This window comes from Rhizobium leguminosarum bv. viciae USDA 2370 (genome assembly GCF_002008365.1).
Taxonomy (GTDB): Bacteria; Pseudomonadota; Alphaproteobacteria; order Rhizobiales; family Rhizobiaceae; genus Rhizobium; species Rhizobium leguminosarum.
In genome coordinates, this window is the sequence record NZ_MRDL01000015.1 from 55582 (window position 1) to 113252 (window position 57671).

Consider the following 57671-nt stretch of genomic DNA (forward strand, 5'->3'; position numbering starts at 1 on the left):
TTTCGGCGGCGATCCGTTTCACCCGCTCGCGCGTTTCCGACCCCATCCGGCCGGTATCATTGAGAGCTTTCGACGCCGTCGAGATGCTCACCGCGGCAGCCGCCGCCACCTCGTGGATGGTGATCCTGCCTCTTTTTCCTCCCGATATGTTCAGAACGTCCTCCTTCTGAAGTGACCTGAGAAAAGCTTTTACCAATCTCTATGTCAAGTGAGAAAAGGTTTTCTCACGCGACCCCAGGGCTCGGATCGGCAACGCAGTTTGCGGGAGGACGCAAGCACAGGGAAAGATCCATGCGCATCGGTCGGGCCGATTGCGATGTGCCATCGGTGTTAAGACCAAGCGCAGAGCGGATGATCTTGAACGGGTAAGGGAGGTTTGTTGCAGCGTCTTGCGGGAGCAAGACCGATCGCTGTCAGAACCTCCAGCGGAGGCCCTGAATTACGGTTCGAACCGAGCGATCATCGAAAAATCAGGCGACGTGCCTTGCGAGCGCGCAGCGCGACCACAGCGAATGCAGCGCTTCGACCAGATGGGCGATATCGGCGTCGGAATGCAGCGGCGTCGGCGTGATGCGCAGGCGCTCGGTTTTCTTCGGCACGGTGGGATAGTTGATCGGCTGGACGTAGACGCCGCAATTGTCGAGCAGCAGGTCGGAGATCCACTTGCACTTGGCCGCATCGCCGACCAGCACCGGCACGATATGGCTCGGATTGGGCATATGCGGGATGCCGCGCTGGTCGAGCAGCGCTCTCAGCTTGCGGACACGGTCCTGATGGCGGGCGCGTTCGAACTGGCTGACCTTCAAATGCTGGATCGAGGCGACGGCGCCGGCGGCAAGTGCCGGCGGCAGCGCCGTGGTGAAGATGAAGCCGGAGGCAAACGAGCGGATGAAATCGCAAAGCGCTGTCGAAGCGGCGATATAGCCGCCCATCACCCCGAAAGCCTTGCCGAGCGTACCCTCGATGACCGTCAGCCGGTCCATCAGCCCCTCGCGCTCGGCAATACCGCCGCCGCGCGGGCCGTACATGCCGACGCCATGCACTTCGTCGAGATAGGTCATCGCGCCATATTTGTCGGCGAGATCGCAGATCTCCTTGATCGGGGCGATATCGCCATCCATCGAATAGACGCTCTCGAAGGCGATCAGCTTCGGCGCCTTCGGATCGGCGGCCTTAAGCTTGGCTTCGAGATCGGCCACATCATTGTGCTTCCAGATCACCTTGTCGCACTTGGCATAGCGGATGCCCTCGATCATCGAGGCATGGTTCAGCGCGTCGGAGAAGATGATGAGGCCGGGAATCTTCGCGCCGAGCGTGCCGAGGGCTGCCCAGTTGGAAACATAGCCAGACGTAAAGATCAGCGCCGCTTCCTTGCCATGCAGGTCGGCAAGCTCACGCTCGAGCATGACGTGATGGTGGTTGGTGCCAGAAATATTCCGGGTGCCTCCCGCACCCGCGCCACAGTGGTCGATGGCGTTCTTCATCGCCTCGATCACCTTCGGATGCTGGCCCATGCCGAGATAGTCGTTGGAGCACCAGACCGTGACTTCCTTCTCGCCATCCACGGTGTAACGCGTCGCGCGGGGAAAATTGCCGCGGTGACGTTCGAGATCGGCAAAAACGCGGTAACGGCCCTCGGTACGAAGCCCGTCCAGCTCGTTTTTGAAAAACGCTTCGAAATCCATCATATGCTCCAGTATCACGCGGATGTTCTTGATGACTGGACGTCCGCGCGTCAATGCTTACCCTTTGCTTTAACATCAACTGCGGCAAAAGGCCCAGATTTTTGAATGATTCCAGATAAAAAATATGCGAGCCGCGATCAACGAAATTGATGCCGCATAAGGCCGCCGAGTTTGCGGACCGGGCAAAAGGCGACCCAGCCTGATCGCAAAAAAATCAGCACATCGGATGGACAACCCTTTCTTCCGACATAGTTTTCGGTCTAGCCTGACAAAAAATAAGAAGGGACGGCCTTTGCCCGCTGGGCAACAACCTCGGAGAAAAAAGATGAAGAAAGTTGTCATACTCGCATTGATCGGCCTGTCGATCGCAAGCTGCACGCCGACGCAGCAAGGCGCCGGCATCGGCGCTGCATCAGGTGCCGTCATCGGCGGCGCAGTCACCGGCAACGTCCGTGGCGCGGCAGTCGGCGCCGCTATCGGCGGCGTGTCCGGCGCCCTCATCGGCAGCGTCGCCGAACAGCCTGGCCAGTGCTACTATCGCGACCGCTACGGCCGCCGCTACATCGATAGTTGCCCGCGCTGAGAGCGCTTGGAAATCGGCAAATTCAGGAAATCCCGGACACACGTCCGGGATTTTTTGTGCTAAATTAGCGCGTTGGCAATTTAAAATGGTACACCCCGCGCGATTTTGTCGCTAAGCTGTTCATGGCTGGGCAACGAAGCTTCAATGTAGACACAACCAAAAGCGGCGGATGCGGATCAGAGGGACAGGCCCGAAAACAGGTACTGCGTATCGGCGAACAGGCACCATGATGGTAGTCGCAGCGGCAGCTGCGTTCTCACCGGTCCTGATCGGCGACGCTTATGCCTTCAAGCTTTTCGGCATCACCATTTTCGGCAAAGAAGAAGACGAAGGCGAACAGGTGCCCGATCCGGTGCGCTACCACGTCGACCTCAGGGCCGATACCGCCGATCCCGACCTGAAAGAAGCGCTGGAAAACAGTTCCCGTCTCCTTAGTGACCAGAAGCAGCCGGTTTCCGGCGATCTCGGCATCGTCGTCAAGGCGCGCGACGACCGTGAGCGGCTGATCGCCGCCCTGTATGAAAAGGCCCGTTATGGCGGCCTGGTGACGATCACCATCGACGGTAAGAATATCGACGACCTGCCGCCCAATCCGACATTCGACCGGTCAGGGCCGATCCCCGTCACCGTCGACATTGCTCCCGGCCCCGTTTTCAAGGTCAGGGAGGTACAGTTCGGCGGCGATGCCGCAAACCATAATCCCGCCGATTACGACCTCGCCCCGGGCGCGCAAGCCGGCTCGCTCGCCATCATCAGGGCCGGCGACAAGATCGTCGAACAATTGAAGAGCGAAGGCCGGCCCTTCGCCAAATTGACCGAACGCAAGGTCGTCGCCGATCATAACAGCGACACCGTCGATATCGTCCTTGCTGCCGAGGGCGGTCCCATCGCCCCGATCGGCGATGTCGGCGTCACCGGCGAGAAGACCGTCAGGCCAGGTTTCATCCAGCGCTATTCCCGGCTGAACAAGGGCGAAGCCTACTCCCCGGAAGCGCTGAAGAAGGCCGGCGAGCGGCTTCGCGCCCTCGGCGTCTTTTCGAGCGTCACCATTCACGAAGGGGATGCGCTGGCGCCTGATGGCACCTTGCCGATGACGATCGAGGTTTCGGAAGGCAAGAGGCGCTACTTCGGCGTCGGTGCGCAATATTCCACCACCGACGGCTTCGGCGTTCAGGGCTATTGGGGCCACCGCAACCTGTTCGGCGAAGCCGAAACGCTGAGGATCGAGGGAGCGGTCTCGCGGCTTGGCGAAACGACGGATGTCGGCAGCCTCGACTATTCCGCCGGCATCCTCTTCACCAAGCCCGGCGCCTTCTTTCCCGCCGCCACCCTGAAGGCGGGCATCGTCGCCAAGACCGAAAATCCGGATGCCTATAACGCGACGCTCGTCACCGCCTCGCTCGGCCTTTCCTACGAGCTGACCGACCGGGACACGGTCTCGGCGAGCGGCGAGGTCAGCTGGGAGCGCGACGATGACGCCTTCGGCGAGAACGACTATCTGACCTTCACCCTACCGATCCAATATGATCGCGACGCACGCGACGACAAGTTCAACCCGACGGAGGGTTATCGCGCGACATTCTCGGCAAAGCCCGGCTACGAAATCTTCAACGCCACGCCCTATGCGGCATTCGAGGGCTCGATCTCCGGCTACCTGCCGTTCGGCCAGGAGGACGGCGTGGTGCTTGCCGGCAAGGTTGCCGCCGGCGTCCTGATCGGCGGCGATAGCATCGGGGATATTCCCGCCACGCAGCGCTTCTTTGCCGGCGGCGGCGGCTCCGTGCGCGGATACAGCTATCAGGAAATCTCGCCCTATAACGACAATGGCGATGCCACCGGCGGCCGCTCCTATGTGACCGGTTCGCTGGAGGCCCGCATCAAGATCACCGATACGATCGGCATCGTGCCCTTCATCGATGTCGGCACCGTATCGGACAGCACCTTTCCGGGTTTTTCCGATATTCGCGCCGGTGCCGGCGCCGGAATACGATATGCAACGCCTTTCGGCCCGCTGCGGCTTGATTTTGCCATGCCGCTGAACAAGTACGAAGATGGCACAGATTACGGAATCTACGCCGGCATCGGCCAATCCTTCTAGAATTGCCGATTCCCCCGTGTTTTCCGATCTGTGAGCCGTCATGAAAACGGGGTAGTGTCCGCGCCGATGCAAATGCTGGCAAAAATCGTCAACTGGATCGTACGGCTGACCGGCTATGCCGTCGGCGTGACTTTGATTCTCGCTGTCGCGGCCCTTGCGATCTTCGGCTTCACCAGTTTTGGCGCCCGCATCGTCACCGAAAAGATAGCCTCCACGCTTTCCAACCGCGACATGACGATCCAGGTTCGTGAACCGCAAGGTCTTCTGACCGGCGGGCTTCGCGCCGCCGAGATCTCCTTCTCCGACACCAGGGGCGTCTTCGCGGAAATTCATGGCATCGCGATCGACTGGAATCCGCTGGCGCTGCTGACCGGAACCTTCCACGCCAAACGCTTCGAGATCGAAGCGATCAACGTGCTGCGCAAGCCGGTGCGCACCCTGCCCTCGCGGCCCGGAGCTGAAAATTCCGGCGGATTCGCCCTTCCGATCAAGGTCGATATAGACCGCGTCGCGCTGCCCGATATCAAACTTGCCGCACCCGTTGCCGGCCGCGCCTTTGCGCTCGCCGCCGAGGGCAGCCTTTCGGCGAACGGCGATGGCGGCGAGGCGGTCGTCAATGTCAGCCGTCACGCGGTTCCGGATGCGCGGCTTGCCGCCGACATCGCCTATGCGCCAGCCGAAAACCGGCTGCGGCTGAAGGCGCAGCTTTCCGAGCCGAAGGGCGGGCTGCTGGCGGGCTTTCTCGGCTTGCCGGATAGCCCGGCCGTCAATATCGATCTCGACGGCCAGGGGCCGATATCCGATTGGAAAGGCAAAGTGCAGGCCGCCCTCGACGGACAGCAGCGCGCCGCAATCGAAGCCCGGCATCAGATCACGGCAGACGGATTGCACCACCTCGACCTCAAGGGCGGCGGTGACTTGAGCTCGCTGCTTCCATCGGCATTCCGGCCGCTTTTTGCCGGCCAGACCAATATCGATCTTGCCACCACCTTCGACGACCGCGGCAAGATCGATATCCAGACCGGCAATATCGCCACCGGCAGCGTCGTGATCGCCGCCTCGGGCACCCTCGATCCAGCCGGCAACAACAGCCTGAACGCCAATCTGCTCGGCACGTCGGGGCCCGTCGATTTCCGCTGGCCGCTCGCTGAAGGCGAAGCGCGCTTCCTCATTTCTGGCCTCAACCTGGCGCTAACCGGCGATGCCCAGGCCGCCCGACTGAACGTCAGCGGCTCGCTCGACACCGCAACCCTTCCGCAGGCCAATATCGGCAACATCAAGCTGACCGCAAAGAGCGACGCCTTCAATCTCGCCGCCCGTTCCGGCAGCGTCCAGTTGCGCCTCGTCGCCGGCGATACGACCTTCACCGACCCGAACCTCAATCGCGCCGTCCAAGGCCCGGTCACGATCGCCTCGCCGCTGCAGATCTCGCCCTCCGGCATCGGCTTCAACGGCACCACCGTCGAAAGCGCCAATATCAACGGCGGCCTCAATGGCTCCTACCGGCTGGCAGACAAAGCGCTGACCGGCAACCTCAAGCTCACAGTCAACCCGGCAGCTCTGCCGGCTGCGATGACAAGCAGGTTCGACGGACCGATCTCGCTCGAAAGCCAGGTGGTCGGCACCATCCCGTCAAAATTCGCACTGTCCAATCTCGTCCTGAAATCCGGCACGCTCGAAGCCGCCGGCAACGTCGCGCTCGATGGCGGGATGTTGAATGCCGATCTCTCCGGTCGGCTGCCTGACATCGGCAAGCTCATCCCCGGCGCCAGTGGTGGGGCGGGTTATGCGTTGAGAGTGGCAGGTGAGCTCCCGGCCATCTCCGTGACGGCCAATCTCAAGGCCGCCAGCCTTGAAATGGCCGACCGCACGCTCGGCAACCTCAATATCGACCTGTCGGGTCTCGCCGATCCCAAGGCGCCGCAGGGCAGGATCGCCGCCACCGGCACGATCGATGGCCAACAGATCGGCATCAACGGCGACATCACCTCGCAGGACGGCAAGATAAGCATTCCGGCGCTGACCGCCGATATCGGCGGCAACCGACTGACCGGCAATGCGGAATTCTCGCCTACCCTGGAGCCAACAGCCGCACTGACCTTCGATTTCCCCAATGTCGGCCTGCTCGCCGCACTCGGCGGACAGAAGGCCGAAGGCGATCTCAAGGGTTCGCTCGGCGTCAGCAGCGACAGTGGCAAGATTGCGCTCAAGCTGCTTGCAACGGGCGGCTCGATCCACCGTGATACGCTTGCGATCGTCAAGCCGGATATCGATGTCACGATCAGCGATCTCAATGCCCTTGCCGCAAACGGCACTATCAAGGCCGAGGGGGTAAGCGCCGGAACGAACAAGCTTGCCGGCCTTTCGCTGGGTTTTACCAAGCAGCAGAACCATACCGACTTCGATCTCGATGCTGCCTATGACGGCAATCCCGTGCTGGCCGCGGGCAATATCGAGGCTCAGGACGGCACGATCCACCTGAACCTTGATCGCTTCTCGGCAAGCCCCCGCAATATCCCGATCGAGCTGGCCGCACCGACGCAGGTCGCCATCGGCGGCGGCGCCGCCAATCTGAACGGACTGATGCTGAAAACCGGCACCGGCTCGGTAACCGTTACCGGTTCCGCCGGCGAAACGCTGAAGCTTGATGCAGATATCCGCGAGCTGCCGGCAGCGCTCGCCAACGGTTTCGTGCCCAACCTTTCAGCCGGCGGCACGATCTCCGGAACGATTGCCGTGACGGGAACGCCGGCAGCACCGGTCGCCGACTTCAAGCTCGACTGGAAGGATGCGACGACGGGCCAGACCAAGGGCGCCGGCCTGGCGCCGCTCGACATCACCGCCGGCGGCAAATTCGCCGACAACAAGCTCGATTTCGACACCACGGTCGGCAGCAATGACGGCCTCTCGCTCAAGGCCGCCGGCAATGTCGCGCTCGCCGAGCCGAAGGCACCGGTGCTTGATGTCAACGCTGATATCCTCAACCTGCCTGCCCGCATCGCCAACGGTTTCGTTCCCGATCTCGCCGCCGAAGGCACGATTACAGGAAAGGTGGCGGCCTCCGGCTCCCTCGCTGCGCCGACCGCCAATTTCGATCTCGATTGGAAAGACGCGGCGACGAGCCAGACGAAGCGTGCCGGCCTTGCCAATCTTGGCGTGAAGGCAACCGGAAAATTCGCCGACAACAAGCTCGATTTCGATACGGCGATCGGTGGCGGAAACAGCCTCTCGGTGAAGGCGACCGGCAATGTCGCCATCACGGGCACGACGATCGGCAACGTCAAGGTCGACGCTGCACTGGCAAATGTCCCGGCGAATATCGCAAATAGTTTCGCCGCCGACCTTGCCGCCGAAGGCGCGATCTCAGGAAAGATCTCGGCCAGCGGGTCGCTTTCCGCTCCGAGTGCCGATTTCGATCTCACTTGGAAAGACGCGGCAACGAGCCACACAAAGCGCGCCGGCCTTGCTGCGCTCGGCGTGACCGCATCGGGAAAATTTGCCGACAACAAGCTTGATTTCAACGCGGTGGTTGGCGGCGCCAACAGCCTGTCCTTAAAGGCAAACGGCAATCTTGCCATCAAAGGCACGACGATCGACAACCTCACGGTCGATGCCACACTGGCAAATGTTCCGGCAAATATCGCAAACAGCTTCGTCGCCGATCTCGCCGCCGAAGGTACGATCTCAGGAAGGATCTCGGCCACCGGATCCCTCCCGGTTCCGAATGCAGATTTCGATCTCACTTGGAAAGATGCGGCGACGAGCCACACGAAACGTGCCGGCCTTGCAGCGCTCGGGGTGACCGCATCGGGAAAATTTGCTGAGAACAAGCTTGATTTCAACGCTGCAGTCAGCGGCGATAAAGACCTCTCACTGAAGGCCATGGGCAATGTCGCACTCGCCGGCACGGCGATCGACAGCATCAAGGTCGATGCCGAGATCGCCAAGCTTCCGGCCAGTCTCGCAAATGCCTTCGTTCCCGATCTGGCGGCCGGCGGCACGATATCCGGCACTGCGTCCGCCTCAGGGACACTCGCCGCACCGAAAGCCGACTTCAAGCTCGACTGGACGGATGCTGCGACCAGCCAGACCAGAAGCGCTCATCTCTCGGGCCTCGCGCTCACCACATCCGGACGCTTCGCCGACGACCGGCTCGATTTCGATGCCACTCTCGCCGGCAAGGACGGCCTCTCGCTGAAGGCCGCCGGCAACGTCGCGATATCAGGCAACTCGGTTAAAACCCTCGACGTCAAGGCCGATCTCGCCAACCTGCCGGCAGGCCTCGCCAACGGCTTCGTCCCGGGTCTTGGCGCAGAGGGCACCGTGTCGGGAACTGCATCTGCCTCCGGAGCGCTTCCGAAACCGGCCGTCGATTTCAAACTCGACTGGAAGAACGCTGCGACCGCCCAGACCAAGAGCAGCGGCCTTTCGGGCCTGAGTGCTGCGGCGTCCGGCAAGTTCGCCAACGACCGGGTCGATTTCGATGCCAATCTCGCCGGCAAGGACGGCGTGTTGGCCAAGGCGACGGGCGGCGTCACGATCGCGGGAACGGCCATCCGGGACCTTTCGATCAATGCCGATATCCCGGCGCTGCCGGCAAATATCGTAAATGCCTTCGTTCCCGGTCTCGGTGCCGAGGGCACGCTTTCGGCAAGCGCCATAACGTCGGGAACGCCGGCAAATCCGATCGTCGATTTCAAGCTCAACTGGAAAGATGCCGCGACCAGCCACACCAAGGCTGCCGGCCTTTCCCGCCTTGCGCTGGCGGCGACCGGAAAATACGCCGGTGACAGGCTGGATTTTGATGCCGCGCTCAACGGCAGCGGCGGCATTGCGCTGAAAGCCGCCGGCAATCTCGCCATCGCAGGCACGTCGATCAAGTCTCTCGATGTTACGGCGAATACCACCAATCTTCCGGCCAGCATCGCCAACGGCTTCGTTCCCGGCCTTGCAGCCGAGGGCGCGGTGTCGGCAACCGCAAAGGCCACCGGCACGCTATCGGCGCCCTCCGTCGACTTCAAGGTCGACTGGAAGAACGCGGCGACGAGCCAGACCAAAGGTGCCGGCCTTTCGCCGTTCAGCATCGGTGCATCAGGCAAACTTGCCGGAAACAGGCTGACGGTCGACACCAGCCTTGCCGGTGACGCCGGCATGTCGCTGAAAGGCGGCGGCAGTGTCGTGATCACAGGCAATCGCGCCCTCGACATGCGATTCAACGGCAATCTTCCTTTCGCCGTGCTCGGCGCCCCGCTTGCGCAGCAGGGGCTCGTTGCGGACGGCGTCGCCACCGTCAACCTCCAGATTGGCGGAACGGCCGCAGCGCCTGTTATCAACGGCACTGTCTCGACATCAGGCGCCAAGCTCGTCGACGTCCGACGCAATCTTGCCGTCAACAATCTTGCGGCGACCGTGACCTTCAATGGCAGCCAGGCGGTGATATCGCGCCTCAGCGGCAACCTTGGCGGCGGCGGCACGATTTCGGCCAGCGGTACCATCGGCATCCAGCCGGCCGGCGGCTTTCCCGCTGACATTTCGATCAAGCTCGACAAGGCGGTCTATGTCGATGGAACGCTTGTCGTCTCGACCGTCAATGGCACGGTCGGCCTGCGCGGGCCGATCATGAATGCGACGCTGAGCGGCAAGCTTCGGCTCGACAAAACCTCGATCACGGTCCCGGAAAAATTGCCGACCTCGCTGAGAGAAGTCGACATCCGGCATAAGAATGCGCCGCGGGCGGTGCTTGCGCAGCTGCGCGATGACGGTGAGCGGAAACCCGGCGAGAAATCCTCCGTGATCACACTGGATCTCGAAATCGATGCGCCCTCGCATATCTTCGTACGCGGCCGCGGCATCGATGCCGAGCTTGGCGGCCGGGTGACCATCCGCGGAACAGCGGCTGCACCCATCGTGACCGGCGGTTTCATCATGCGCCGCGGTCGCATGACCATTCTCAACCGCCGCCTGGATTTCTCCGACAAGAGCAGGATCACCTTCGCCGGCGACCTGACGCCGGCGCTCGATATGGAAGCGACCTCGGCCTCCGGCTCGACGACGCTGACCGTCGACGTCGCGGGTCTCGCCACCGACCCCGCGATTACCTTTTCCTCCTCGCCCCAGCTGCCGCAGGACGAGGTGCTGGCGCAGTTGATCTTCGGCCAGTCGATGTCGAAACTCTCGCCGGTGCAGATCGCCCAGCTCGCCGACGCCGTCAGTCAGCTGGCCGGCAACCGCTCGACCTCGCTTTTCGAAGGCCTGCGCAATCAGCTTGGCGTCGACGATTTCGACGTCAGCACCGATTCCAAGGGCCAGACGAGCGTCAGCGTCGGCCGCTATCTTAACGATCGCACCTATTTCGAATTGCAGCAGGGCGGTTCGGCCGGCGCCAAGGCGGTGATCAACCTCGATGTCGGCCGCGGCGTCAAGCTGCGCGGGGGGGCCGGTGGCAACGGTGAGGGCGAAGCCGGGATTGTCTACGAACGGGAATATTGATCCATCTCGCCCGAAGCTGGCAGCGGCTTTGGACCGATGACATGCAAAAGCTCTAACCCGGCTTAGAAACCGGTTTTGCTGGTCTTGAGAAGGATGTTGGTTTCTGTCGAATTGATGCCATTGATCAGCCGGATCCGGTGCAGCGTCTCGTCGAAGGCAGCAAGGTCGCGATCCTCGAGTTCGGCGACGAAATCCCATTTGCCGTTGGTGCTGTGAAGCGCCCGCACCTGCGGTAGGCCCCTCAACTGATCGGCCACCCTGTCGGCGAGCTTGCCGAGCACCTCGATCATGACGATGGCGCGCACGCCGGCGGACCGCGTCTCATGACCGGTGCGGATAGTGAAGCCGACGATGGTGCCGCTGGCGACCAGCCGCTCGATCCGGGCGGCAACCGTTGCCCGTGATGCACCCGTCAATGCCGCAAGCGAAGAGACGGAAATCCGGGCGTTATGGCGAAGTGCACTCAGAAGTTCAGTGTCGAGATCATCCACGCTGATCACTTTGTCAAAATAGGTTTATCTATCTGCGCAATCATAGTCCATTTCTGACACTTTTCCATCTTTTTGCCGCCAGCCCTTTATCCCACTATCGGCCGAAACAGGCCTCAACACGGAGCCCTCCAAAATGAATACCCAATCGCGATCTGTCACCCTCATCGGCGCGCCGCTGGAAGAAGGCTCCGGCCGCAGAGGGGCTGCCATGGGCCCTGCGGCCCTGCGCATTGCCGGCGTCGACCAGACGCTGATCGAGCTTGGCCATGACGTCGCCGATATCGGCGATCTCAGGATCGTGCCGGCGATGGATCTGCCGAACCACCCGAAGGCCCACAATCTGAGGATCGTCGGCGCCTTCACGCGCGCCCTCGAAAGTAGCGTCTACGACGTGGCCGCCTCCGGCCGTTTTCCGCTGATTCTCGGCGGCGACCACAGCCTTTCCATGGGCAGCGTTTCCGGCATGGCCCGCTATGCCGCCAGCAAAGACCGCCCGCTCTTCGTCCTCTGGCTTGATGCCCATGCCGATTTCAATTCTCCGGCCACGTCGCCGTCCGGCAATATTCACGGTATGCCTGTCGCCTTCTTCTGTGGCGAGGCGGAGTTCGCCGAGATCCTGCCGAAGGGACGTCCGTTCGTCGATCCAAAGAATGTCTTCCAGGTCGGCATCCGTTCGGTCGATGCGCGCGAGCGCGAGGAAATCCACGAACACGGTGTCAATGTCTTCGACATGCGCGCGATCGACGAGCAGGGCATCGGCGCCATCATGCGTGAGATCCTCGATGTCGTGACCAGGGCAAACGGCCTGCTGCACGTCAGCCTCGACCTCGATTTCCTCGATCCCGAGATCGCTCCCGGTGTCGGCACGACGGTCCCGGGTGGCGCGACTTTTCGCGAGGCGCATCTGGTGATGGAAATGCTCTCGGACAGCGGCCTCGTCTCGTCGCTCGATCTCGTCGAACTCAATCCGTTTCTCGACGATCGCGGCAAGAGCGCCCGCATCCTGGTGGAGCTGACGGCAAGCCTCTTCGGCCGCCGCATCTTCGATCGTCCGACACGCGCCGCATAAGAGCATGTCGAGCAAAAGTGTGCAGCGGTTTTGCGATAACGACATGCGTTGAAATAAAACTAGAGGGAGAACGGCCATGAACACTTCGGAAAAACTGATCGCCACGGAACAACGGCTCGGCGCCCATAACTACAAGCCGCTCGACGTGGTGCTGACGCGTGGCGAAGGTGTTTATGTCTGGGATACCGACGGCAACCGTTATCTCGATTGCCTCTCGGCCTATTCCGCCGTCAACCAGGGCCATTGTCATCCGAAGATCCTCGCCGCAATGGTCGAGCAGGCGGGCAGGCTGACGCTCACTTCCCGCGCCTTCCGCAACGACCAGCTCGCCTATCTCTACGAAGAGCTTGCGGCTCTCACCGGCTCCCACAAGATCCTGCCGATGAATTCTGGCGCCGAAGCGGTGGAGACCGCCATCAAGGCGGTGCGCAAATGGGGATACGAGGTCAAGGGCGTGCCGGAAGGCAAGGCGGAGATCATCGTCTGCGCTGATAATTTCCATGGTCGGACGCTGAGCATCATCAGTTTCTCCACCGATCCCGAAGCCCGCGCCGGCTTCGGTCCCTATACGCCAGGCTTCCGCATCATTCCCTTCGGCGATGCCGAGGCTTTCGCCGCCGCAATCAATGCCAATACGGTGGCCGCCCTGATCGAGCCGATCCAGGGGGAAGCCGGCGTCATCATTCCGCCGACGGGTTATTTCACCCGCATCCGCGAACTCTGCACGGCAAACAACGTCACCCTGATCCTCGACGAGATTCAGACCGGCCTCGGCCGTACCGGCAAGCTGCTGGCGGAGGAGCACGAAGGCATCGAGGCCGACGTGACGCTGATCGGCAAGGCGCTGTCCGGCGGCTTCTATCCCGTGTCGGCCGTGCTTTCGAATTCCGAAGTTCTGGGCGTGCTGCAGCCCGGCCAACACGGCTCGACCTTCGGCGGCAATCCACTCGCCTGCGCAGTAGCGCGTGCCGCGCTCAAGGTGCTGACGGAAGAGGGCATGATCGAGAACGCCGCTGTCATGGGCGACTACTTCCTCGAAGGCCTCGGGTCGATCCGCTCGAACATCGTCAGGGACGTGCGCGGCCGTGGCCTGATGATGGCCATCGAACTGGAACCCGAAGCCGGCGGCGCACGGCAATATTGCCATGCGCTGAAAGAGCGCGGCCTTCTCGCCAAGGATACCCACGACCACACAATTCGCCTCGCTCCGCCGCTGGTCATCACCAAAGAGCAGGTGGATTGGGCAGTCTCGCAGATTGAGAAGACGATAGGCTGAGTAAATCGGCGCAATTCTTCTTCACGATCTCGAATATGCATGGAAGATCCCGAAAACCAGAGATCGGCTGGAAGAGATCGACAGCAAACCCGCCTGGTTTTCATCCGAGATTAAAAACCTTCGCAATCGCGTCTCCCGATTTAGATTTGGGCAACACTCTTTCGCTAATGTCGTCGATAACCGTAACGATGCTTCGCCGAGCGCAAAGCCATCGCGTGGTATGAAGGCAAAGCTTGGCCGCGCCAATGGTGGCGCATCCGCTTCTGCCCTGGCTTACGATAGTTGGGAAGAATTCTAATGGCCACGATCAATTCGACTAACTTCAGCGGCGATACGCTCGAAATTATTGCCTTCCGCCTGCATGACCAGGAATTCTGCGTCAAGACCACGACCATCCGCGAAATCCGCGGCTGGGCGCCGTCGACGCCGATCCCGCATGCGCCGGCCGATGTCATCGGTGTCATGAACCTGCGCGGCTCGGTGATCCCGATCATCGATCTTGCCTTCAAACTCGGCATGAAAAGCACGGTCGCCAATGAGCGCAGCGCCATCGTCGTCGCCGAAGTTCACAGCATGGTCATCGGCATGCTTGTCGACCGCGTCTCGGATATCCTCACCATCTCCTCCAGCCAGGTCCAGCCGGTGCCCGAAGTGACCGCCTCCTTCGACCGCGCTTATTGCGAAGGGATCATTGCCTCGGAAAACGGAATGATCTGCTTCCTGAACCTCGCCAAGATGTTCAAGGAAAACGAGACGGATGAACTGGCGGCCTGATCGGCCAATATAATTCTCAATAAAAACCGCCCACACGGGCGGTTTTTTGTTGCGCATCGCAAGCAAGCCTCGGCCGCCACCATCCGCCTTGGCGCGTTTGATTAGAAACAGCTTCTATACCGGAAATTAACCACGTTCCGTCATCATGGGATACTCAAGGATGACACGTATTCCGCCAATCTGGGAATGACAACCTGTACTGTCTGTCTTCTCGTCACCGGCATTCCTTGTCCGATCGGCTTCGCCTTACCAGACGAAGCAGCAGAAAACTGTGCATTCAGAGGGACGGGAATGTTTGGTCTATCTTCCGATTCGAAATATATTCTCAATGCCATTTCCAAATCGCAGGCGATCATCGAATTCGACCTCAAGGGAAATATCCTCACGGCGAACGAGAATTTCTGCAATGCACTTGGTTATCGCCTGAGCGAGATCGTCGGCAAGCATCACAGCATGTTCTGCGAGCCGGCCTATACGGCAACGCCTGAATATCGCGCCTTCTGGGCACGGCTCGGGCGCGGCGAATATGATGCCGGTGCTTACAAGCGTCTCGCCAAGGGCAACAGAGAGATATGGATCCAGGCTTCCTACAATCCTGTTCTCAAGGGCGGCAAGCCATTCAAGGTGGTGAAATTCGCGGCCGACATCACTGCCGCCAAGAAGCAGGCGGTCGAGGATTCCGGCAAGCTGGAGGCGATCTCGCGTTCGCAGGCGGCGATCGAATTCACCCCGAAAGGCGAGATCCTGACCGCGAATGAGAATTTCTGCAAAGCCATGGGATACTCCCTGGCCGAGATCTCCGGCAAGCATCACAGCATATTCTGTGATCCGGCCTATGTCAGCACCGAGGATTACGGCAACTTCTGGCGCCGTCTGGCCAATGGCGAATTCATTGCCAACGAATTCGTCCGTTTCGGCAAGGACGGCCGCGAAATCTGGATCCAAGCTGCCTATAACCCGATCGTCGATGCCGACGGCAAGGTCTACAAGGTCGTGAAGTTCGCAACCGACGTCACCCAGCGCATGAGCGCGATTTCTCTGCTTGGCGGCGCGCTGCGCCAGCTGTCCGAAGGTGATCTGACACGGACGGTGGACACGCCCTTCGTCCCGTCGATGGAACAATTGCGGCACGATTTCAACACTGCAATCAAAGGTCTTGCCGAGACGATGAAGACGATCGGCGAGAATGCCAGTGCGATCGCCTCCGGCTCACGCGAGATTGGCGCATCGGCGGACTCCTTCTCCAAGCGGACGGAACAGCAAGCCGCATCCATCGAAGAAACCGCAGCCGCGCTTGAAGAGATCACCACGACGGTCAACGATTCCAGCCGCCGCGCCGATGAGGCCGGTCGCCTTGTCGCCATGACCAAGCAGGGCGCCGAGCAGTCCGGTATCGTGGTCCGCAATGCCGTCGCCGCCATGGGCCAGATCGAACAGTCCTCCCGCGAGATCACCAACATCATCGGCGTCATCGACGATATCGCCTTCCAGACCAATCTCCTGGCATTGAATGCCGGCGTCGAGGCGGCCCGCGCCGGCGAAGCCGGCAAGGGCTTCGCCGTAGTGGCCCAGGAGGTCAGGGAGCTCGCCCAGCGCTCCGCTAACGCTGCCAAGGAGATCAAGACGCTGATCAACACGTCAGGCGAGCATGTCAGGAACGGCGTCGGCCTCGTCGGCCAAACCGGTAAAGCGCTCGAGGAGATCGTCACCCAGGTCGGCGATATCGACGGCAACGTCGTCGCCATCGTCGAAGCCTCCAGGGAGCAGGCAACCGGCCTCAAGGAAATCAACCAGGCGGTCAATACGCTGGATCAGGCAACTCAGCAGAATGCCGCCATGGTCGAGGAGAGCACCGCTGCCAGCCACAGCCTTGCGAGGGAAGCCGAAACGCTGCGTGTCCTGCTGACGAGGTTCCGTTTGCCAGGCCAGACCCAGACCACAGGCAGGCATGAGGCAAGACAGGCGGGCTCACCGGCGCTGCATCTCGTTTCACGTGTCGCAAAGGCGCAGGGCGCCGCCGCGGCAACCGCCCAGAGCTGGGAAGAGTTCTGATCCCAGTCTCCGTCAGGCAGGTTGCTCCTGCCTTCCCTCCCGCACGGACCGATCCTGTTTTTTTTGACTAAAGCATTGAAATAAAGACCTAAAGCGCGAGGAACGCGCTTTAGTGTGTCACCGGCTCCGGCTTTCGGATCAAAGGAGCGGCCTGAAGCACGAGTGCATCCAGGCCGTTCTCCTCATTCTCCAGAATTTCGAACAATTGCCGCCGCATGCGCGGGTCCCAGAATTTGTTGATATGGGTGGCGACCCCCTGCGCGGCCTCGCTTTCCGGCTGGCTCTTGAAGAAGGTGGCGATCTGGTTTGCCATATAGACGAGCTTGGTCTTGGTATCATGCGACATCGGCAATGCTTCCGGGCGAGATGCGATGAGGGTGAGTGAAGATCTCGAAATCCTCGCCGCGCACCAGCGCGACGAGGGTCATGCCGGCCTCTTCCGCCGTGCGGATGGCGAGAGCCGTCGGCGCCGAAATGGCGATAAGCACCGGGCTGCCGAGGATCGCCGCCTTCTGCACCATCTCAAGGGAAAGCCGGCTGGTGACGACGACGGCGCCGTCGCCACCTCTTTCACCGGCGCGGATGACGGCGCCGCAGAGCTTGTCCAGCGCATTGTGCCGGCCGACATCTTCGCGCACGGCAATCAGCCCTCTGCCGGGAAGATAGAACCCGGCGCCGTGCACCGCCCGTGTTTCGCGATGCAGCGGCTGGGCCTCGTTCAGAAGCGAAACGGCGCGGACGATATCCGCATGCGACAGCACCAGCGGCGATGTCGAAACATCAGGCACCGGCCGTACCGCCTGTTCGATCGATTCGATGCCGCAGAGCCCGCAGCCGACCGGCCCCGCCATGCTGCGGCGCCGTGCCCGCAGCCGATCAGCGACGTCATCGACCAGGCTCACCTGCACATCGATCCCCTGCTCACCCTCGATAACCTCGACGCCCGATATCTCCGCCGGCCCGGCGATGATCCCTTCGGTCAGACTGAATCCGACGGCGAAATCCTCGAGATCCGCAGGCGTTGCCATCATCACCGCATGCGAACTACCGCCATAGGAAAAAGCGATCGGCACTTCTTCCGGCACGATGCGAGAGCTCGTGTGCACAATACCGTTGCGGCGGGCGGTTTCGGGCGCATGGGCAGTGACGGTGAAGGTCATGATGCGCGTTCCTGCTTACAGAGCCGCCCCTGCATTCTCACTCCGCTGCCTCGAGCTTGCCAGCGATGCGGCGTGATTGCCGCGCCTGCTCGTCATATTCCAGCTGCCATTCACTCGGCCCGTTGGAGGGCGAGACCTGCACCGCCGTCACCTTGTATTCCGGGCAGTTCGTCGCCCAGTCGGAGAAATCGGTGGTGATGACGTTCGCCTGCGTATTGGGATGATGAAAGGTCGTATAAACGACACCCGGCGCGACGCGATCGGTGATCAGCGCCCTGAGCGTCGTGTCGCCGGAGCGGCTGCCGAGTTTCACCCAGTCGCCGTCGCGAACGCCGCGCTGCTCGGCATCGTGTGGATGGATTTCCAGCCGGTCTTCCGCGTGCCAGATGACATTCTCGGTCCGCCGCGTCTGCGCCCCGACATTGTACTGGCTGAGGATGCGGCCGGTTGTCAGCAGCAGCGGGAAGCGCGGACCGGTACGCTCGTCGGTCGCTACATATTCGGTGCGGATGAACTTGCCCTTGCCGCGCACGAAGCCATTGACATGCATGATCGGTGAGCCGAGCGGGTTCTTCTCGTTGCAGGGCCACTGCACCGAGCCCATTTTATCGAGATAGTCGTAGGAGACCATCGCGAAACTCGGCGTCGTCGCAGCGATCTCGTCCATGATCTCCGACGGATGGGTATAATGCCAGTCGAGCCCCATCGCCTGGGCAAGCTTCTGCGTCACTTCCCAGTCGCCATAGCCGTTGCGCGGCGACATCACCTTGCGCACGCGGTTGATGCGGCGCTCCGCATTGGTGAAGGTGCCGTCCTTCTCGAGGAAGGTCGAGCCCGGCAGGAAGACATGGGCGTAGTTGGCGGTCTCGTTGAGGAACAGATCCTGCACGACGACGCATTCCATCGCCGCAAGCCCCGCCGCGACATGTTTGGTATCGGGATCGGACTGCAGGATGTCTTCACCCTGGATGTAAATGCCTTTGAAGGAGCCGTCGACTGCCGCGTCCAACATGTTCGGAATACGCAGGCCCGGCTCGTTGTTGAGCTTCACGCCCCAGAGCTTTTCGAAGATGTCACGCGTCGCATCGTCGGAAATGTGCCGGTAGCCAGGCAGTTCGTGCGGGAAGGAACCCATGTCGCAGGAGCCCTGCACATTGTTCTGGCCGCGCAGTGGGTTCACGCCGACGCCGGGACGGCCGATATTGCCGGTCGCCATCGCCAGGTTGGCGATCGCGATGACCGTGGTCGAGCCCTGGCTGTGTTCGGTGACGCCGAGGCCGTAATAGATCGCACCATTGCCGCCCTTGGCATAGAGCCTTGCCGCGCCGCGCAGATCCGCCGCCGGCACGCCGGTGAAGATCTCGGTCTGCTCGGGACTGTGCTGCGGTTCGGCGACAAAGGCCGCCCAATCCTCGAACTCCGACCAGTCGCAGCGCTCGCGGATGAACACCTCGTCAAAGAGGCCGTCGGTGACGATCACATGCGCCAGCGCCGTCATGACCGCGACATTGGTGCCGGGCTTCAGCGGCAGGTGATACGACGCCTCGATATGCGGCGAGCGGACGATATCGGTGCGGCGCGGATCGATGACGATGAGCTTGGCGCCTTGGCGCAGCCGCTTCTTCAGCCGCGAGCCGAACACCGGATGCCCGTCGGTCGGGTTGGCACCGATGACGACGACGACATCCGAATGCTCGACGCTGTCGAAATCCTGCGTGCCCGCCGACGTGCCGAACGTCTGGCCGAGGCCGTAGCCGGTCGGCGAATGGCAGACGCGGGCGCAGGTATCGACATTGTTGTTGCCGAAGCCGGCGCGGATCAGCTTCTGCACCAGATAAGTTTCCTCATTGGTGCAGCGCGACGAGGTGATGCCGCCAATCGCCTCGCGGCCGTATTGATACTGGATGCGGCGGAACTCCATCGCCACATGCGCGAAGGCTTCGTCCCAGCTGACTTCCCGCCAGGGATCGCTGACCTTTTCGCGGATCATCGGATTGAGGAAGCGGTCCTTGTGGGTGGAATAGCCATAGGCGAAGCGGCCCTTGACGCAGGAATGGCCGCGATTGGCCTGACCGTCCTTCCACGGCACCATGCGCACCAGTTCCTCGCCGCGCATCTCCGCCTTGAAAGAACAGCCGACGCCGCAATAGGCGCAGGTGGTCACGGCCGAATGCTCCGGCTGGCCGATCTGGATCACCGATTTCTCCGTCAGCGTCGCCGTCGGGCAGGCCTGGACGCAGGCGCCGCAGGACACGCATTCGGAATCGATGAAATGCTCGTGCATGCCGGGCGAAACGCGTGAGCCGAAGCCACGGCCCTCGATCGTCAGCGCGAAGGTGCCCTGTACTTCCTCGCAGGCGCGCACGCAGCGCGAACAGACGATGCACTTGGAGGGATCATAGGTGAAGTAGGGATTGGATTCGTCCTTCGGCATCCATTTCAGATTGATGTCGCCATTGCTGCGCGCCTTGACGTGGTTGTCGCCCTCATAGCCGTAGCGCACATCGCGCAGGCCGACGGCGCCCGCCATGTCCTGCAATTCGCAATCGCCGTTGGCCGCGCAGGTGAGACAGTCGAGCGGATGGTCGGAAATATAGAGTTCCATCACGCCGCGGCGGATATCCTTCAGCCGCCCCGTCTGCGTGTGCACAACCATGTTTGCCGCCACCGGCGTCGTGCAGGAGGAGGGTGTGCCGTTGCGGCCCTCGATCTCGACGAGGCAGAGCCGGCAGGAGCCGAAAGCGTCGACCATATCGGTGGCACAGAGCTTCGGCACCTTGATGCCGGCCTCCATCGAGGCGCGCATGATGGAGGTGCCCTCCGGCACGCTGATCTGCTGTCCGTCGATGGTGAGCGTCACCATGGCCTCGGACTTCGAAGCCGGGGTGCCGTAGTCGATTTCATGGATGAGAGACATGATTGGTCTCCTTGCTTGAGATGGTGACGTCAGCGCAGGCGTTCCATGAAAAACTCGTCATTCCGCCGCCTCCACCAGAGGTGCCGGCGAAAAATCCTCCGGGAAATGCGTCATGGCGCTCATGACAGGATAGGGCGTGAAACCACCCAGCGCACAGAGCGAGCCGAACTTCATCGTGTTGCAGAGATCGGCAAGCAGCTCCCGGTTCTTCTCCGGTTCGATACCGCGGGCGATCTTATCGGCCGTCTCCACGCCGCGCGTTGAGCCGATGCGGCAGGGCGTGCACTTGCCGCAGCTTTCGACGGCGCAGAATTCCATCGCGAAACGCGCCTGCTTCAGCATATCGGCCGTGTCGTCGAAGACGACGATGCCGGCATGGCCGATAAGCCCGTCCTTGGCGGCGAAGGATTCGTAATCGAAGGGCGTATCGAACAGCGCTCGCGGAAAATAGGCGCCGAGCGGTCCACCGACCTGCACGGCTTTGACCGGCCGTCCCGTCACTGTACCGCCACCGATCTTGTCGACGATATCTCCGAGCGAAAGACCAAAGGCCGTCTCAAAGAGGCCGCCATATCTGACATTGCCGGCAATCTGCAGCGGGATGGTGCCGCGTGAGCGGCCCATTCCGAAATCGCGGTAGAAGGCCGCACCCTTTTCCATGATAACGGGCACCGAAGCCAGCGAGATCACGTTGTTGATGACGGTCGGACAGTTAAACAGCCCCTTATGCGCCGGCAGCGGCGGCTTGGCGCGCACGATGCCGCGCTTGCCCTCGAGGCTGTTCAGCAGCGCCGTCTCCTCACCGCAGACATAGGCGCCGGCGCCGGTGCGCACCTCGATATCGAAGGCGCGGCCGGATCCGAGCACCGATGGTCCGAGGATACCGGCCTGGCGCGCGAGGCCGACGGCCTCGGTCGTGACAGCGATCGCATGCGGATATTCCGAACGCGTATAGACGAAACCCTTGGTCGCCCCGGTCGCCAGCCCTGATATCGCCATGCCCTCGATCAACACGAAGGGATCGCCCTCCATGATCATCCGGTCGGCAAAAGTGCCGCTGTCGCCCTCATCGGCATTGCAGACGATATATTTGCGTTCGCCGGCGGCGTCGAGAACGGTCTTCCACTTGATGCCTGTGGGAAAGCCGGCGCCGCCGCGTCCGCGCAGGCCGGAATCGGTGACTTCCTTGACGATTTCGGCTGATGTCATCGAAACGGCGCGGCGAAGGCCGGCAAGACCGCCATGCGCCTCGTAATCCGCCAGCGAAAGCGGGTCGGTGACGCCGCAACGGGCGAAGGTCAGGCGAGTTTGCTCCTTGAGGAACGGGAGGTCTTCAACCTCCCCGAGACAGAGTCGATGCTCGCCTCCATCAATCATCCCGGCATCGAACAGATCAGCCACATCCTTGGACTTCACCGGTCCATAACCGATGCGCTTTCCGGCTACCTCGATCTCGACCAGTGGCTCCAGCCAGAACATTCCGCGCGAGCCGTTGCGCACGATCTCGGCATCGAAGCCGCGGGCGGCGATCTCCTGGGCAATCGCCTTTGCCACCTTTTCGGCCCCGAGCGCCAGCGCTGCGGCATCGCGCGGAACATATATCCTCACCGTCATCGACGTACCTCCGCGACGAGTTCCGCCGCCGTCTGATCGTCGACCCGGCCATAAACCTCGCCGTCAAGCATCACCGCCGGCGCGCAGGCGCAGAGCCCGAGACAGTAGACCGGCTCCAGCGTCACGCCGCCATCGAGCGTCGTCTGATGAAAATCAATGCCGAGCAGCGCCTTGACGCGTTCGGCCAGCGCATCGCCACCCATCGACTGACAGGCTTCGGCGCGACAGAGCTTCAGCACGTGCCGGCCGGCGGGATGGTCGCGATAATCGTGATAGAAGGTCACCACGCCATGCACCTCGGCACGCGAGAGGTTCAATTCCTCCGCGATGACGGGCATCGCTTCCTGCGGCACATAGCCGAATTCCTGCTGAACCTCGTGCAGAATGGGAAGCAGCGGCCCTTCGAGAAATCGAAGATCGGCGACGATGGCTCGGGTGCGCGCTGCAATATCGCCTTCGGCGATATGAATGGTCATAAGGCAGCCCTCCCGGCGGCTTGCTCGTTGCGGAATAGCGGGCCTCCCCCGGCCGAGTGCTATTCCGGAACTACCATTTCAGGGAAGCAGCCGGCGATCAATAAAGCTATCTCGTTGCTTGATAGGTTTTTTCTATCAGAGTTCTTCGTCTTGCACGAGCACCCTCGCCTCGTGCAGCAAGGCCGATACAAGCGGCGTAAAGGGCTCGCGATAAGGCGCAACAAGGCCGACCAGATGATGCGCCTCCGGCTCGACGATCGGGATCATGCGAATTTCCACTGGGAATCCAAAGGATTTGGCGACGTTGCGCGGCATGATGCTCGCCCAGCGTCCAGTCCTGACATGCGAGAACAGCACGATCATCGAGTTGGATTCGAGCGTCGGATGCGCTGTGGCGCCCGCTTCCGTCAAGTGGCGGTTGATGATCCGACGGTTCTGCATGTCGGCAGTCAATAGACAAAGCCGAAGATCGCCGATCTCCCGCCAGGTCACGTTGTCGCGATCGGATAGCGGACTGCCTGCAGCCGTGATCAGATTATAGCGCTCGGCATAGAGGGGAACGGTCGTGACGCGGCCGAGCGGCTCGTTTTCGAGATAGGTGATGCCGGCATCGATTTCGAGGTTTTCGAGCATGCTCAGCACCTGCAGCGAATTCCGCGAGACGATCGAAAAGGTCACGCCGGGATGCCGCTCCTGAAAAGGCGTAGTAATGCGCGAAAGCATGGCGAGCGCGGTCGGAATAGCGGCGAGGCGGATGTGGCCGGAAAGGCCGCGGCGCGCGGCGCGCATCTCTTCGCGCATGGTGCGGGCATCGCCGACGATGCGTCGCGCCCATTCGAGCACGCGCTGCCCTTCCGGCGTCAGCCCCTGGAACCGCGAACCGCGCTGCACCAGCATGACGCCAAGCTGATCCTCGAGCTGCCGGATGGCAGCCGAAAGCGTCGGCTGCGAGATCCCGCACTCCTCCGCGGCGCGGCCAAAATGCTTTTCATTGGCAAGGGCGATGAAGAATTCCAGCTTGTCGATCATCCGGTCTCCCGATCCGGCATGACATCATCCGGGTCAGTTCATCTTTGACGCAGCAGCCGTGCTCCGCAAGGGCGATCGCTAACTGTTTTCTGCAGCCGGAAAAAGATCGAACAGCGATTCGAGGAAAGCAAGCACGCTGACATTGCCGATGCTGTAATAGACCAGCCTGCCCTGACGGCGCGTATGGACCAGGCCTTCGAGCCTTAAACGCGCCAGCTGCTGCGAGACCATTGCCTGCTGTATGCCGAGGATGTTCTCGATTTCACTCACCGTCCGCTCCTCGTTCGCCAGTATGCAGAGGATCAGAAGTCGGGTCTGGTGCGCTAGCGCTTTCAGCAGATCGCTCGCTTCGTGGGCTTTTCCAGCGAGTTTGTGCAATTCCTGGCCGGTCATCCCCGGCTCGGGTTTGGGCAACGGCATTCGGTATTATCTCGGAAGGGAGGCGATGAGGTAGATCAGCACAATAGCATATTCGCACAAGCGAATTGGTCAAAAGTGATGAAATGCCAAAAAAGGTCCAAACAAATCAGCAGATAAGCTGACCGCCGTTGATCTCGATCACCTGTCCGGTGATGTAGCCCGAGAGCGAGGGAGCCGCCAGGAACAGATAGGCGGGAGCGCAGTCCTCCGCCGTGCCGAGCCGCTGCAGGGGGATGGATTTTCTCGTCTGTTCCAGCTTTTCGCGGGAGGAATAGCGCTCATGGAATTCCGTCTCGATCGTTCCCGGTGACACGCAATTGACGCGGATTCCGTCCGGTGCAAGCTCACGGGCAAGCGCCTTGGAATAGGTCGCAACGAAGGCTTTCGAAGCCGAATAGATCGAGGAGCCGGGGCTGCCGCCGGTCAGCGCCGAAATCGAAACCGTGTTGACGATGGCAGCGCCTTCAGCCGCCTTCAATGCCGGCAGCAGCGCGCGTGTCAGCGCCACCACCGATGTCTGGTTGAGCCGCACGACCGCCTCATATTCTGCGTCGGTGAGCGTGGCAGCGGGAAAACGGCCAAGCATGGTACCGGCATTGTTGACGAGCACATCGACCCTGTCGAAGAAGGCGAGAGCATCTTCAGCAAATTGCGCTGCCCCACCAACTGCGGAGAAATCGGCATGCAGCAGCAGCGCCCGTCTTTCAGATTCAGCCGTCAGCAGGAAATCCGGGAGGTCGCGTCCCGGCTTGCGCCCGGTATGGACGATTACTTTCGCGCCGCAGTCCAGGAACTGCCGGGCCACTTCAAGGCCGATGCCGCGACCGGCGCCGGTCACGACCACATTGCGATTTTCGAACAGTCTGGGATGAAACACGAAGCCGTCCTCCTCGCGGACAGTGCCGCCGGTTGCGTCACTCGCCCTTAACATATGAGCACGCCGACCGAAAGAAAGGCGCGCATCGATCTTTCCCGGGAGAGACTTGGTCTCACCCCGGAAACTGCTCTTCCCAAGAAGTTCCAGCCTTTTAGTTTTCGGTCTCCAGAAGCCGCGCGCCTGGCCCCTCCTTGCCGAGCCGGTCGCAGGGATTGCGCAACGGACAGCTTTCGATCGACAGGCAGCCGCAGCCGATGCAACCTGTCAGACGGTCGCGCAGCAGGCTAAGCCGCCTGATTCGCGCGTCGAGATCATCCTTCCAGCGCGCCGACAGCGTCTGCCAGTCGGCGACGGTCGGCGTGCGTCCCTGCGGCAGGGACTCGAACGCCGCCTGGATTTCCGAAAGCGGAATGCCGACACGCTGCGCCACCTTGATGATGCCGAGCCGGCGAAGCACATCGCGGCCATAGCGCCGCTGGTTGCCGCGGGAGCGGATGCTCGAGATCAGCCCCTTGGTCTCGTAAAAATGCAGCGCCGAGACGGCCAGGCCGCTGCGCTCTGCCACTTCACCGACCGTCAGGAGCTTGCCGAGCGGCGCCGCGGGAATTGTATCCATCACCTCTTGACCTCAATATTAGTTGAGGTTTTATAACTTTGGCTCCTGCAATCGTAAAGTCCAATCGCAACAAGGAGCGACGCGTGAAAACACCCACCAGGCTGGCTGTCATCTATGGGAGCACGAGAGAGGGCCGCATCTGCGACCGGGTGGTCAAATGGCTGACGCAGGAGCTCGTCCGCTTCCCGCAATTTGATATCGACATCATCGACCCGCTGGATTTCGCGCTGCCGGCCAACCGTGACATGACGCACCCCGAAATCGACAGGCTCGCCGGACGGCTTGGCATGGCCGACGCCTTCATCATCGTCACGCCGGAATACAATCACAGCTTCACCGCCTCGTTGAAGTCGATCATCGATTTCTTCTTCGAGCCCTGGCAGGGCAAGCCGGTCGCCTTCGTTTCCTATGGCGGCATATCTGGCGGCCTGCGCGCCGTCGAACAGCTGCGGCTCGTCTTTGCCGAACTCCACGCCGTGACGATCCGCGATTCGGTCAGCTTTGCCGCACCTTGGAACCGCTTCGACACAGACGGGCGGCTCGACAATCCCGCCGAGGCAATGCGTTTGCTCGATCGGATGATGACGAGGCTGGAATGGTGGACGCAGGCGCTCGTCGCTGCCCGCAGCGATCGTCCCTATACCGACATAGAGCGCCGCGCGTCTTTTCAGACGCGCTAAGGACGCTCTATCACTTTGAATCTGCGCATAATCCTTTCCGAAAATCGATTCCGATTTTCGGGGTTACGCGCTAGCCGCCTGAGGCAGAAAGCTCCGGTTCCGTTCCCGGCAGGTACGGAACCATTGGGAACACCCGGACAGGACCTCCGTCCGGGTGTTTCCCGTCACATCAGGCTCATCCCGACCGCGCGGACGGGTTCGCAATTTTGCTGTTGCGGGGAGGAAACCCCGGTGATAGTTTCCGCGCAAATAACAGGGGAGCTCCGTATCGCCGGGGCTGAGATGTGAGGTGCAAGCCTCTGGACCCTTCAAAGCTGATCTGGGTAATGCCAGCGGAGCGAGGTTCAGATGTTCTCAGGCGCACAGGTGTCACTCTATCCGATGTCCGGCAATTTCGACGGCATCATTCTTGATGCCGTCAAGGCGCTCGACGCCTATCGCGACCGGCTGCGCATCGAGACCGATGACATCTCCACGCTGCTGGTCGGCCCGCCTGACATTCTCTTCGCCGCCATGCACGATCTATTCGTTGCCGCTGCGAAGACCGGCGAGCATTGCGTCCTGTCCGCCGCCGTTTCACGTGGCTGCCCCGGCGAGCCCGACGACGTCATCTGCGGCGTCAATCCTTCCCTCGGTCAGGCGGAGCCGCTTGCCGAGCGTATAACAGCCGCACTTGCCGCCGTTGAAACCACCACCGAGACCGGCCAGCCGACCGCTGCGCAATTCTCGCTCTACGTCATGGGAACCGGTACCCATATGGACGAGATTTATGGCTGCATCGACTTCCTGAAGCGCTCCGGCACCTTCGACCGTGCCAAGAATTTCTGCACCAGGCTTTCTGGCGATGCCGGTGCCGTCTTCGCAACCATTCGTGAGGCCTTCTATCGCTTCGGCGACCCCGAGGGACATGTTACCCTCGACATCACGGCGTCTGCCAATAGCCCGACGAAAGCCTGAAATCGAACGCTGATGACACTGCCACAACCATCGGCTTCGCGCCTTGCCGCGCTCCGCGCCGCTCTCTACCGGGGCATACCCGCCTTGCTGGCCGGCTGCGTCTTTTTGGCGGCATGGGAACTCTATGTCGATCTTTCCGGTATCAAACCTTCCATCCTGCCGGCGCCTTCGCGCATCGTCATCCAGGGCTGGCTGAACCGCGAGGCGCTGATATCAAACACCTGGCCGACGCTCGGCGCGACACTCGGAGGTTTCGCGCTGTCGCTGGCCTTCGCCTTCGCCGCCTCGATCCTCATGGATTTCGTGCCCTTTATGCGCCGGGCATTGCTGCCGATCTTCATCGCCAGCCAGACCCTGCCGCTGGTGGCGATCGCGCCCCTCGTCGTCCTCTGGTTCGGCTTCGGCCTGTTGCCGAAGATCCTGCTGGTGGCGCTCGTCACCTTCTTCCCGCTGCTCGTCGCCTTGCTGCAGGGCTATGAATCGACCGACCGCGACATCGCCGAATTGCTGAATTCGATGAAGGCGAGCCGCTGGCGCATTTTCCGCCTGGCACGGCTTCCCTCCTCGTTGCCCTATTTCTTCGCCGGCCTCAGAATCTCGATCACCTACGCCGTCGTCGGCGCGATCTTTGCCGAATATGCCGGCGCCGCCCGCGGCCTCGGCATCTATATCCTCAACGCCAAGAACAATTTCCGTCCCGATCTCGTGCTCGCCGCCGTCGTCATCAGCGCCGTTCTGACACTCTGCCTCTTCGGAGCGACGCTATTGATCCAGCGCCTCGTCATGCCCTGGCAGCCAACCGCGGAGCGGCGCCGATGAGCGATGCAATGGTTGAACTGCACAGTATCTCGAAGTCCTTCGACGGCATGAAGGTGCTGGGCGATATTTCGCTCGCCGTCGCAGACGGCGAGTTCGTTTCGATCGTCGGCCCCTCCGGCTCCGGAAAATCGACGGTGCTGCGACTGCTGACCCAGGCACTGCGCCCCGATGCCGGCACCATGCTTTTTAAGGGCGTGCCGCTGGAACAGGCGCCGCATTCCTTCGCCTTCATGCCGCAACGCGATGCGCTGATGCCCTGGCGCCGGATCATCGACAATGCGGCACTCGGTCTCGAGGTGAAAGGCATGAGCCGCCGCGCGGCCCGCGCCGCCGTCGCACCGCTGTTCGAGAGCTTCGGCCTTGCCGGCTTCGAACACCACTATCCCTCCGAACTGTCAGGCGGCATGCGCCAGCGCGCCGCGCTGCTGCGCACCGTCGTCCAGACCCAGGACATGCTGCTGCTCGACGAGCCTTTCGGCGCGCTGGACGCGCTGACGCGCACGCAGATCCAGGAATGGCTGCAGGGCATGTGGACCGAACACCGTTGGACGGCGCTGCTGATCACCCATGATGTTCGCGAGGCCGTGTTCCTCTCCGACCGGATCTACGTGCTTTCGGCCCGTCCGGCGCGTATCATCCGCGAATTCCGCGTTCCCCTGCCCCGCCCGAGAAGCATTGCCGATCTCGGCTCGCCGGCGGCCCAGGCGATCGAAACCGAAATCCTGCAAACCCTGCTTCATCCGCTAGAACAGGATGATTTTAGGCCGGTCGGCCTCAAATCTGAATCCTGTTCTGATTTAAAGAGTTAGAGCATGATGTCGTCCGAAAACCGCTCACACTTTTCGGCATCATGCTCTAGAGACCTGAGGAGGTCACCATGCTGCTTCTCACCCGTCGCCAGACGATCTTCGCCGCCATCGCGGCAAGCCTCGCCGGCCGTACCGCCCTCGCCCAATCGGCGCCCGCAAAGGTTCGCATCGCGCTCGACTGGACACCCAACACCAACCATATCGGCATCTATGTCGCCAAGGCGAAGGGCTTCTATGCCGATGCCGGGCTCGATGTCGAGATTCTTCCCTTCACCGACACCAGCGCCGGAACGCTGGTGTCCAACGGCGTCGCCGATTTCGGCATCAGCAGCGAGATCGAGACCCTCACGCAGCGCGCTGGCGGCGGTGACGTGAAGATGGTCTACGGCGTCGTCCAGACAGAAACCGCACGCCTGATCTTCAAGGGCGGACGCGACGACATCAAGAGCCCGAAAGACCTCGACGGCAAGACCTATGGCGGCTTTGGCGGCACCTGGGAGAGCGCGCTGATCTCCGCGATGATCCGCAATGATGGCGGCAAGGGCGACGTCAAGACCGTCACTCTCGGCACCTCCGCCTACGAGGCGCTGGACAATGGCTCGATCGATTTCACGCTGGAGATTTACACCTGGGAAGGCATCGCCGCCGAACTGGAAAACCGGAAGATCGGCCGCTTCCACTATTCCGATTATGGCATTCCCGACGAGCAGACGACGGTCATCGTCTCCAGCGACGCCTATCTCTCCGCAAGTCGGGAACACGCTCGCGCCTTCATCCAAGCGACACGAAAGGGTTATGCCTACTCCGTCGACCATCCCGACGAAGCCTGCGAGCTGCTGATCTCTGGAAGCAACGGCGCACTGATGAACACGGAACTGGTAAAGGCTTCTCAAAAGGCATTGATCGAGGGGCACTTCCTGAAATCCGAGGCCGGCGTGATCGGTAAGCTCGACCCGGCAAAGGCCGAGGGCCTCGGCGGCTTCCTGATGGAGAATGGCATTCTGGTCGATGCGAATGGCGCCGCACTCAAGGAGAAGCCGGACTTTTCCACCTATTATACCAACGAACTTCTCGACTGAGCCCACCCCCTGCCTTGCCCGTCGCGGCTTTCCGCTGCAAAATCTCAGATACGGATTCAGATCTTGGGCTGCTCCGGCCTAAGAGCTGAATCCGTATCTAAATCAAGGAAGTGGTGCATGATGTCGTCCGAGCACCGCTCAAACTTTTCGGCATCATGCTCTGGGCAAGGTGGGGAGGCAGGATGCGACAACAGGAGAGACTGGCCGGAGCGGACTTTCTGCGTGCGACGGCATGTCTGCTGGTGCTCGCCCACCACTTCGCGCTGCGGCTGGATATGCGCAGAATCCCTGACGAACTCGGACCGACCGCACATATCCTCCGCTTCGGCAATTTCGGCGTCGCCATCTTCTTCGTGCTCAGCGGCTTTCTTCTTGCCCATCCCTTCTGGCGCGCGCTCGACGCCGGTAGCGCCATGCCGAGCCTCCGCCATTACGCGATCCGCAGGGCGGCGCGCATCGCTCCGGGCTTCTGGTTCGCCGCCACCATCGGCTTCGCTCTCAGCCTGACGCTGCTTGCCCTGCCGCTGACGCCGGAGCTTGTGCTCCGCTACGTCTCCGGGCTGCTGTTCATGAGCCAGTGGCATTGGCGTACCTTGTTTCCTGTCGAAGCCGACGGGCCGCTCTGGTCGATTGCCTTCGAGGTCACCAGCTATGTGCTCCTGCCGATCTGCTTTCTCCTGCTATTTCGTTTGCCCCTCCTGAGGCGGCGCCCGTTGCTTGCCCGCTTCGCCTGGCTTTGCGTCATCGCAGCCGTACTTCTCGCCCATGTGCTGATTCTGGCCTTATTTCCGCTCGACGACATCGGACGCGGCTGGCAGTACGGCCTGCAGGGCGGCGCGAAGGAGTGGATGCCGAGATATAATCCGATCGGCTTCTTTGCCGTCTTCGCGCTCGGCGCGCTTGCCGCGAGCGTCGAGGTCATGCTCCCAACAAGGCGCGCCTCCTGGTTCGATGTTGTATCGCTCCTGGCCATCGCCGTTGCCGGCTACCGCCTCGTCATATCGCCCGGCGGCTCCGACGAGGCTTACGGCTGGCTCGAAATCCCCTACGGTTTTCCGGTCTTTCCGCTGGCGGTCGCAACGGCGCTCGTTTCGCTCAGCCATTCGCAACTCCTGGGCAGGCTGTTCGACAACGCTCCTGTCCGCTACATCGCAAAGATCTCCTTCGGCATCTATATCTGGCAGGAGATCATCCTGATATTGATCCAGAGACTCGACCCGGGCTCGTTTGGCTTTTCCTCGGAAAATGTCGTCGCCGGCTGGCTGCAATCTTGCGGGCTGGCGGGGGCGCTCATCCTTCTGGTCGCGAGCCTCAGCTACTTCCTGCTGGAAAAACCGGCGATCGATTTCGGCAACCGGCTGACATCTCGCCTACCCAATCGGGCTACTCCTTTCAAAGTATAAATTCCCCATAAGTGCAACTACAGGCATTAAGGTTAACGCGAAATACTCCCATTTTTGGCGTCTTTAGGGTTATCAAATTCATATTTATACCGATGACAAACGATACGTGACCATGTATCTGTCTCACTGCTGTTCAGTATCGCATCTAAACTTGTGGACCTTGCGTAATGAATGCTTTTACTTCGAAGACGAATTCACGCTTCGATCCGTCTCAGCGTCAGGACAAAACCAAGACCCTGGTTATAGCGAACTCCAACATTCGCCAGCCGGATAGCTTTTCCCCTGTAGAAAGAAAAATGGCGTTGCGGCTGGCCATGAAGCGGTTGATCGACATCGTCGCCTCAGTCAGCGCCCTCCTCGTGCTGGCGCCGCTTTTTCTGGCCATCGCTCTTTTCATCAAACTCGACGATGGCGGTCCGGTGTTTTTCCGCCAGATCCGCTGGGGGCTGAACGGCCGGAAGATCACGGTCTTCAAGTTCCGGTCGATGCGCGCCGAAGCTTGTGATCCGAGCGGCGTTCAACAGACCGTCAAGGGCGACAGCCGGGTGACAAGCATCGGCGCGGTGCTCCGCAAGACCAATATCGACGAGCTGCCGCAGCTTTTCAACGTCCTCAGGGGCGAGATGTCGCTGGTCGGCCCGCGCTGCCACGCCATCAACATGCGGGCAGCCGGCAAGCTCTACGAAGAACTGGTGCCGGACTACCATCAACGCCACATCATGCGCCCCGGCATCACCGGTCTTGCGCAGACACGCGGTTGGCGGGGCCCGACGGCGCGATCGCTGCAAGCCCGCGCCCGCATCGCTTGCGATATCTATTATGTCAGGAATTTCAGCCTGCTGCTCGACCTGAAGATACTGCTCAGGACGGTCGTCATCGAGCTGCGCGGCGGTACAGGCTTCTGAGATGAACTTTGCGCGTTGCAAAAGCGGCGATATCCACCGCTTGTTCATTTCAAGCCACCAGTGGCGCTGTCTTCCGCCCCCTAAGAGATGGAACGGACACAAAAAAGGCGGCTGTAACAGCCGCCTTTCATCGTCATAGTCAATTGCGATCAGTCCTGTTGAACGATACCGCTCAGATGCGTCATTTCCATGATGAAGTGCTCGAGCTTCGACTTGTGCTCGTGCAACTCGGCATGTTCGAGTTCCCTACGGGCGGCCTCGATACGGCGGGTCAGCTCGTCTTTTTGGAGTTCTTCGACCGGAACTGCAGATTCAGCAAGCAATGTACAGCCGGTCGGCAGGATATCAGCAAAACCGCCGAACACCACATAGTCCTGTTTCTTACCGGAGGCGAAACGCACGCTTACGACACCAGGCTTGATCGTCGTCATCGTCGGAGCATGGTTTGCCATAACCGTCATTTCGCCTTCAGTCGCAGGAATGACGACCTCAGTCACCATCTCCGACAGCAGCAGGCGCTCCGGTGAAACGAGCTCAAAGTTGAAATTGTCAGCCATCAGTGACTTACCTTCTCGGCTATGGCTTTTGCATCTTGCAATTTTGTCCCGCAGAACGGGCAGTGCAGTATCGCTTGATCGAGATAGCCGAGGCCTTCCTCGCTCTGGACAAGACCTACCACCATCATCAGCACGCCGTTATCGGCACGATAGACGGTGGGAGCAGCTGGTTCCGGAAGATCCGCCACGACCCCCCTCAGGGAGTCGCAGCAGAATATTTCGTCTAGCGCGTCGCTCATCAAGCAGCTACGAGCTTCTTGGCCTTCTCGACAGCTTCGTCCATAGAGCCGACCATGTAGAAGGCAGCCTCCGGCAAGTGATCATATTCGCCGTTGACGAGGCCCTTGAAGCCCTTGATCGTGTCTTCAAGAGCAACCAGTTTGCCCGGCGAGCCGGTGAAAACTTCGGCGACGAAGAACGGCTGCGACAGGAAGCGCTCGATCTTGCGGGCGCGGGCGACGGCAACCTTGTCTTCTTCGGACAGTTCATCCATGCCAAGGATCGCAATGATGTCCTGGAGGGCCTTGTAACGCTGCAGCGTCGACTGGACCTTACGGGCGACTTCGTAATGCTCTTCGCCGACGACCAACGGGTCGAGCATGCGTGACGTGGAGTCGAGCGGATCGACGGCCGGGTAGATACCCTTTTCAGCGATCGAGCGCGACAGAACCGTCGTTGCGTCCAAGTGAGCGAACGAAGTTGCCGGCGCCGGGTCAGTCAAGTCGTCGGCCGGAACGTAAATGGCCTGGACCGAGGTGATCGAGCCGGTGGTTGTCGTCGTGATGCGCTCCTGCATCTGGCCCATGTCGGTTGCGAGCGTCGGCTGATAGCCGACGGCCGACGGGATGCGGCCGAGCAGAGCCGACACTTCGGAACCTGCCTGCGTGAAGCGGAAGATGTTGTCGACGAAGAACAACACGTCCTGGCCCTGGTCACGGAAGTGTTCGGCGACCGTCAGGCCGGTCAGAGCAACGCGCGCGCGCGCACCCGGCGGCTCGTTCATCTGGCCGTAAACCAGCGCAGCCTTCGAGCCTTCGCCACCACCGTGCTTGTTGACGTTCGATTCGATCATTTCATGGTAAAGGTCGTTGCCTTCGCGGGTGCGTTCACCGACGCCCGCAAAAACCGAGTAACCACCATGCGCCTTGGCGACGTTGTTGATCAGTTCCATGATCAGAACGGTCTTGCCGACGCCGGCGCCACCGAAGAGGCCGATCTTGCCGCCGCGTGCATAGGGGGCGAGAAGGTCGACGACCTTGATGCCGGTGACGAGGATCTGCGCTTCCGTCGACTGCTCGACATAGGTCGGCGCATCCTGGTGGATGGAGCGCTTGTGGGCGGTAACCAGCGGACCTGCTTCGTCGACCGGCTCACCGATGACGTTCATGATGCGGCCGAGCGTCTCATTGCCGACGGGAACCATGATCGGAGAGCCCGTGTCGGTGACTTCCTGGCCGCGCACGAGACCGTCGGTCGAATCCATCGCGATGGTACGAACGACGTTTTCGCCAAGGTGCTGCGCAATTTCGAGAACGAGGCGATTGCCGTTGTTGCTGGTTTCCAGCGCGTTCAGGATCTTCGGCAGTTCGCCTTCGAAAGCAACGTCGACGACGGCGCCGATAACCTGTGTGACTCTGCCGACAGAGCCTGTCTTGGGGGTAGCTGCCTCAGCCATTTTCTGACCCTCTTTTCCTAACCTCAGAGCGCTTCCGCGCCCGAAATGATTTCAATGAGTTCCTTGGTGATCTGCGCCTGACGCTGGCGGTTGTAGCTCAGCGTCAGCTTGTTGATCATCTCACCGGCGTTACGCGTCGCATTATCCATCGCGCTCATCTTCGCACCCATCTCGCCGGCAACGTTCTCGAGGAGCGCACGGAAGACCTGGACCGAGATATTGCGCGGGATCAGATCTTCGAGGATCGATGCCGGATCCGGCTCATATTCGTAGACGGCGCCTGCATGCGCGGCATCTTCGCTCTGTACTCCGCCCGTCGAAGCCGGGATGAGCTGCTGCGCTGTTGGAATCTGGCTGATCACCGACTTGAATTCGGAATAGAACAGCGTGCAGACGTCAAATTCACCGGCCTCGTACATCTGGATGACGCGCTTGCCGATCTGGTCCGCATTCTCGAAACCGATTCGCTTGACGTCGCGCAATTCCTTGCGCTCGATGATCAGAGAAGCATATTCGCGGCGAAGGATGTCATAACCCTTCTTGCCGACGGTAAAGATCTTCACCGTCTTGCCCTCGGCAAGCAGCTTGCGGACATGCTCGCGCGCAAAGCGTGCGATTTGCGAATTGAAGCCACCGCAAAGACCGCGTTCGGCTGTGCAGACCACCAGCAGGTGAACCTGGTCCTTGCCGGTACCGGTCATCAGTGTCGGCGCGCCATCCGCATCGGTGACGGCCTTGGCGATGTTCGCCAGAACCGCACCCATGCGCTGCGAATAAGGCCGGGCGGCCTCGGCTGCCTCCTGCGCACGCCGAAGCTTCGCCGCGGCGACCATTTTCATCGCCTTGGTGATCTTCTGCGTCGCCTTGACGGAGGCGATCCGGTTTTTCAGATCCTTAAGTGAAGGCATCCGTGATCCGTCCTAACTTAGGGCCCGATTACGAGAAAGACTTTGCGAAGCTATCGAGAGCAGCGGTAAGCTTGCCCCTGGTATCATCGCTGATTGCCTTTTCCGTGCGGATCGCGTCGAGGATGGCGGTGCCTTCCGAACGCAGATATGAGAGGAGACCCTGCTCGAACTTGCTGACCGAAGCAACCGGCAGCTTGTCGAGATAGCCGTTGACGCCCGCGAAGATCACCGCGACCTGTTCCTCCGTCTTCAGCGGCGAGAACTGCGACTGCTTCAGGAGTTCGGTCAGGCGTGCGCCACGGTTCAGCAGGCGCTGCGTCGCAGCGTCGAGGTCCGAACCGAACTGGGCGAAGGCAGCCATTTCGCGATACTGCGCGAGTTCGCCCTTGATCGAGCCGGCAACCTGTTTCATCGCCTTGATCTGCGCCGCCGAACCAACGCGGGAAACCGACAGACCAACGTTCACGGCAGGACGGATACCCTGATAGAAAAGATCGGTTTCAAGGAAGATCTGGCCGTCGGTGATCGAAATCACATTGGTCGGAATGAAGGCCGAAACGTCGTTGCCCTGCGTCTCGATAACCGGCAGAGCGGTCAGCGAACCGGCGCCCATGTCGTCATTCATCTTCGCAGCGCGCTCGAGCAGGCGCGAATGCAGGTAGAAAACGTCGCCCGGATAGGCTTCGCGACCCGGCGGGCGGCGCAGCAGAAGCGACATCTGACGGTAGGATACGGCCTGCTTGGACAGATCGTCGTAACCGATCAGCGCATGCATGCCGTTATCACGGAAATATTCGCCCATGGTGCAGCCGGCAAACGGAGCCAGGAACTGCATCGGCGCCGGATCGGAAGCGGTGGCGGCAACGATGATCGAATATTTCAGAGCGCCGCGCTCTTCGAGCACCTTGACGAACTGCGCGACAGTCGAACGCTTCTGGCCGATGGCGACGTAGACGCAGTAAAGCTTCTCACCTTCCGGACCGTTGTCGTGAATGGCCTTCTGGTTGAGGAAGGCATCGAGAAGGATCGCGGTCTTGCCGGTCTGGCGGTCGCCGATGACGAGTTCGCGCTGGCCGCGGCCGACCGGGATCAGCGCATCGATGGCCTTGAGGCCAGTCGACATCGGTTCATGAACCGACTTGCGGGGGATGATCCCGGGAGCCTTGATGTCGACGCGCGAGCGGCGCGTCGCATTGATCGGGCCTTTGCCGTCGATCGGATTGCCGAGCGCGTCGACGACGCGGCCGAGCAATTCAGGTCCGACCGGAACGTCGACGATGGCGCCGGTCCGCTTGACGGTGTCGCCTTCCTTGATGTCACGGTCAGCGCCGAAGATGACGACGCCGACATTGTCGGATTCGAGGTTCAGCGCCATGCCACGGACGCCGCCCGGGAACTCGACCATTTCACCGGCCTGGACATTGTCCAGACCATAGACACGAGCGATACCGTCACCGACGGAGAGAACCTGGCCGACTTCCGAGACTTCTGCCTCTTTGCCGAAATTTTTGATCTGGTCTTTGAGAATTGCGGAAATTTCCGCGGCGCGGATATCCATCAGCCAACCTCTTTCAATGCGAGCTTAAGGGTAGAGAGTTTGGTACGAAGAGACGTATCAATCTGACGGGACCCGACCTTCACGATCAGACCACCAAGAATTGACGGATCAACCGTGACGGCAATCGTCACGTCTTTGCCGGTAACGCTCTTGAGTGCCACCTTCAATTCGGTTTCCTGCGCTTGCGAAAGCGCATGCGCCGAGGTGACCTCGGCGGAAATTTCACCGCGATGGTTCGCGGCGATGATGCGGAAGGCCTTGATCATGCCCGGCAGGGCAAACAGGCGGCGGTTGCGCGCCACGACCTTCAGAAAATTGGCGAAGAAACCGCTGATGCCGGCCTTCTCGCTGATGGCGACGATCGCCTTCAACTGGTCTTCGGCGGAGAAAACCGGGCTTGCGACGAAACGCTTCAGGTCGGCGCTCTCATCCAGCATCGTCTGGAAATGGTCAAGATCGGCGGTTACGCTGTCGACGGCGCCCTGCTCGAGCGCCAGTTCGAAAAGCGACGAGGCATAGCGCTCGGCAACACCAGAAGTAAGCTGGGACGTGTCTGCCACTGGCACAAATTTCCCTGATTTCAACCCAAAATCCGGCTCTCGGCGGGCGCCGAACCTATGATCTTGAATTCGTTTTGATTTCCCCCAGAAATCACAAGAGAAGCCTCTTGCTTCTTCCGAAATTCGGGGTCCGTCTAACATAGGATGTACGGACTCGCAACACGCGTAACGCCCGAATATGCCTTTCATATGATTTTCTGTTCGCAAAATTGCGCAATGGCCTGGAAGGAGGCCAGAAATGCCGTCTGCCGGCAGAGAGAGTCACGTCTGGATGAAGCCGAAAACGTAGAGCAGCGGTAGCGCGGCCAAAGCAATCTGCACAACCAGGAGTAAATAGTTGACGAGATTACTCCCCTTATCGGACAGGATCGAGATGATACGGGCAAAGGCAGCCATCGCGAAAGAGGCGCCGAGCGCCATGTAGATCCAGTCCTGGGCGAGCAGGATCGCCGACAGGCCGAAACCGAGATAGAAACCGCCCATCGAGCGTCCCTCGCCGAAACCTTCCGGCCGCCCCTCCTGCGCCTGCAGACCGAGAAGACGGAAAGTCTGCCCCGGCGCGAACATCATGATGAAGCCGGCAAGCGCCGTGAAAGCGGCAGAGCAAAAAGCAAGCTGCTCGCCAAGCTCGGTCGGAAAATAAAACTCCATGCGTCAGCCCCAAATCACCCGGATGAATCAGTGTTTTATGGCATGGGCCGAAAAAGGAGGAAATGGCGTCTAGAGAAAACTCTGCGGATCGATATCCAGCTGCACCTGCACCGATCCGCGCTCCTTGGGTGACTGCGACAGCATCGCCCGCAGGAACCCCTGCATGTCCGAGTTCCGCCGGCCGTGCACCAGGAGGCGGAAGCGATGACGGCCGCGTACCAGCGCGAGCGGCGCTTCGGCCGGGCCTAGCACCGAGATACCCGACACCTGCGGTGCGGCGTTGCGCATGCCGCGCGCATGGTTTTCAGCATCATGGCGGGTTTCGGCAGAAACGATGATCGAGGCAAGCCTGCCGAAGGGCGGAAGCACGGCGCGTTCGCGTTCGCTGATCTCGCGCTCGTAGAAGGCGTCGGAATCACCTGATACGATCGCCTGCATGACAGGATGCTGCGGCTGATAGGTCTGCAGCAGCCCATGGCTCTTCAGTCCGGTGCGTCCGGCCCGGCCGGTCACCTGCGACAAAAGCTGGAAGGTGCGCTCGGCCGCGCGGGGGTCGCCATTTGCAAGGCCGAGATCGGCATCGACGATGCCGACCAGCGTCATCAGCGGAAAATTATGCCCCTTGGCGACAAGCTGGGTGCCGATGACGATATCCGCCTCGCCCTTGGCGATCGCTTCCAACTCCAGCCGCAGCCGCTTCACCCCACCCATAATATCCGAGGAGAGAACGATCGTTCGCGCCTCCGGGAAATGCCGTTCCACCTCTTCGGCGATGCGCTCGACGCCTGGCCCGCAGGCAACGAGATGGTCGAGCGTGCCGCATTCCGGGCAGGCCTCCGGCGTGCGCTCGGCATGGCCGCATTGGTGGCATTGCAGCTGCTTGCGGAAACGATGCTCCACCAGCCAGCTCGAACATTGCGGGCATTGGAACCGATGGCCACAGACCCGGCAAAGCGTCAGCGGCGCATAACCGCGGCGGTTGAGAAACAGCAGCGCCTGTTCGCGCTTCTCCACCGTCTTGCCGATCGCCCGGATCAGCACCGGCGACAGGAAGCCGCCCCGCTCCGGCGCGTGCCTGCGCATATCGACCAGATGCAGATCCGGCATCGCCGCATCGCCGAAACGCGTCGGCAGGTGGACGGTGCTGTAGCGTCCGCTCTGCCCGTTGACCTGGCTTTCGACAGACGGCGTCGCCGACACCAGGATAACGGGGAAATCGCCGATGCGGCCGCGCACGACAGCCATGTCGCGAGCATTGTAAAAGACGCGATCCTCCTGCTTGTAAGCGGGATCGTGCTCCTCGTCGACGATGATCAGGCCGAGCTCCTCGAAGGGCAGGAAGAGCGCCGAGCGCGCGCCCGCCACCACCCGCACTTCGCCGGTCACCGCCTGGCGCCAGACCTTTTCGCGCATGCGCGGCGCAAGATCGGAATGCCATTCGGCCGGCTTTGCCCCGAAGCGGTCCTGGAAGCGCTCCATGAAACTGGCCGTCAGCGCGATCTCCGGCAGCAGGATCAGCACCTGCTTGCCACGTTTCAGCGTCTCGGCAATCGCTTCGAAATAAACCTCGGTCTTGCCGGAGCCGGTCACCCCGTCGATCAGCGACACCGAAAATTCGCCCTTGCGGACGTCGGTAACGATCTCTTCGGCTGCCTCCTTCTGCGGCCCTTCGAGACGTGCGGCGGCAAAATCCGGATCGGGCATCGCCACAACCGGCGGCGGCGGCAGGAATATCGCCTCAAAAATGCCGAGCGTGATCAGTCCGTCGACGACGCTCGTCGAGACGCCCGCCGCATGGGCAAGACCGCTGCGTGTCCAGGAAAAGCCGTCGGAGGCGGTATCGAGCACCCGGGCGCGCGCCGGCGTCATCCGTTCCGGTTCGCCGCCGACGAGCTTCAACCCCTCCACCATCGGTTCCGGCTCGAAGGCGTTCGGCGCCCTCAGCGCCATGCGAGCAACGAGCCCAGGCGGCGAGAGCGTATAGGTCGCCACCCAATCGATGAAATCCCGCATCTCCCTGGAAAGCGGCGGGCAGTCGAAGACATGGCTGATCGGCCGAAGCTTCTTCGGATCGACGCCGTCTTCGCCGCCGTCCCAGACGACGCCGATCACCTGCCGCGGCCCGAGCGGCACCTGCACGACCGAGCCGGGCTCGACCGCCATGCCATCCGGCACCGAATAGGAATAGGGTTTGGGCGCCGGCATCGGCACCAGCACGGGAACCGTTCGGTTCGCGGGCGGTGCCTCGAAAAGCGCGCCAAAGAGATCGGACGAATCTGTGCTCATCGCGCGAGACCATGCCCGCAAATCGATGGAATTGAAACTGCAAAGACGGAGCCACGCACTGCGGGTCGCCGCAGCGATTTAAAGAGTGAAGCTCAGAAATTGAGCTTCACCTGGCAAGGCGGTCGCCATCGCCGGAATAGGCTTCATTTGCCTTGCCATTGCGCTGCCGCAGGCGAATGATCGCCGACGCCTCGCGAGGATTGGGCGGCAGGACCGCGTTCTTCAAGGCGATAGAGTAGGCGTGTTTCGGATGTTCCAGCACATCCCTGGCATCGCCGCTCTCCACCACCACGCCCTTGCGCATGATCACCACGCGGTCGGAAATGTAGTAGGCGGTCGCAAGGTCATGGGTGATGTAGACGATCGAGACGTTGAGCGCGTCGCGCAGATCCCGAAAGAGATTGACGATCGACATGCGCAGCGATGCGTCGACCATCGAGACCGGCTCGTCCGCCACGATCAGCTTCGGCTCAGGGATCAGCGCACGGGCGACGGCGATGCGCTGCAATTGGCCGCCTGAAAGCTCATGCGAGAAACGACCTTTTATCTCCGCCATCGACAGGCCGACACGTTGAAGGGCAACGTCGGCAAGCGCCTCTTTCTCGGCGCGGCTCTTCGCGCCCTTGAAGCGATGGGCGGTGGCCAGCAGATACTCGTCGATCCGGGTCAGCGGATTGAAGGCCTCGAACGGATTTTGAAAGACCGGCTGGACCTTGGCCATGAAAGTCTCACGATCCCTACGGGAGCGCACCGCCTTCACATCCGTACCGTCGAAGCGGATGCTGCCCCGATCGGCCTTTTCGTTGCCGAGAATCATCTTTGCCAGCGTCGACTTGCCGGAACCGGATTCGCCGACGATCGTGAAGATCTCGGGCTTGTCGGCGGTGAGGGCAAAGCTGACCTCGTCGACCGCCTTCATCTTCTCGCGCGAGAAGAAACCGCCGATCGGAAAGAGCTTGGTGACGTGGTCGAGTTCGAGAAGGAAATGGCTGCTCATTGAATCTGGTACTCCCCGGCACGGAAACACGCGACCCGCCCTCCGGTCGCGCTCGGCAGCATGGCCGGCACCTCACGTGCGCATTTGTCGATCGCGATCGGACAGCGCGGATGGAACCGGCATCCCGAAGGCGGATCCGAGAGTGCCGGCGGCTTGCCCCTGAGGCTCTTTCGCGTCGAGACATCACCGATGCGTGGCAGGCTGCCGATCAGGTGAACGGTGTAGGGATGCTGGGGATTGTCGAAGATCGCCTGCGTCGGCCCCTCTTCCGCCAGCCGTCCCGCATACATGATGGCCAGCCGGTCGGTGATGGCCGCATGCACCGACATGTCGTGGGTCACGAAGATGACCGAGGACTGCAGGCGCATCTGCACTTCCTTGATCAGCGCCAGCACGTCCTGCTGGACGAGCACGTCAAGCGCCGTCGTCGGCTCGTCGGCGATGATGAATTCCGGCTCGCAGACAGTGGCGAGAGCGATCGTCAGGCGCTGGCGCATGCCGCCCGAAAGCTGGTGCGGAAAGGCCTCGAGCACATGCGGATCGAGATGCAGGCGGGCAAGATGCGCCTCGACGCGCGCGCGGAAGGCATCTGGATCGAGGTTCATGTGGCGGGAAGCGAAATCGGTGAAGGCGTGTTTGACCCTTCTGACCGGGTTCAGCACGTTCATCGAGCCTTGCATGATGTAGGAAAGGTGGCGCCAGCGTGCCGCCTTCATCTTGCTCGGTTCAGCATAGACATCGATCGGCCCGTCGGCAAAATTGAATTTCACCGTTCCGCCGACGACGCGCATCGGCGGCCGGATGGCGCCGGCAAGCGTCTTGATCAGCGATGTCTTGCCACTCGAGGATTCGCCGGCAATGCCGTAGATCTCGTTCCTGCGGATGGTCAGGCTGATATCGTCGACTGCGCGGATCTCCCGCCGCACGCCGAAATAATCATTGACGTAATAGCATTTCAGCCCGTCGATCGTCAGCGCGTCCGTGGCGTTTTCGGCAAGGGTCAAAGGCTGCGTCCTCATCAGGTTCTGCATCTCCTCAAGCTCCCATGCGGGCCAGGCGCGAGCGCGGGTCGATATATTCGTTCACCGACATGGCGAGCATGAACAGGCCGAGGAACAGGATGACGACGAAGAGCATCGGAAAGGCGACCCACCACCATACGCCCGATACCGTTGCGGAATGCGCATTGGCCCAGTAGATCATGCCGCCGATCGTCGGCCGGTTGATGTCGGAAAATCCAAGCACCGAGAGCGTCACCTCGAGGCCAATCGCCCAGATCAGATTGTTCATAGTCGTGAAGAAGACGATCGGCATGACATAGGGCAGATGCTCGCGGATGAGGATCTGTCGTGTCCGCATGCCCGAGAAGACCGCGTGCCGGGTAAATTCCCGGTGGCGGAGAGACAGTGCGACGGAACGGATCAGGCGGCTGTCATGCGTCCATCCGAGCAGCGCCGCGGTGATCGCCAGCATGAACCACGTCATCTGGTCGCGAAGCACGAAGACCAGAAGCAGCAGGATCGGAATATTCGGCAGTGCGCCGAGCGTATCGTTGACCGCCATGATGATCTGGTCGGTTCGCCCACCGATATAGCCGGAGATCAGTCCGACGGCGATGGCGATGATGCGGCTGACGAAGGCGACGATGATGCCGAAGAACAGCGTATTGCGCATCGAGGCGGCGATCTGCCAGAAAACCTCCTGGCCACGCGAGGTGGTGCCGAGCCAGAATTCGGCCGAAGGCGGCATGTCGGGCGCGACGACATAGATGGCATTCTCGTCATAGGGCGAGAAGAACGATGCCGCGATCAGCGCCAGGATGATAGAGATCAGGATGGTACCGAGCAGGAACTCCTTGTTGTAGCGCAGCAGGTCTCTGAGGACTTTGAACATCAAGGATTACCCCAGTTTCACACGTGGATCGATCAGCGGATAGATGATGTCGATCACGAAGACCGCGGCGGCAACCGCGATGATGGCGATTGTGGTGACACCGAGCACGAGGCTGTAATCGCCGGAATAAATGCCGGAAATCAGAAGCTTGCCGATCCCGGGATAGTTGAAGACGAACTCGACGATGACGGCGCCGCCGAAGACATTGCCGAGACTGAGTGCCAGGCCGGTGACCTGCGGCAGCATGGCGTTGCGCGCCACATATTGCGAAAAGATGCTGCGCGAGCGCACGCCACCAAGTTCGGCATAGACGACGTGATCGTCGGTGACGATGTTGGAAACCAGCGAGCGCATCGAGATGAACCAGCCACCAATGCCGACAAGCACGAGGGTCAGGGCCGGCAGGATGCCGTGCTCGATCACCGAGCTGATGAAGGCCCAGTTGAAGGCAGGCGCGAGATTGACCTGCGCCCCGTCGCTGATCGGCAGGATCGGCCAGATGAAACCGAAGAGGATCACCAGGCTGAGGCCGATGATGTAGGTCGGGATCGGCTGCAGCGCCATGATGACGATACCGGCAACCTTCAGCAGCTTGCTGCTGTGGAAATAACCGGCAAGGGCGCCGAGAAAATTGCCGATGATCCAGGAGATGATCGTTGCGAGGGTCAGAAGCCCGACTGTCCAGGGCAGTGCACGGCCGATAACGGTCATCACAGGGGTCGGGAAAGAGGAAAGCGACGGGCCGAAATCGCCGGTCAGGACGCGGCCCCAGAAGGTGAAATACTGCTCCAGCAGCGGGCCGCCGGTGCCGTAGAGTTCACGCAGCGATTCGCGGAGGATCTCGACGGCCTGCGGATCGGTGGAGCCGAAGCTCGTCAACAGCGACACTGTCTGCTCGATCGGATCGACCGGCGAAAAATGCGCGATCAGGAAGGCCAGCGTGATGCCGGTGAAGACCACGAAGAGAAATTGCAGAAAGCGTTTTGCCGCATAGATCAGAAAGCCGTTCATGACATCGACCTTTCAATAGCAGAACGGGAACAGCCGGCGGCCGGCTGCTCCCTCGATATTGCCTCGATCAAGGCTTCGGCGCGTCCGGATTGGCCTTCAGACCGACCACCATGTAGCGGATGTTCGACCAGTTCGGACCCGAGGCCGAATACGGATTGTCCGCGCTTGGATAGTTGGTCCAGTAGGTCGTATCGAGCGGCGCGAACTTGTTGTAGGCCATCAGCGGGATCATCGGCATTTCCTCGACGGCAAGCTTCAGAAAGTCTTGGCCGAGTTTGGCGACATCGGGCGAATCGAAGGCGATCGACCGATTGCGCTCGATGAGTTGGTCGAGACGCGGATCCTGCCAGCGCTGCAGATTGCGCGGCGGCTGGATCTGCCCGACCGGCTTGATGAACTCCGAATGATAGCTGTCGAGGAAGAAGGAGAGATCGGGATGACCGCCCCAGGTCTCGATGCTCCAGTAGATCGCCGTCTCGAAATCGCCGGTGCTGAGGCGCTGGCCATTGGTCGGGCCGGCGACATCGACCTTGGTGGCGATGCCGGCTTGCGTCCATTGCTGGGCGATCACCGTGCCGGCGCGGGCAAGCGTCGGGATGGCATCGCCTTCCACCTGCAGGCGGATCGTAAAGGGCGTGCCGTCAGGCTTCATCCACTGGCGGCCGCTCTTCTTGAAGCCTGCCTTCTGCAGCAGCTCGGTCGCAGCCTCAACGTCCTTCTTCCACCAGCCGAAGCCGAAGGTTCGCTGCAGCTTGGCCGGATCGGTCGGGATCTGATCGGCCCATTGGCTGCGCACCATATTGGCGATCTGCGACGAGATGTTGGGATCGTAAGGCTTGATCTTGCGGGACCCGGTGTCGAGCTCGAAGTTCGTCAGCCAGTCCTGCATCGGTGCGTAATAATCGTCCGGGGCAGAACCCGTCGGCGGCGTGGCAAGGGCGGCGATATTGGCCGCGCCGCGATAGGAGCCAAGCGCCACTTCGCGGATGTCGATCAGCAGAGCGAGAGCCCAGCGCACGTCCTTATTGTCGAAGGGTGCCTTCTTCGTATTGAAGAGAACGGAAGGCAGCGTCGGGTCCGGATGCGCGAAAGGGAAACCCTTCAGCCAGGAGGCCGTGCTCTTGCTGTCACGCATGATCGAGAACATGCCCTCGGGCGCCATGTCGTTGATGACGTCGAGATTGTGGTTGCGTTGCTCGATGACGCGGGCCTCCGGATTGCCGGCGGCGCGATAGACGACGTACTTGACCTCGGGCGGCTGTGCTGCAGCCAGGCCGATCGACGTGCGCTGCCAGTCATCGCGCAGCTTCCAGATCGTCCAGTTGCCGCCCTTGTCATAACTCTGCAGCTGGTAGGGCCCGAGTGAAACCGGCGGGTTGTTGTTGAAGGACAGCGGATCTGCGGCCTTCTCGAAGACGTGTTTCGGCATGATCCAGGCGGCATTCCAGCGCACGGTGAAAAGCGTATGGAAGCGCGAGTTCGGCTTCTTTAGATGGAAGACGACCGTCTGTGGATCCCGATTTTCGATACTCGCGACATTGACGGTGAAGGGCGCGCTCCAGGCCATGCCGGGATGGTCGATCTGCGTCTGCACGGTATAGACCACGTCGTCGCTGGTGAATTCGATGCCATCACTCCAGAAGATGCCCTTGCGCAGCTTCACCGTCATCTCGGTGAAATCGGCGTTGTAGCTCGGCGGTTCGCTGGCCAGCGCATTCTGCCAGGCATCCTTGCCGCCTTCGGGATTGATGAACCATAGCGTATCGGTGGTCAGCTGCTGCAGGCCGTTGAGATTTGCAGCCGCCCCGCCGCCCGGAGCCCAGAGGTTGAACCAGTCGGCATTCTGCTGCGGCGTACCCTGGATGATCAGCGTTTCATTGCGCGGTATGCCGGCAATGAAATCCTGCGCAAATGCCGGAAGGGCCATGAGCGACAATAAGGCAATGGCTGCATATTTACGGAACTTCATCGGATGTTCCTCCTCCTCAACTCGCCGCGGCGAGCGCTTCCCGTAATCGATTGACGATGGCGTCCAGCGAACCCCTGCCTGCGCGTGCCGCAGGGACACATGCACTCCTCGACGGCGGGCGAACTCACGCCACAGTTATCGACAATTTTTTGAGAAACGGCAACTGATAATTTTGTCTGTCATAAAAAATAGCGCATTTACAGGCATTTTTGGCGAACGGCGCCGATCTGATTTTTTATATTATTGACAAAGTGAGCGTTTGGCTTAGCTTTTGCAGCGAGCGCGGCGCCCTCCCAAGAGGCCGCACTTCATCACCAGACAGGTCGGCTGCTTTCGGGAGGAGGCTTTGGCATGACCGTTCAAGAGGACACCAGGATGAGCAGCCCCTATGACGTGACAATCTCCGTTCACGCCAACCGGCCAACCAGCAAATACGAACCCTTGTGGAACTGGTTCGGTTACGACGAGCCGAACTACACCTACTCCCCGCACGGCAGGAAGCTGCTCAAGGAACTCACCGAGCTGAGCCCCGAGCCACCCCGCATCCGTGCGCACAATCTTCTGACCAGCGGCGACGGCCTGCCTGCGCTCAAATGGGGTTCGACCAATGCCTATACCGAGGATGCGAACGGTAATCCGGTCTATGATTGGACGATCATCGACAAGATCTTCGACACCTATGTGGAAGCCGGCAACATTCCGCTGATCCAGATCGGTTTCACGCCTGAGGCGCTCTCCGATTTCGACGGTCCCTATCGCCACCAATGGGAGCCGGCCGACAAATACGCAACGATCACCACCGGTTGGACGGCGCCGCCGACGGATCTGAAGAAATGGGCTGACCTGATCGAAGCATGGGCGCGCCATCTGGCCGAAAGATATGGCGAGGCCGTCGTTTCAAGCTGGCCATGGGAAGTGTGGAACGAGCCGGACGGTCACTACTGGACCGGCACCATACCGCAATTCTGCGAAATGTATGATGTCAGCGCCAAGGCCCTGAAGCGTGCCTTGCCGAATGCCCGTGTCGGCGGTCCGCACACCTGCGGCGCTTTTGCCAACGAAAAGGCCCAGACTTTCCTGCGTGCCTTCCTCAAGCACGCGGTCGACAATAAGTCGCCGATCGATTTCCTCGCCTTCCATGCCAAGGGCAATCCGGTGATCTACGAGGGCCACGTCCGGATGGGCCTGCACAAGCAGCTCCGCGACATCGAGACGAACCTTGCCATCATCAACGAGTTTCCGGAACTCCGACACCTGCCCGTGGTGATCGGCGAATCCGATCCGGAAGGCTGTGCGGCCTGCTCTGCACGCGTCCATCCGCAGAACGGTTATCGCAACGGCCCACTCTACGGCGTCTATGTCGTCGAGAGCATGATTCGCACTTACGAACTGGCGAGACGCGCCAACATCCATATCGAAGGCGCGGTGACCTGGGCTTTCCTCTTCGACGACCAGCCCTATTTCGACGGCTTCCGCGATCTTGCCACCAACGGCGTCGACAAGGCTGTTCTCAACGGCTTCCGCATGCTCGGCAAGCTCGGCGGCGAATGGCTGGAATCGGAAAGCGATTATCGCCGCGATATCGAGGATATCATGAGCCATGGCGTGCGCGGCAAGCCCGATGTCAACGTCGTGGCGACCCGCGACGACAAGGGTGTTTCCATTCTCCTCTGGCACTACCACGACGATGACGAAGCCGGGCCGTCCGCCGAAATCACGGTCAATCTCGACGGCTGGGGCGACAAGTCCGCCTCGCTCAAGCATTTCAGGATGGACGAGGAGCATTCCAACGCCTTCGGCGTCTGGAAGGCGATGGGCAAGCCGCAGAATCCGGCCGGCGAAGACTATGCCAGGCTGGAAACCTCGGGAAAACTCGCCGAGATCGACGGCGAGGCGTCGGTCAAGGTCGACGACGGCAAAATCGCCCTCAAAGTCTCCCTACCGCGTCAAGGCGTGTCTCTCCTGCGCCTCGATTGGTGAGCCGGTAGGCGAAGGGAGCGCAATCGAAAGATTGCGCTCCCTTTCAAGCGGCCGGTTCGCGTCAGTTGTCACTGACATAGGCGAGATAGCGTTTCTTGCTCGGCTGCAGATGGTCGACGCAGAGCTGGGCGAGAACCCAGTTATCCCCACCGCGCAGCATCTCGATCATCAGCCGGTGATGTTCGTGCGAGATACGCAGCGATTCCTTGCTCGACATCGAATTGGCGCGCACCGGCAGGCTGAGCCGCATATAGAGCTCGATCGATTGCACCAGATGCGAATTGCCGCAGGCGCCGAAGAGCGTCAGGTGGAATTTATCGTTGGCCTCGTGCACACCCCTGAGATAGCCGGATTCGATGTGGCGGCCATGCTCCTCGTGCAGCGCCAGCAGTTCCTCGATCAACGCCTCGGGCGCCGGCAGCTTTATCCACAGCGCTGCCTGCCGTTGCAGCAGTTCCCGAACGTCGTAGATTTCCTGGACCTGGCGGGCCGTCAGCGAGCGGACGGTCGCGCCCTTGTTGCGCTCGCGAACCACGATACCCATCGTCTCGAGCTGCACGATCGCCTGCCGGGCGAAATGGCGCGTGACGTGAAAGCGGGCAAGGAGCGTGTCTTCGGTCAGGCGGGTTCCAGGCGCCAGCCGCCCGAAAATGATGTCCTCCTCCAGCGCGCGGGCAATGCTTAGATCATCATGCTCGATGCCGTCTTCGCGGCTTTCGTTGAGCGTCTGCAATGTCATCTCCTCTGAAGCATAACCCCGAAAACCGGATTCGATTTTCGGAAAGGGATTATGCGCCAATCTAAAGTGATAGAGCGTCCTGGACGCGCGGCGCTCTAACGGCGAGCCATGTTACAGTGGATTGCGTTCCGGGTCGAACCGGCTCAAGCGATAGATATCCTCGACCAGAGCAAGCGTCTTGATGTTATCGCCCGGCGATGTCTCCATCGCCACCTTTCCATCGAGGCTGTCGAGGAAATGCGCAATGGTCGCGTCATAGGAACCCTGGTAGGTCTCGTCGGGATCGAAGTTCTCCCGGCACTGCCGCGCACCCTCAGCCGAGAGCAGATTGCCATTAAGTTCGAGCGTGCCGCGTGTTCCGAAGATGCGTAAGTGATCACGCGGCGCCGGCGGCGCGCCATGCACGGCGAGATTGGCGTTGATGGTGACGAGAACACCGTCGCTCGTCCGGCGCAGGACGACGCTTGCGACATCCTCCGCGACTATATCGCGATTGCTCCTCTCAAGCCGCGCACTCACCACCTCCATCTCGCCCAGAAGATATCTCAGCGTGTCGAGATGATGGATCATGACTTCCATAACCAGCAATCGCTCCTGCGTCCGGAAAAAGGGCTGGCGCACCAGCGCCGGCCTTTTTCCTTCCGCATCCGCGATCATGCCGCTGGACAGGAATTCGAACTGCACCTGGCGGATCTCGCCGGCAAGTCCCTCGTCGAGCCACGCCTTCAGCCGCCGATAATAAGCGCGGAACCGCCAGTTCTCATGGATCATCAACCTGCCCCTGCCTGAAAGACCTGCCAGCAGGTCGACAGCCTCGCCGTAGGAGGGTGCGAGCGGCTTCTGACAGATGATATCGAGGCCTTTTTCCGCCGCCAGCCGCACCAGTTCGGCATGGAACTCCCGTGGCGCGCAGATATCCACGGCATCGAGCTGCTCGGCATCCAGCATCGCCTGCGCGCTCGCATAGTGGCGCGCGATATCGAAGGCGGCAAGCCGCGCTTCGACGGCGCTCGGCGACGGGTCGGCAAGCGCCACGACCTCGGCTCTTTCCGATTGCCGCATCCATGCAGGCAGATGGTAGGCGCTGACCCAGCCGGCACCGATAATGCCGATACGCCGTCGTCTCGTTCCCGTCATTGCGCTTCCTCTGCATACAGTCTCATTTTATCAATAATCTATCCATCTCCATCGCAAAAGCCAATCGTTTGATAGTCGAACAAAAGTGCTAATTTCGCTGATTCCCATTGTAATTTATGGTGATCGTCGAAGAAATCCAAAAATACGATACAGTGACACCATCTTATTTATTGACAATCATCCTTATCCCTCTACGCTGACACCACGGCCATGGATCAATTTGGCGAGGGAGGAACAGGTTTGTCGAACGGTCTTCGTCGCAAGCTGACGAGTTACGGCGATCAGGGATTCTCCCTTTTCCTGCGCAAGGCATTCATCAAGGCCATGGGCTATTCGGACGATGCGCTCGACCGTCCGATCGTCGGCATCGCCAATACCTACAGTGATTTCAATCCCTGTCACGGCAATGTGCCGCAACTCATCGAGGCAACCAAGCGCGGCGTCATGCTGACGGGTGCGATGCCCATGGTGTTTCCGACAATCTCGATCCACGAGAGCTTTGCCTCGCCGACCTCGATGTATCTGCGCAATCTGATGGCGATGGAAACGGAAGAGATGATCCGCGCCCAGCCGATGGATGCCGTCGTCCTGATCGGCGGCTGCGACAAGACCCTGCCGGCCCAGATCATGGCGGCCGCCAGCAGCGAGATACCGGCGATCTTCCTGCCGACCGGCCCGATGGCCGTCGGCCACCACAAGGGCGAACGGCTTGGCGCCTGCACGGATTGCCGCCGTTTCTGGGGGCGCTTCCGCGCCGGAGAGATCGACGAGGCCGAGATCGCCGACGTCAACAACAAGCTGGCCAGCTCGATCGGTACCTGCACGGTGATGGGCACGGCGAGCACCATGGCGAACCTCACCGAAGTCATGGGTCTCTGCCTTCCCCGCGCCGGTTCGGCACCCGCCGTCGAATCTGAACGAGTCCGCCTTGCCGAGGAGACCGGCCGTGTCGCCGCGCGTCTCGCCATGGATGAGGCTGCACCGACGGTGCGCGATATCCTGACGCCGCAGGCGATACGCAATGGCCTCGTCGCACTGCAGGCGATGGGCGGCTCGACCAATGCCGTCGTGCATCTTGCCGCGATAACCGGCCGCCTCGGTCTGCGCCTCGACATGGCCGAGCTCGACCGGCTGGGCCGGAGCATTCCCTTGCTCGTCGACCTGCAGCCCTCCGGCCAGCATTATATGGAGCAATTCCATGAGGCCGGCGGCGTTCCGGCTCTGTTGAAGGCGGTGCGTCACGAAATCGACGCCAGCGCCCCGACCGTCTACGGCAGAACGATCGGCGAGATCATCGACGATGTCGTCGATGAGCCGGGCCAGACCATTATCCGCACCGTCGCGAAACCGTTGAAGCCGATCGGAACGATCGCCGTCTTGCGCGGCAATCTGGCGCCGCGCGGCGCCGTCATCAAACAATCCGCCGCCTCCAAGGATCTGCTGCAGCATAGCGGACGCGCCGTCGTCTTCGATTCCGTCGAGGATATGACGCTGCGCATCGACAGCGACGATCTCGACGTTCATGCCGATGACGTTCTGGTTCTGCGCAATGCCGGGCCGAAAGGTGCGCCCGGCATGCCGGAAGCCGGCTATCTACCCATCCCCCGCAAGCTGGCGCGGCAGGGCGTGAAGGACATGGTGCGGATTTCCGACGCCCGCATGAGCGGCACGGCCTTCGGCACGATCATCCTCCATATCGCGCCCGAGGCGGCTGATGGCGGTCCTCTGGCGATCGTCCGCACCGGCGATCGCATTCGCCTCGACGTCGAGGGACGGCGCATCGACCTCGACATCGAGCAGGCGGAATTCGATCGCCGCATGCTTGATGTCGTCAACCGGCCCTCCCCGGCCCCGGCGCGCGGCTATGCCAAGCTCTATCAGGAGCGCGTGCTCCAGGCTGACGAAGGCGCCGACTTTGACTTCCTGCAAAGCGAGGAGCTCGACGCGCGATGAGTGCCGCTGATCGGGAGGCGCCGCTTTGCCTGCCCCGCCGGCAGCTGACGCGGCTGCCGCAGCCGGCGCTGCCGCAAGGCACGGTCGATACGCATTTCCACGTCTTTCGCGCCGGCGCTCCGCTCAACACTCCACGCAGCTACACGCCTGACATCGCGACGATTGCCGACTGGATCGAATTCTCCGGCAGTCTTGGCATCGCCAGGGGCGTATTGGTGCAACCAAGCGTCTATGGCTTCGACAATAGGGTGCTGCTGGAGGCGCTTGCCGCCTATCCAGATCGTCTGCGCGGCATCGTCGTCATCGATCCTGACACCACGGCGACCGAGATGGAGCGTCTGGATCGGCTCGGCGTGCGCGGCGTGCGGATCAATACGCGCAACAAGGGTGGCCTCCCGCTCGCCGCCGCCAAGACACTGGCGGAAAGCATTGCCCCTCTCGGCTGGTCGCTGCAATTGCAGATCAATCCCGAACAACTTCCCGATATTGCGGCAACGCTGTCCGGCATCCGCCTGTCCCTCGTCATCGACCATCTCGGCTTCATTCCACTTGCCAGAGAGACGAGATCGTTGCATGTCGATGCCCTGAAAAGACTGATGGACAGAGCCGAGGCCTACGTCAAAGTCACCGCGCCCTACCGTTTGACGAAGGACATGAATGACCAAGGTTTCGCCGAGGTCGGCCGCGCCCTTGCCGCCAGCCATGCGGAAAGGCTGCTCTGGGGCAGCGATTGGCCGCACACCGAATTGTGGGACGGCATGCCCGATGACGCCGATCTGATCGAGACCATACGGGCCGCCATTGACGATCCCACGATTGCCGAAAAGATTTTTGTTCGAAATGCCGAGGCGCTGTTCTTCGGCCGCTGAATTGGAGAGTACGAATGGCCAGACTGACCGAAGATGCCAAGGGCGTCTATGTGATCGCCGTAACCCCCTTCACCGATGACGGCGCGCTCGATCTCGCCAGTATCGACAGCATGGTCGATTTCTACGAGGGCGCCGGCGTCACCGGCCTGACGGTGCTTGGCCAGCTCGGCGAGGCCCCGAAGCTGACCGCCGAGGAATCGCGGACAGTCGTCCAACGGGTGCTGAAGCGCCTCGAAGGGCGCCTCCCCGTCGTTGTCGGCGTTTCGGCGCCAGGGCTTGCGCCGATGAGCGAACTTGCCGAAGCCGTTATGGGCGAGGGGGCGGCCGGTGTCATGGTTGCGCCGCCCTGGACCGTCAAGACTGACGATCAGGCCTTCGCCTTCTACCAGTCGGTTGGCGAGACCCTGGGCGATACGCCCTTCGTGCTGCAGGATTATCCGCTCACCACCAATGTGACCATCGCGCCTAAGGTCATCGAGCGCATCGTCAACGAGGTGCCGAATTGTGTCATGCTCAAGCACGAGGATTGGCCGGGTCTATCGAAAATCACCGCGCTTCGCGCCGCCAGCGACAAGGGCGCCATGCGGCGTATCTCCATCCTCTGCGGCAATGGCGGGCTTTTCCTGCCCGAAGAGATGGGCCGCGGCGCCGATGGCGCAATGACCGGCTTTTGTTATCCGGAGATGATGGTTGGCGTCGTCGAGGCCTATGCAGCCGGAAATCCCGATCGCGCCCATGCGATCTTCGACGCCTATCTGCCGCTCGCCCGCTACGAACAGCAGCAGGGCATTGGCCTTGCCTCGCGCAAATATGTGCTTGCCAAGCGCGGCGTGATCAAGTCCGCCACCCTGCGCAAGCCGGGCGCCAAGCTCTCCGCACTCGATATTGCCGATGTCGAGCGGCTGTTGGCGCGCCAGGCCATCCGCCTCAAGGAGATCGGGGCGTAACACACTGGCGCAAATCCGAAGCCGCTGGACCACCGTTATGGTGCTGCAGCGCGAGCAGATGGCTATGTCCATCTCGTCCGTGAGGCTGAAGCCCAAGCGACTCCCAGAACCTTGCCGCACCATCGTTTCCCGCATGAACGGTGACGACGGTACAGAAGGACGACGCATGATCAAGCAGAGCCATGGCAAGCATCCGGCCGATGCCGCGCCCGCGCATTGCGGGACTGATGTAGAAACGCCGCATCCGCAGCGCCCCTGACATGGCCGTTTCGACGGTCATGCCGCCGATGCCGGCGAGCACCTCCCCGGCATAGGCGCCAAGCAGCCTTTCGCCGTCACGCCGGAACCTGTTGTCGCCGGTCGACCATTCGTCGATAAGACGGGCGATATGGCGATAGCCTTCTTGCCGGGCCTCGCTTTCGAGATCTGCGATCTCCTGCGGCAACCGATCGCGGAACGTGCGGATATTGATTGTCATGGCAATGCCGGTGGTTCTAGATTGCAGGAACCGGAACCTCGCGGTACATCGCCGCCGGCAGGCCGACCGGGACGAAGGTCGCGTCGCCGTCCCCAGCCATATCCTGCACCGTATGTTTCTCCAGCGCCTTCGTCACCTCGTTGAGGTCGCCGTCTAGCTGTTCGGCGGGAATAAGATTGCCGATCACGAAATCGAAGCGGTCGCCGCGTTTGTTCAACAGTTCGTGGAACACGGTCATGTCGCGAAGCTCCGTCGACCATTTCGCCAGCCAGTAGAACAGCCCCGAATTGCGCGCCGTCACATGGACCGGAAGGATCGGCAGATTGTATTTGCGCGCCAGCCCGACGGCCGAGGTCTTCCACGGCCGTTCGTTCAGCCGGCCGTTCGCCCAGTAGGCAATGCGGCCTGAGGGAAAGAGCACTGTCGCCTTGCCTTCCTTCACCGCATGGTTGGTCAGTTGCAGCGTTTCGCGCGCCTTCAGCTTGCTTTTATGCTCCTCCCGCCATTCGACAGGAATGATCATCTCGGCAAAGCGCGGATTGACGCGGATGGCATCGCGATTGGCGAAGAACATCATGTCCGGCCGGCGCGCTTTCAAGAGATCGAACACGGCAACGCCATCGGCGATGCCTGTGGGATGGTTACTGACGAGGATGAAGCCGCCGGTATCAGGGATGCGTTCGCCATTGGTGATGCCGATGTCGAGCTTCAGCACATCACTCAGATATTCGAACGACTGGAAACCCGGCATCTTGGCAACCGCATTGGCGAATTCGAGCGCCTTGTTGTAACGCAGCAGCGTGTAGAGGAATGGCCGCATGACCGGCCAGAGCGGATTTTTCACGATCCTCTGGCCGCGTTCGGCAATCAGCGTATCGACGATATGACCGGGCTTTCCCTGTGAAACGAGAGCGATCGCTTCCGCGAGCTGTCCGAAAGCCGTCATGGAATCGCGCCGTGCCATGAAAGATCCTGTCTATGGGGTAAAAGCTATCGCAGTACAATATGATCGAAGGATGACAAAGGCTTGGCCGGCATTAGCAATTCCATAACTGTTCCTGCTCCAAATTGGCGGACTTGAAGGCAAAATCAAGGCCAGCAACGTGAACGAACTGCTTGTTATCGCCGATCCGCGCCTGATGGCGGAGCGTGCCGCATGGCTTGAAAATCTCGCCCGTGAGCGCCGTCTTTCCGAGCATACGCTCGACGCTTACGAGCGCGACACCCGCCAGTTCCTGACCTTCCTGACCGGCCATCTCGCCGGCCCGGTGACGCTCCGGGACATCAGGGAGTTGCGCCCCGCCGATTTCCGCGCCTTCCTGGCGGCCCGGCGCAGGCAGGGCTCCGGCGCCCGCTCGCTCGGCCGCAATCTCGCCGGTCTCCGTTCGCTGCTGCGCCATCTCGAAAAGAAGGGCCTGGTCAACGCCGCCGGCGCCGGCGCAGTGCGCTCGCCGAAACAACCGAAATCGCTGCCCAAGCCGCTGTCGGACACGCAGGCGATCACCGTCGTCAGCGACGACGCCCAACTGCATGACGAACCCTGGATTGCGGCGCGCGATGCGGCTGTCATGACGCTGCTCTACGGCTGCGGCCTGCGCATCTCCGAAGCGCTTGATCTTGCTCCCGCCGACCTGCAGAAGGGCGCAACGGTGCTGCGCATCACCGGCAAGGGCAACAAGACGCGGCTGGTGCCGTTGCTGTCTGTGGTTTTCGACGCGGTCGAGAAATACCGCGCGCTCTGCCCATACCATCTCGAAAGCGGTGAACCGCTGTTTCGCGGCGCCCGCGGCGGCAAGCTGCAGGCGGCAATCATCCAGCGCACCATGCAGAAGATGCGCAGCGCCTTCGGTCTGCCGGAAACGGCGACACCGCATGCCCTGCGCCATTCCTTCGCCACCCACCTGCTTGCCGGCGGCGGCGATCTGCGCACCATTCAGGAATTGCTCGGCCATGCCAGCCTTTCCACAACGCAGGTCTATACCGGAGTCGATGCGTCACGGCTGCTCGAGGTGTATGATCGGGCGCATCCGCGCGCCTAGCGCATCGGCCCGGAAATCGGAATTGATTTTTGGAAGCACGATGCGTTGATTTAAAGTGCATCGTCATGAATCCGATTTGATGTGATGCACTTTAACTTTCGTTAACGCATTCTCTTAAAGGAATATGCGCAAGCCGGGCGTAGACCATGAAACGCACAAGGCATGTGATCGGAACACCCATCATGACGACATCAATCGGCCGCCGGACGTCTTACCTCGCAGTGCCGGCCAATCTGTTGCTCTGGCTGATCGCAGCCTTTCACATGCTGCTTCTTGCGGCCCTCTTTGTCGCCTTCCTGACTGCAAGGCCGGCGGCGGCCGAAGACGTGGCCTGCACTGGCCGCAACCTGATGGTCGAGTTGCAGCAGAACGACCCTGCCCGCTATGCCGAGGCGCTGAAGGAAGCCGACGCCACGCCGAACGGCAAGGGCATCTTCTGGAAGGTCGAGAAGCCGGGACTTGCACCTTCGTGGCTGCTCGGCAGCATGCATGTTACCGATCCGCGCGTGCTCGCCTTGCCACCGCGCGCCCAGGCAGCCCACGATGCCGCCAGTACGATCGTCATCGAATCCGACGAGATCCTCGATGAGCGGAAAGCGACCGCCGCCCTGCTCGCAAAGCCGGAGTTGACGATGTTCACCGACGGCACGACGATCGACAAGCTACTTTCTCCCGAGGACTACAAGCGCCTCGAAACCGGCCTCAAGCAGCGCGGTATCCCGCTCAGCGCCGTTTCCCGCATGCGGCCCTGGATGATCTCGAGCGCCGTCGCCCTGCCGGCCTGCGAAATCGCCCGCAAGGCAAAGGGCGTGCAGTTCCTCGACCAGAAGATCGCCACCGATGCCGTTGCCCAGGGCAAGCAGGTCAAGGGGCTGGAAACCCTTGCCGAACAGATCCAGGCCATGGCCGATCTGCCGGTCGAATTCCATCTGAAGTCGCTGATCGAGACGCTGGAACTCGGCGACAAGATGAGCGATGTCGTCGAGACGATGACCGACCTCTACCTCTCCGGTGATAATGGCATGACCATGCCGATGCTGAAAACGGTGACGCCTGAAGAAGAGGGCGAAAATAACGATTATGCCGCCTTCGAGCAGCGTGTCATCCTCGACCGCAACAAGGTAATGGCCGAACGCGCCGCCCCCATTCTCGACGGCGGCAACGTCTTCATGGCCGTCGGCGCCCT

The 57671-nt window shown here is 61.2% G+C and carries 49 protein-coding genes and 1 riboswitch (2 of these 50 only partly in view); of the genes, 20 read left to right on the forward strand and 29 right to left on the reverse strand.

Features of this window, described 5'->3' with window-relative positions; all coding sequences use genetic code 11:
- Both BS629_RS06410 and hemA read right to left on the reverse strand, forming a co-directional pair.
- Positions 1–109, reverse strand: partial view of a LacI family DNA-binding transcriptional regulator gene (locus BS629_RS06410; protein WP_020493411.1) — the beginning only. 869 nt of this gene lie to the left of the window's left edge; the window shows 109 of its 978 coding nt (coding positions 1–109); it begins with the start codon at positions 107–109; its stop codon lies off the left edge, out of view.
- Positions 110–470: 361 nt separating this feature from the next.
- Positions 471–1685: a 5-aminolevulinate synthase gene (gene hemA / locus BS629_RS06415; RefSeq protein WP_018517247.1), complete on the reverse strand. Its 1215-nt coding sequence runs from the start codon at positions 1683–1685 to the stop codon at positions 471–473.
- Between the two features lie 325 nt (positions 1686–2010).
- Between hemA and BS629_RS06420 the strand changes: the two genes are divergently transcribed.
- The 3 genes from BS629_RS06420 (at position 2011) to BS629_RS06430 (ending at position 10855) form a co-directional block, all read left to right on the forward strand.
- Complete coding sequence (locus BS629_RS06420) at positions 2011–2268, forward strand: YMGG-like glycine zipper-containing protein (protein WP_018243832.1); 258 nt, start codon at positions 2011–2013, stop codon at positions 2266–2268.
- Between the two features lie 169 nt (positions 2269–2437).
- Positions 2438–4366, forward strand: coding sequence for an autotransporter assembly complex protein TamA (locus tag BS629_RS06425; RefSeq protein WP_018243833.1), 1929 nt, complete (start codon positions 2438–2440; stop codon positions 4364–4366).
- Between the two features lie 66 nt (positions 4367–4432).
- On the forward strand, positions 4433–10855 hold the full coding sequence (locus BS629_RS06430; protein ID WP_018243834.1) for a translocation/assembly module TamB domain-containing protein: 6423 nt from the start codon (positions 4433–4435) through the stop codon (positions 10853–10855).
- A 62-nt stretch (positions 10856–10917) separates the two neighbouring features.
- On the opposite strand, the gene BS629_RS06435 is transcribed toward BS629_RS06430, so the two are convergent.
- The gene (locus BS629_RS06435) at positions 10918–11355 is read right to left on the reverse strand and encodes an Lrp/AsnC family transcriptional regulator (protein WP_018243835.1); all 438 of its coding nucleotides are present in this window, start codon (positions 11353–11355) and stop codon (positions 10918–10920) included.
- 124 nt (positions 11356–11479) lie between these two features.
- Between BS629_RS06435 and rocF the strand changes: the two genes are divergently transcribed.
- The 4 genes from rocF to BS629_RS06460 all read left to right on the forward strand — a co-directional run bounded on the left by rocF (position 11480) and on the right by BS629_RS06460 (position 16517).
- Positions 11480–12415 carry an arginase gene (rocF, locus tag BS629_RS06440; protein WP_018243836.1) on the forward strand — a complete coding sequence of 312 codons (936 nt, stop codon included), beginning with the start codon at positions 11480–11482 and terminating at the stop codon, positions 12413–12415.
- Positions 12416–12491: 76 nt separating this feature from the next.
- Positions 12492–13691 carry an ornithine--oxo-acid transaminase gene (gene rocD / locus BS629_RS06445; protein WP_018243837.1) on the forward strand — a complete coding sequence of 400 codons (1200 nt, stop codon included), beginning with the start codon at positions 12492–12494 and terminating at the stop codon, positions 13689–13691.
- Between the two features lie 297 nt (positions 13692–13988).
- Positions 13989–14465, forward strand: coding sequence for a chemotaxis protein CheW (locus BS629_RS06455; RefSeq protein WP_003543427.1), 477 nt, complete (start codon positions 13989–13991; stop codon positions 14463–14465).
- Between the two features lie 291 nt (positions 14466–14756).
- On the forward strand, positions 14757–16517 hold the full coding sequence (locus BS629_RS06460) for a methyl-accepting chemotaxis protein (protein ID WP_018243838.1): 1761 nt from the start codon (positions 14757–14759) through the stop codon (positions 16515–16517).
- A 109-nt stretch (positions 16518–16626) separates the two neighbouring features.
- Here BS629_RS06460 and BS629_RS06465 read toward each other — a convergent pair whose 3' ends face one another.
- The 9 genes from BS629_RS06465 to soxR all read right to left on the reverse strand — a co-directional run bounded on the left by BS629_RS06465 (position 16627) and on the right by soxR (position 25626).
- Complete coding sequence (locus BS629_RS06465) at positions 16627–16863, reverse strand: formate dehydrogenase subunit delta (RefSeq protein WP_018243839.1); 237 nt, start codon at positions 16861–16863, stop codon at positions 16627–16629.
- The gene (fdhD, locus tag BS629_RS06470; RefSeq protein WP_018243840.1) at positions 16853–17677 is read right to left on the reverse strand and encodes a formate dehydrogenase accessory sulfurtransferase FdhD; all 825 of its coding nucleotides are present in this window, start codon (positions 17675–17677) and stop codon (positions 16853–16855) included. The genes BS629_RS06465 and fdhD overlap by 11 nt, the downstream gene beginning before the upstream one ends.
- Before the next feature lie 37 nt (positions 17678–17714).
- Entirely contained in the window at positions 17715–20594 is a 2880-nt protein-coding gene (fdhF, locus tag BS629_RS06475; protein ID WP_018243841.1) for a formate dehydrogenase subunit alpha, read from the reverse strand.
- A 57-nt stretch (positions 20595–20651) separates the two neighbouring features.
- On the reverse strand, positions 20652–22208 hold the full coding sequence (locus BS629_RS06480) for a formate dehydrogenase beta subunit (RefSeq protein ID WP_018243842.1): 1557 nt from the start codon (positions 22206–22208) through the stop codon (positions 20652–20654).
- Positions 22205–22684: a formate dehydrogenase subunit gamma gene (locus BS629_RS06485; protein WP_018243843.1), complete on the reverse strand. Its 480-nt coding sequence runs from the start codon at positions 22682–22684 to the stop codon at positions 22205–22207. Before BS629_RS06485 ends, BS629_RS06480 begins: the two co-directional genes overlap by 4 nt.
- A 135-nt stretch (positions 22685–22819) precedes the next feature.
- Positions 22820–23713 (reverse strand): LysR family transcriptional regulator, encoded by an 894-nt coding sequence (locus tag BS629_RS06490; protein WP_003543441.1) that lies wholly within the window; start codon positions 23711–23713, stop codon positions 22820–22822.
- Positions 23714–23791: 78 nt separating this feature from the next.
- Positions 23792–24133, reverse strand: a complete 342-nt coding sequence (locus BS629_RS06495) for an ArsR/SmtB family transcription factor (protein ID WP_018069028.1) — start codon at positions 24131–24133, stop codon at positions 23792–23794.
- Between the two features lie 106 nt (positions 24134–24239).
- Positions 24240–25010, reverse strand: a complete 771-nt coding sequence (locus BS629_RS06500; RefSeq protein ID WP_018517248.1) for an SDR family NAD(P)-dependent oxidoreductase — start codon at positions 25008–25010, stop codon at positions 24240–24242.
- 151 nt (positions 25011–25161) lie between these two features.
- Positions 25162–25626, reverse strand: coding sequence for a redox-sensitive transcriptional activator SoxR (soxR, locus tag BS629_RS06505; RefSeq protein WP_017995352.1), 465 nt, complete (start codon positions 25624–25626; stop codon positions 25162–25164).
- An 83-nt stretch (positions 25627–25709) separates the two neighbouring features.
- Between soxR and BS629_RS06510 the strand changes: the two genes are divergently transcribed.
- The 7 genes from BS629_RS06510 (at position 25710) to BS629_RS06540 (ending at position 32278) form a co-directional block, all read left to right on the forward strand.
- Positions 25710–26306, forward strand: coding sequence for an NADPH-dependent FMN reductase (locus BS629_RS06510; protein ID WP_018243845.1), 597 nt, complete (start codon positions 25710–25712; stop codon positions 26304–26306).
- 244 nt (positions 26307–26550) lie between these two features.
- Positions 26551–26664: riboswitch (TPP riboswitch) on the forward strand.
- Positions 26655–27263: a YkoF family thiamine/hydroxymethylpyrimidine-binding protein gene (locus BS629_RS06515; protein ID WP_018517250.1), complete on the forward strand. Its 609-nt coding sequence runs from the start codon at positions 26655–26657 to the stop codon at positions 27261–27263. Its footprint overlaps the riboswitch before it by 10 nt.
- A 12-nt stretch (positions 27264–27275) precedes the next feature.
- Positions 27276–28082: an ABC transporter permease gene (locus BS629_RS06520; protein ID WP_018243847.1), complete on the forward strand. Its 807-nt coding sequence runs from the start codon at positions 27276–27278 to the stop codon at positions 28080–28082.
- The gene (locus BS629_RS06525; RefSeq protein ID WP_018243848.1) at positions 28079–28891 is read left to right on the forward strand and encodes an ABC transporter ATP-binding protein; all 813 of its coding nucleotides are present in this window, start codon (positions 28079–28081) and stop codon (positions 28889–28891) included. Before BS629_RS06520 ends, BS629_RS06525 begins: the two co-directional genes overlap by 4 nt.
- Positions 28892–28959: 68 nt before the next feature.
- The gene (locus BS629_RS06530) at positions 28960–29970 is read left to right on the forward strand and encodes an ABC transporter substrate-binding protein (RefSeq protein WP_018243849.1); all 1011 of its coding nucleotides are present in this window, start codon (positions 28960–28962) and stop codon (positions 29968–29970) included.
- A gap of 182 nt (positions 29971–30152) precedes the next feature.
- Positions 30153–31373: an acyltransferase family protein gene (locus tag BS629_RS06535; RefSeq protein WP_026188543.1), complete on the forward strand. Its 1221-nt coding sequence runs from the start codon at positions 30153–30155 to the stop codon at positions 31371–31373.
- Between the two features lie 167 nt (positions 31374–31540).
- On the forward strand, positions 31541–32278 hold the full coding sequence (locus tag BS629_RS06540; RefSeq protein WP_018243851.1) for a sugar transferase: 738 nt from the start codon (positions 31541–31543) through the stop codon (positions 32276–32278).
- A 149-nt stretch (positions 32279–32427) separates the two neighbouring features.
- On the opposite strand, the gene BS629_RS06545 is transcribed toward BS629_RS06540, so the two are convergent.
- The 13 genes from BS629_RS06545 to BS629_RS06605 all read right to left on the reverse strand — a co-directional run bounded on the left by BS629_RS06545 (position 32428) and on the right by BS629_RS06605 (position 46343).
- Positions 32428–32835, reverse strand: a complete 408-nt coding sequence (locus BS629_RS06545) for a F0F1 ATP synthase subunit epsilon (protein WP_018243852.1) — start codon at positions 32833–32835, stop codon at positions 32428–32430.
- Positions 32835–33074, reverse strand: a complete 240-nt coding sequence (locus BS629_RS06550) for a hypothetical protein (protein WP_018243853.1) — start codon at positions 33072–33074, stop codon at positions 32835–32837. The genes BS629_RS06545 and BS629_RS06550 overlap by 1 nt, the downstream gene beginning before the upstream one ends.
- The gene (gene atpD, locus BS629_RS06555) at positions 33074–34510 is read right to left on the reverse strand and encodes a F0F1 ATP synthase subunit beta (RefSeq protein ID WP_018243854.1); all 1437 of its coding nucleotides are present in this window, start codon (positions 34508–34510) and stop codon (positions 33074–33076) included. Before atpD ends, BS629_RS06550 begins: the two co-directional genes overlap by 1 nt.
- 23 nt (positions 34511–34533) lie before the next feature.
- On the reverse strand, positions 34534–35418 hold the full coding sequence (locus tag BS629_RS06560) for a F0F1 ATP synthase subunit gamma (RefSeq protein ID WP_018243855.1): 885 nt from the start codon (positions 35416–35418) through the stop codon (positions 34534–34536).
- 28 nt (positions 35419–35446) lie between these two features.
- Positions 35447–36976 carry a F0F1 ATP synthase subunit alpha gene (gene atpA, locus BS629_RS06565; RefSeq protein ID WP_018243856.1) on the reverse strand — a complete coding sequence of 510 codons (1530 nt, stop codon included), beginning with the start codon at positions 36974–36976 and terminating at the stop codon, positions 35447–35449.
- Entirely contained in the window at positions 36976–37542 is a 567-nt protein-coding gene (locus BS629_RS06570) for a F0F1 ATP synthase subunit delta (protein WP_018243857.1), read from the reverse strand. Before BS629_RS06570 ends, atpA begins: the two co-directional genes overlap by 1 nt.
- Positions 37543–37797: 255 nt before the next feature.
- Complete coding sequence (locus BS629_RS06575; protein ID WP_018243858.1) at positions 37798–38187, reverse strand: AGROH133_08824 family phage infection protein; 390 nt, start codon at positions 38185–38187, stop codon at positions 37798–37800.
- Between the two features lie 69 nt (positions 38188–38256).
- A complete protein-coding gene (locus tag BS629_RS06580; protein ID WP_018243859.1) occupies positions 38257–40473 on the reverse strand; it encodes a primosomal protein N' in 2217 nt (738 codons plus the stop codon).
- Positions 40474–40579: 106 nt separating this feature from the next.
- Positions 40580–41470 (reverse strand): ABC transporter ATP-binding protein, encoded by an 891-nt coding sequence (locus BS629_RS06585; protein WP_018243860.1) that lies wholly within the window; start codon positions 41468–41470, stop codon positions 40580–40582.
- Positions 41467–42501 (reverse strand): ABC transporter ATP-binding protein, encoded by a 1035-nt coding sequence (locus BS629_RS06590; RefSeq protein ID WP_018243861.1) that lies wholly within the window; start codon positions 42499–42501, stop codon positions 41467–41469. Before BS629_RS06590 ends, BS629_RS06585 begins: the two co-directional genes overlap by 4 nt.
- A 4-nt stretch (positions 42502–42505) precedes the next feature.
- The gene (locus BS629_RS06595) at positions 42506–43363 is read right to left on the reverse strand and encodes an ABC transporter permease (RefSeq protein ID WP_026188545.1); all 858 of its coding nucleotides are present in this window, start codon (positions 43361–43363) and stop codon (positions 42506–42508) included.
- A gap of 6 nt (positions 43364–43369) precedes the next feature.
- Positions 43370–44374, reverse strand: a complete 1005-nt coding sequence (locus BS629_RS06600; RefSeq protein ID WP_018243863.1) for an ABC transporter permease — start codon at positions 44372–44374, stop codon at positions 43370–43372.
- Between the two features lie 67 nt (positions 44375–44441).
- Positions 44442–46343 carry an ABC transporter substrate-binding protein gene (locus BS629_RS06605; RefSeq protein ID WP_018243864.1) on the reverse strand — a complete coding sequence of 634 codons (1902 nt, stop codon included), beginning with the start codon at positions 46341–46343 and terminating at the stop codon, positions 44442–44444.
- A 351-nt stretch (positions 46344–46694) separates the two neighbouring features.
- Between BS629_RS06605 and BS629_RS06610 the strand changes: the two genes are divergently transcribed.
- Positions 46695–48323, forward strand: coding sequence for a GH39 family glycosyl hydrolase (locus BS629_RS06610; protein ID WP_018243865.1), 1629 nt, complete (start codon positions 46695–46697; stop codon positions 48321–48323).
- A 61-nt stretch (positions 48324–48384) separates the two neighbouring features.
- On the opposite strand, the gene BS629_RS06615 is transcribed toward BS629_RS06610, so the two are convergent.
- Together BS629_RS06615 and BS629_RS06620 are read right to left on the reverse strand one after the other, a co-directional pair.
- Entirely contained in the window at positions 48385–49056 is a 672-nt protein-coding gene (locus tag BS629_RS06615; protein WP_018243866.1) for a GntR family transcriptional regulator, read from the reverse strand.
- 117 nt (positions 49057–49173) lie between these two features.
- Positions 49174–50199 carry a Gfo/Idh/MocA family protein gene (locus BS629_RS06620; protein WP_018448172.1) on the reverse strand — a complete coding sequence of 342 codons (1026 nt, stop codon included), beginning with the start codon at positions 50197–50199 and terminating at the stop codon, positions 49174–49176.
- A gap of 240 nt (positions 50200–50439) precedes the next feature.
- Here BS629_RS06620 and BS629_RS06625 point away from each other — a divergent pair, with 240 nt between their 5' ends.
- Genes BS629_RS06625 through BS629_RS06635 form a run of 3 tightly spaced genes read left to right on the forward strand, consistent with a single transcriptional unit; the run spans position 50440 to position 53968 of the window.
- Positions 50440–52152 (forward strand): IlvD/Edd family dehydratase, encoded by a 1713-nt coding sequence (locus BS629_RS06625; protein ID WP_018243868.1) that lies wholly within the window; start codon positions 50440–50442, stop codon positions 52150–52152.
- Positions 52149–53021, forward strand: a complete 873-nt coding sequence (locus BS629_RS06630; RefSeq protein WP_018243869.1) for an amidohydrolase family protein — start codon at positions 52149–52151, stop codon at positions 53019–53021. Before BS629_RS06625 ends, BS629_RS06630 begins: the two co-directional genes overlap by 4 nt.
- 14 nt (positions 53022–53035) lie before the next feature.
- Positions 53036–53968 (forward strand): dihydrodipicolinate synthase family protein, encoded by a 933-nt coding sequence (locus BS629_RS06635; protein ID WP_018243870.1) that lies wholly within the window; start codon positions 53036–53038, stop codon positions 53966–53968.
- Here BS629_RS06635 and BS629_RS06640 read toward each other — a convergent pair.
- The gene (locus BS629_RS06640) at positions 53949–54446 is read right to left on the reverse strand and encodes a GNAT family N-acetyltransferase (protein WP_018243871.1); all 498 of its coding nucleotides are present in this window, start codon (positions 54444–54446) and stop codon (positions 53949–53951) included. The genes BS629_RS06635 and BS629_RS06640 overlap by 20 nt on opposite strands.
- 16 nt (positions 54447–54462) lie before the next feature.
- Entirely contained in the window at positions 54463–55410 is a 948-nt protein-coding gene (locus tag BS629_RS06645) for a GNAT family N-acetyltransferase (RefSeq protein ID WP_018243872.1), read from the reverse strand.
- Between the two features lie 139 nt (positions 55411–55549).
- Here BS629_RS06645 and BS629_RS06650 point away from each other — a divergent pair, with 139 nt between their 5' ends.
- Both BS629_RS06650 and BS629_RS06655 read left to right on the forward strand, forming a co-directional pair.
- Positions 55550–56485, forward strand: a complete 936-nt coding sequence (locus BS629_RS06650; protein WP_018243873.1) for a tyrosine recombinase XerC — start codon at positions 55550–55552, stop codon at positions 56483–56485.
- 182 nt (positions 56486–56667) lie between these two features.
- Positions 56668–57671 carry the 5' portion of a TraB/GumN family protein gene (locus tag BS629_RS06655; protein ID WP_018517252.1) on the forward strand. Its footprint extends 73 nt past the window's final position, so the window shows 1004 of its 1077 coding nt (coding positions 1–1004); the start codon lies at positions 56668–56670; its stop codon lies off the right edge, out of view.

What these genes read in the sequence shown, in the direction of transcription:
- rocD (WP_018243837.1), top strand. Translation starts at nt 12,492, where the DNA reads ATGAACACTTCGGAAAAACTGATCGCCACGGAACAACGGCTCGGCGCC.
- BS629_RS06430 (WP_018243834.1), top strand. Translation starts at nt 4,433, where the DNA reads ATGCAAATGCTGGCAAAAATCGTCAACTGGATCGTACGGCTGACCGGC.
- BS629_RS06465 (WP_018243839.1), bottom strand. Translation starts at nt 16,863, where the DNA reads ATGTCGCATGATACCAAGACCAAGCTCGTCTATATGGCAAACCAGATC.
- BS629_RS06545 (WP_018243852.1), bottom strand. Translation starts at nt 32,835, where the DNA reads ATGGCTGACAATTTCAACTTTGAGCTCGTTTCACCGGAGCGCCTGCTG.
- rocF (WP_018243836.1), top strand. Translation starts at nt 11,480, where the DNA reads ATGAATACCCAATCGCGATCTGTCACCCTCATCGGCGCGCCGCTGGAA.
- BS629_RS06460 (WP_018243838.1), top strand. Translation starts at nt 14,757, where the DNA reads ATGTTTGGTCTATCTTCCGATTCGAAATATATTCTCAATGCCATTTCC.
- BS629_RS06535 (WP_026188543.1), top strand. Translation starts at nt 30,153, where the DNA reads ATGCGACAACAGGAGAGACTGGCCGGAGCGGACTTTCTGCGTGCGACG.
- BS629_RS06520 (WP_018243847.1), top strand. Translation starts at nt 27,276, where the DNA reads ATGACACTGCCACAACCATCGGCTTCGCGCCTTGCCGCGCTCCGCGCC.
- BS629_RS06530 (WP_018243849.1), top strand. Translation starts at nt 28,960, where the DNA reads ATGCTGCTTCTCACCCGTCGCCAGACGATCTTCGCCGCCATCGCGGCA.
- BS629_RS06575 (WP_018243858.1), bottom strand. Translation starts at nt 38,187, where the DNA reads ATGGAGTTTTATTTTCCGACCGAGCTTGGCGAGCAGCTTGCTTTTTGC.
- BS629_RS06490 (WP_003543441.1), bottom strand. Translation starts at nt 23,713, where the DNA reads ATGATCGACAAGCTGGAATTCTTCATCGCCCTTGCCAATGAAAAGCAT.
- hemA (WP_018517247.1), bottom strand. Translation starts at nt 1,685, where the DNA reads ATGGATTTCGAAGCGTTTTTCAAAAACGAGCTGGACGGGCTTCGTACC.
- BS629_RS06550 (WP_018243853.1), bottom strand. Translation starts at nt 33,074, where the DNA reads ATGAGCGACGCGCTAGACGAAATATTCTGCTGCGACTCCCTGAGGGGG.
- BS629_RS06605 (WP_018243864.1), bottom strand. Translation starts at nt 46,343, where the DNA reads ATGAAGTTCCGTAAATATGCAGCCATTGCCTTATTGTCGCTCATGGCC.
- soxR (WP_017995352.1), bottom strand. Translation starts at nt 25,626, where the DNA reads ATGGATACAATTCCCGCGGCGCCGCTCGGCAAGCTCCTGACGGTCGGT.
- BS629_RS06580 (WP_018243859.1), bottom strand. Translation starts at nt 40,473, where the DNA reads ATGAGCACAGATTCGTCCGATCTCTTTGGCGCGCTTTTCGAGGCACCG.
- BS629_RS06420 (WP_018243832.1), top strand. Translation starts at nt 2,011, where the DNA reads ATGAAGAAAGTTGTCATACTCGCATTGATCGGCCTGTCGATCGCAAGC.
- BS629_RS06525 (WP_018243848.1), top strand. Translation starts at nt 28,079, where the DNA reads ATGAGCGATGCAATGGTTGAACTGCACAGTATCTCGAAGTCCTTCGAC.
- BS629_RS06635 (WP_018243870.1), top strand. Translation starts at nt 53,036, where the DNA reads ATGGCCAGACTGACCGAAGATGCCAAGGGCGTCTATGTGATCGCCGTA.
- BS629_RS06610 (WP_018243865.1), top strand. Translation starts at nt 46,695, where the DNA reads ATGACCGTTCAAGAGGACACCAGGATGAGCAGCCCCTATGACGTGACA.
- BS629_RS06540 (WP_018243851.1), top strand. Translation starts at nt 31,541, where the DNA reads ATGAATGCTTTTACTTCGAAGACGAATTCACGCTTCGATCCGTCTCAG.
- BS629_RS06515 (WP_018517250.1), top strand. Translation starts at nt 26,655, where the DNA reads ATGTTCTCAGGCGCACAGGTGTCACTCTATCCGATGTCCGGCAATTTC.
- BS629_RS06590 (WP_018243861.1), bottom strand. Translation starts at nt 42,501, where the DNA reads ATGCAGAACCTGATGAGGACGCAGCCTTTGACCCTTGCCGAAAACGCC.
- BS629_RS06455 (WP_003543427.1), top strand. Translation starts at nt 13,989, where the DNA reads ATGGCCACGATCAATTCGACTAACTTCAGCGGCGATACGCTCGAAATT.
- BS629_RS06645 (WP_018243872.1), bottom strand. Translation starts at nt 55,410, where the DNA reads ATGGCACGGCGCGATTCCATGACGGCTTTCGGACAGCTCGCGGAAGCG.
- BS629_RS06425 (WP_018243833.1), top strand. Translation starts at nt 2,438, where the DNA reads ATGCGGATCAGAGGGACAGGCCCGAAAACAGGTACTGCGTATCGGCGA.
- fdhD (WP_018243840.1), bottom strand. Translation starts at nt 17,677, where the DNA reads ATGACCTTCACCGTCACTGCCCATGCGCCCGAAACCGCCCGCCGCAAC.
- BS629_RS06640 (WP_018243871.1), bottom strand. Translation starts at nt 54,446, where the DNA reads ATGACAATCAATATCCGCACGTTCCGCGATCGGTTGCCGCAGGAGATC.
- BS629_RS06600 (WP_018243863.1), bottom strand. Translation starts at nt 44,374, where the DNA reads ATGAACGGCTTTCTGATCTATGCGGCAAAACGCTTTCTGCAATTTCTC.
- atpA (WP_018243856.1), bottom strand. Translation starts at nt 36,976, where the DNA reads ATGGATATCCGCGCCGCGGAAATTTCCGCAATTCTCAAAGACCAGATC.
- BS629_RS06630 (WP_018243869.1), top strand. Translation starts at nt 52,149, where the DNA reads ATGAGTGCCGCTGATCGGGAGGCGCCGCTTTGCCTGCCCCGCCGGCAG.
- BS629_RS06620 (WP_018448172.1), bottom strand. Translation starts at nt 50,199, where the DNA reads ATGACGGGAACGAGACGACGGCGTATCGGCATTATCGGTGCCGGCTGG.
- BS629_RS06495 (WP_018069028.1), bottom strand. Translation starts at nt 24,133, where the DNA reads ATGCCGTTGCCCAAACCCGAGCCGGGGATGACCGGCCAGGAATTGCAC.
- BS629_RS06485 (WP_018243843.1), bottom strand. Translation starts at nt 22,684, where the DNA reads ATGACCATTCATATCGCCGAAGGCGATATTGCAGCGCGCACCCGAGCC.
- atpD (WP_018243854.1), bottom strand. Translation starts at nt 34,510, where the DNA reads ATGGCTGAGGCAGCTACCCCCAAGACAGGCTCTGTCGGCAGAGTCACA.
- BS629_RS06560 (WP_018243855.1), bottom strand. Translation starts at nt 35,418, where the DNA reads ATGCCTTCACTTAAGGATCTGAAAAACCGGATCGCCTCCGTCAAGGCG.
- BS629_RS06480 (WP_018243842.1), bottom strand. Translation starts at nt 22,208, where the DNA reads ATGACGGTGAGGATATATGTTCCGCGCGATGCCGCAGCGCTGGCGCTC.
- BS629_RS06585 (WP_018243860.1), bottom strand. Translation starts at nt 41,470, where the DNA reads ATGAGCAGCCATTTCCTTCTCGAACTCGACCACGTCACCAAGCTCTTT.
- fdhF (WP_018243841.1), bottom strand. Translation starts at nt 20,594, where the DNA reads ATGTCTCTCATCCATGAAATCGACTACGGCACCCCGGCTTCGAAGTCC.
- BS629_RS06595 (WP_026188545.1), bottom strand. Translation starts at nt 43,363, where the DNA reads ATGTTCAAAGTCCTCAGAGACCTGCTGCGCTACAACAAGGAGTTCCTG.